This is a genomic window from Limnohabitans sp. (assembly GCF_040401495.1).
In the GTDB taxonomy this organism is placed as follows: Bacteria; Pseudomonadota; Gammaproteobacteria; order Burkholderiales; family Burkholderiaceae_C; genus Limnohabitans.
In genome coordinates this window covers 1-44,386 of sequence record NZ_JBBAOI010000020.1, presented here as the reverse complement: position 1 = coordinate 44,386, position 44,386 = coordinate 1, and the positions used below count along the sequence as shown (strand labels likewise).

Genomic DNA, 44,386 nt, shown 5'->3' with positions numbered 1-44,386 from the left:
CCTTTTTCCATGACGCGGCGCATGAACAGGTCGGGGATCCAGTTGGCGGTGTTCATGTCATGGGTGCGGCGGCGATCGTCGCCAGTGTTTTTACGCAACTCCAAAAACTCTTCTATATCCAAGTGCCAAGTTTCCAAATAGGTACATACCGCACCCTTGCGTTTGCCGCCTTGGTTAACGGCCACCGCGGTGTCGTTGACCACTTTCAGGAAAGGTACAACACCTTGAGACTCGCCATTGGTACCTTTGATGTGAGAACCCAAGGCGCGCACACGAGACCAGTCGTTGCCCAAGCCGCCAGCAAATTTGGAGAGCAATGCATTTTCTTTGATGGACTCGTAAATGCCGTCTAAATCGTCTGGCACCGTGGTCAGGTAGCAACTGGACAACTGGGGGCGCAAGGTGCCACTGTTGAAAAGGGTGGGGGTACTGGACATGAAGTCAAAGGACGACAACACTTCATAAAACTCAATAGCGCGTTCTTCGCGGTTGACTTCGCCCAGCGACAAACCCATGGCCACACGCATGAAAAACGACTGGGGCAACTCAATGCGTTGCTTGCGGACGTGCAGAAAATAGCGGTCATACAGAGTTTGCAAACCCAGGTAGTCAAACTGAAGGTCGCGCTCAGCTTTGAGTGCCTTGGCTAAGCGAGGTAAGTCAAATTGCAGCAAACGAGTGTCTAGGAGTTCGTTATCAACGCCCTTTTGGATACAACTGGCGAAGTTGTCGCTGTAGTTTTGCGCCATTTCAGCTTGTGTAACTTCTTTGCCCCAAACTTCTTTGGCGATGGAGTACATCAGCAACCGAGCTGTTGCATAGGTGTAGTCGGGTTCTTTCTCGATAAGTGTTCGCGCTGCCAGCACAGAGGCTTTGTGCACCTCTTCCATGGGAATGCCGTCGTAGAGGTTTCGCATGGTTTCGTTGAGGATGGGCTCTGCTTGGATGTCTGCATTCAAACCCGCACAAGCAGCTTCTACCAATCCACGAAGGCGAGCCATGTCAAGCACCATGCGTTTACCACCGTCAATGACATGCAAGACGGGTTCAGCAGGAAGGGCTTGTTCCTTTTGGGCTGCACGTTCTTGGGTTCTTCTTTCGCGGTACAGCACATAGGCACGCGCAACTTCGTGGTGACTGCCGCGCATGAGACCGAGCTCAACTTGGTCTTGTACATCTTCAATATGAAAGGTGCCGCCACCTGGGCGTGAGCGCATGAGCGCACGCACCACGGCTTGGGTAAGTTGGTCAACCGTTTCACGAACGCTGGCGGATGCAGCGCCTTGGGTGCCGTGAACAGCCAAAAAAGCCTTCATCATGGCCACAGCAATCTTGGCTGGCTCGAAGGGAACCACAGCACCGTTGCGGCGAATGATTTGGTAGTTGCTAAGGTTGGTCTGAAGCGCAGAGGACTTGTTGGCGTCAGTCAAGTCAGCGGGGTTGACATAGTTGGTGCTGACTGCAGAGGAGGAAGCAATTTGCATCTTGATTTATTTCCTGTTGTTCTGAATGCTTTGGTTAACGTATGAAGTGCTGCTTGTTTCTGAGAACAAGCAAAAAACAAAATGTGACTACCCCACACTATATATGGGGTCGAAACTCTTTTCAACACACTACGTGTAGTGTTTGTGAAAAAAATGCGAATTAATTAAATTAAGCCAAGCTCTGCGGGAAAGTACGTAGCTTCTAGACCGACACCTTGTTGCAAATACCGCCATTCAAAACCTGCACCTGGGTCTTTTTTCCGCTCAGGCGCAATATGTTCATGCCCCGCAATGCAAGAAATGGGGTATTGCGACAAGAGCATGGGTAAAAGAGAAATTAAACTTTCGTATTGGTATGCGCTGAAAGTTTCGCCCTCTAAGCCTTCAAGCTCAATACCAATAGAGAAGTCGTTGCAGTTGGTACGTCCTGCGTGGGTTGACACACCGGCATGCCAAGCGCGCTGATCACAACTGACAAACTGTATTAATTCGCCGCCACGGCGAATTAAAAAATGGGCAGAAACTTTGACACCACGCAGTTGTTCGTAATAGGGGTGGCTGTCATGGTCAAGCGTATTGGTGAAAAACTGTTCAATGGCGTCGCCACTGAATTGCCCTGGGGGCAAGCTGATGGAGTGCAATACCAACAAATCTGTTTGTACCCCCATTGGGCGGGGTTCAAAGTTGGGCGAGGGGACATGCTTGGCAAACCTGTACCAACCCTTGGACCAACAAGCAGACATGTTTCCTAGCCTTCCTTGGCGTCTCGGTGCTCTTTGCTGCAATAAAAACCAAGCGAGCCTTCTAGGGCATCTGATTGCGGCAGATGCAGATCGCAATACTTGCATCGCACCATATTTTGAGCCTTGTGCGCTTGGCCCTCATCTTCTTGTGAATTGCTACTGTCGCGGCGCTGAGTTTTCAGCCACCACAGGACCAAACCAATGAGGGCGAACAGTAAGAGATATTTCATATGACTTTATGCAACAGCACTTCCAGCACAAAGCGAGACCCAACATAGGCCAGCAGCAGCATGGCTGAACCCAGGTAAAGCAAACGAATGGCAATGGGGCCGCGCCACCCTCTGGCTTGGCGTCCCCAAATCAACAGTGCATAGGTCAGCCAAGCCATGATCGATAAAACGGTTTTATGATCCCAGCGCAAGGCGTTGTCGGGACCATACAAGTGCTCACCAAAGACGAGTCCTGCGAAAAGAGTGGCTGTGAGCAGAAAAAAACCAATGTGAACAAAGCGAAATGTCAGCCGCTCTAGGGTCATCAAGGGCAGACCTGAGGGGTCCGCTTCTGCCAAGCGTATTTGACGCTCAGCGCGGTTCATCAAGCCCGCATGAACCACGGCAGCCGCAAATAAAGCATAGGAGGCCATGCCCAGCGCCCAATGAAGAGGCAGCCAAAGTGAGGCAGCGGCATGCAAATCATGCCCAGGAAAAAACAAGGGCAACAGCACCGCCACCAAGCCAGCACCTGAGAGTACCCAGCGGGTTTTCATTTGGGGGAACCAATGGTGTTCAAGGGTGTAGACCATCAGCACCAGCCAAGCGGTGGCGGACAAAGCGGGGGCGAAACCAAAGCGAGGGGTGGCGTCGGGTTCGGGGATAAGGCTGGCCAAGACGCTCAAGCCATGGAAAAGTGAAATGACCCAAAGATAGTTACGGCTTTGCTGGGGTGAGAGCCTGCCGCCTAAGAGTGCGCCTAGCGCATAAGCCAAAGCGGCGACCAAACCCCATACCGTACTGAAGGTCGATGCGCTGAATACAATCATTCGTACAGTTTAGCGTCTTGTAGCCCTTTGAGGCGCAAGCCCCCGATTTCTTTCAGGCACAACCCATGGCAACCGCACTCAGCGACAAACTCTCCAAACTGGTCAAGCAAATCAGTGGCCAAGCCCGCATTACTGAAACCAATGTCAGCGACATGCTGCGCGAGGTGCGCATGGCTTTGCTCGAGGCCGACGTGGCGCTGCCGGTGGTGCGTGACTTTATTGCCCGCGTGAAAGAAAAGGCCTTGGGGCAAGAGGTGCTGAGCTCGCTCACCCCTGGGCAGGTGTTGGTGAGCATTGTTCAAAAAGAATTGGCTGCCACCATGGGCGAAGGTGTGGCCGATATCGATTTGGCGGCTCAACCTCCTGCAGTGATATTGATGGCGGGTCTGCAGGGTGCGGGTAAAACCACTACCACCGCCAAATTAGCCAAGCACCTCATCACCAAGCGCAAGAAAAAAGTGTTGACGGTTTCAGCCGACGTGTACCGCCCTGCGGCCATTGAGCAACTTAAAACAGTGACCGCGCAAGCTGGCGCTGAGTGGTTTGCATCCGACGCCAGCCAAAAGCCTGTTGATATTGTTTTGGCTGCCTTGGATTACGCGAAAAAACATTATTTCGATGTCCTGCTGGTGGACACGGCAGGCCGCTTGGCCATCGATGAAGCTTTGATGCAAGAAATCAAAGCCTTGCACGCGGCGGTCAAACCGGTGGAGACGCTGTTTGTGGTGGACGCCATGATGGGTCAAGACGCGGTGAACACCGCTCGGGCTTTCAAAGAAGCTTTGCCTTTGACGGGTATTGTTCTCACCAAAACCGATGGCGATTCCCGCGGTGGTGCTGCGCTGTCGGTGCGCCAAATCACAGGTGTGCCCATCAAGTTTGCGGGTACCAGCGAAAAAATTGATGGCCTAGAACCCTTTGACGCCGAGCGTCATGCCGGTCGTATTTTAGGTATGGGCGATATCGTGGCCTTGGTCGAGCAAGTCACGGCCAACATCGATATTGAAGCTGCGCAAAAGATGGCAGCCAAGATGAAAAGCGGTGACGGTTTTGATCTCAATGATTTTTTAGCGCAAATTCAGCAAATGAAGCAAATGGGTGGCTTATCGAGTTTGATGGAAAAACTCCCCAGCCAACTCACTGCCAAAGCAGGTGCCGTGGACTTTGATAAAGCAGAAAAAGACATTTTGCGCAAACAAGGCATCATCCATAGCATGACCCCTAAAGAGCGCACCAAGCCAGACTTGATCAAAGCCACCCGCAAGCGTCGCATTGCTGCTGGGGCTGGTGTTCAGGTGCAAGACGTGAATCGTTTGCTCAACGAATTTGGCCAAATGCAAGACATGATGAAAAAAATGCGCGGTGGCGGTCTTATGAAAATGATGAAAAAGCTCGGCGGCATGAAAGGCATGGGCGGCGGTTTTCCGGGGATGCCGCGTTAGTCAGACACCAGCACTTGACCGCGCAGCGAGTGCGGCAGTGCCTCGGTGATTCGCACCTTAATCATCTGACCCACCAAGCGTTGACCTAGCGGCCCCGCGTCAAAGTTGACGATGCGGTTGCATTCGGTGCGGCCCATCAACTCGGCGGCACTTTTACGCGACGAACCTTCAACCAAAATGCGCTGCACCGTGCCCACGCGGCTCTCACCGATACGTCGAACGTTTTCTTCTACAGTCGCTTGCAAATGCTGCAAGCGACGCAACTTCACTTCATGCGGCGTGTCGTCAGGCAAATTCGCCGCTGGTGTTCCAGGGCGAGGGCTGAAGATGAAACTGAAAGACGCATCAAAACCAATGTCGGTGATGAGTTTCATCAGCTTGTCAAAGTCCTCTTCGGTTTCGCCCGGGAAACCCACTATGAAGTCCGAACTCATGGAGATGTCGGGGCGCACCGCACGGAGTTTGCGGATGGTGCTTTTGTATTCCATGGCGGTGTAGCCGCGCTTCATCGCCATCAAAATACGGTCAGAGCCGTGCTGTACCGGCAAATGCAAGTGGCTGACCAACTGCGGCACATTGGCATACACATCTATCAGCCTTTGGGTAAATTCGTTGGGGTGGCTGGTGGTGTAGCGGATGCGCTCAACCCCCGGAATTTCCGCGATGTATTCAATCAATAAGGCAAAGTCGGCAATCTCGGCTGAGTTACCCATGCTGCCGCGGTAGGCGTTGACATTTTGGCCCAAGAGGGTGATTTCTTTCACGCCTTGAGCGCTGAGACCGGCCACTTCAGTGAGCACATCGTCCATGGGGCGGTTGATTTCTTCGCCTCGCGTGTAAGGCACCACGCAATAGCTGCAGTATTTGGAACAGCCTTCCATGATGGAGACAAACGCCGTGGAGCCTTCCACCCGCGCGGGAGGGAGGTGATCGAATTTCTCAATCTCGGGAAAGCTGATGTCGACCTGTGGTTTTTTCAAAGCTAACCGTTGCTCGAGTAACTGCGGCAAACGGTGCAAGGTTTGCGGACCGAACACCACATCAACATACGGGGCTCGGGCGATGATGGCTTCGCCCTCTTGGCTGGCCACACAGCCGCCGACCGCAATTTGCACGCCTTTTTTCTTCAGGTGTTTCACCCGACCCAAATCGGAGAAGACTTTTTCTTGGGCTTTTTCACGCACCGAGCAGGTGTTGAAGACCACCAAGTCGGCCTCGTCAATGTCTTGGGTTTGTTCATAGCCTTGGGCAGCACCCAAGACGTCGGCCATTTTGTCCGAGTCGTACTCGTTCATTTGGCAACCAAAGGTTTTGATGAAAACTTTGCGGCTCATGGCTGAGCCTTGAGGGAAGTGCAGCGGGTCATGGTGTAGATCCAGAGGCTGTGAAAGGAGGGCAGATTGTAGCCAGCCAGTTCTTTATGATGCGCTCATGCCTACCTTCATCCGTACTGTGCTGTTCACCGATACCGATGGCCGCGCCCGCTTCAAACAGGAAGACATTGCCCTTGACCAAGGCAGCGAAAAAGCCCGTTTGAGCGAATGGATGCCAGCGCAGGGTGTTCAACTTCGCCAAAGCCCAGTGGGTTTTAAGAGCGAGTTCCATGTCAGCAGCCATGCGCAGTGGGTTTTTATATTGCAAGGCCAAATGGAAATTGGGCTGCAAGATGGCAGTTGCAAAGTGTTTGCTGCGGGCGAGCATTTTTTCTCAGCTGATTTGCTCCCCGATGGTGCTGTGTTTGACCCTCAAGTGCATGGCCACTGCAGCCGCCAAGTGGGTGAACAAGCCTTGGTGACAGTGTTTGTAAAGGCTTGAGCCGCGTGCCTGAAAACGTGTCAAAGCTACATGCAACTTAAATATGAGTAATTTGGCAGTATTTTTTTCTCTGAAAATTAAAGTCATGCCCTGTTCAAACCGATAAGACTTGTAGCAACTTGGGCGAGAATCGCCCCTGAACTGGATTTTCTTTTCAAAAACCTTTTTGAGTAGCCATGAAAAAATATTTGCGTCTGATCCTGGAAATTTTGCTGGGAATTTGTTTGGTTGCTACTGCAACGCTGGCGTACTGGAATTTTTCCGCCAAAAAACATTTGAATGAACAAGTCGCTGAGTTGAGCGAACAGCTTGATGAAGCCAAAGAATCTTTAGAGAAAGTTCAAGAAGAAGCGACCGCTTCGCAACAACCCAAAGAAGAGCCTGAGAACACATCCGCTCAGGAAATGGAGGCTTTGAAGTCGGCCTTCGCCAATGGTGTGGTGTTGCAAGACGTTGAGCTTTTGTACAAAGCCCAAAAAAGTTTGAGCGCTGAGCGTCAAGTTGGCATGGCGTCTTTACGCTTGCTGACCAAGGGCGCCCAAGACCCTGACACCATCGCCGCTTACCAAAAAGCTTTGGAAATGGCCGAATGGAGCAACCGTTTACAAACCGTTTGCGCAGCTCAAAATGCCTTAGCGTCTGCAGGTCAAAAAGTCAAAGTGTTGTCTGAATGTAAAAAGTCCACCAACAAAGAGGCCGACAGCAAAGATGCCCATGCCAAGAAAGACGATAAAGCGCACGAAGTTCATTGGGGCTATGAAGGCGATAACGGCCCAGAGCACTGGGGTGACGCTTTCCCTGTGTGCGGTAAAGGTAAAAAACAGTCGCCTTTGAATATCGTCGGACCGTTTGAAAAATCCAAAGATACTTTAAGCGTGGACTACAAGGAAGGCCCGCTCAAAATGTTCAACAACGGCCACACGATTCAGGTCAATATCGAGCCTGGCAGCACCTTGACGATTGGCAAAGAGAGCTTCGATTTGCTGCAATTTCACTTCCATCGCCCCTCAGAAGAGCAGGTTGAAGGCAAAAATGCCAGCATGGTTGCCCACTTTGTTCATAAGAGCAAGGAAGGCAAATTGGCTGTGATTGGCGTTTTGCTCAACGAGGGCAAGGACAGCGCGGCGATTAAAACTTTGTGGGCGAATTTGCCACCCAAAGAGGGCGAGGAGTTTTTGCCACCCAAGGTGACCTTTAATCCTGCCAGCATGCTGCCCAAGGAAATGGCTTTTTATAACTACGAGGGTTCACTCACTACACCCCCTTGTACTGAAGGTGTGCAGTTCTACATCCTGAAAACGCCTGTGGATATTTCCAAGCAACAGCTGGCTAAATTCCCTTACAAGTTGAATGCGCGTCCGGTTCAGTCTTTGAACGGTCGCAAAATTGCCGCAGGCGGTTAATTTAGATAGATTGCAAGCGATCGGTGGAGGGTACGACTCGGGTGAGTCGTATGCCGTAACGGTCATTGACCAGTACCACCTCGCCTTGCGCGACCACTGTTTCGTTGACCAACAGGTCCAGAGGTTCGCCAGCAATGCGGTCGAGTTCAACCACGCTGCCTTGGGTTAAGCGCATCAAATCTTTGATTTTGATATTGGTGCGTCCCACCTCGATGGAGAGGGTGACCGAGATATTTTGCAGCACTTCCGGGTTGATATTGCCTGGTTGGCTGACTTGAAACTCCTCTGAAGTAGGAGGCGTTTCGTCTTGGGTTTCGGTGGTGTCGTTCATGGTGCTTTCCTGTCTCAAAGCTGTCCGGGGACAATTTGCTTTTCAACCCGCACAGCCACATTGGAGCCGCGCGTGCCGATATTGACCCCAAAGGTGGGGACGCCGTTGGCCAGGAATTGCGCCTGGTCGGGTTTCTTGAAGAAAAGCAAATCGCCCTCCTTCATGTTTCGCAAATGGTAGAGCGAGGTTTTGATCTCGCCCATCATCACGCGCACATCGAGTTCGGAGTCGCCAACGGCGACCGCCAAGTCTTCGCGCCAAATTTTGTCGGACTCCTCGTTGCCGTCGCTGGTGGAGACTCGGTTGCGCAGCAAGTCGCGCAACGGCTTCAAAGTGGCGTAGGGGTAGACCAAATCCATATAACCTTTGCCACCAGAAGCAGTGGCCTCGGCGTCAAAGCGGGTCAGTACCACCAAGTCGTTTTCATCGGCAATTTGTGCAAACTGGGGGTTGATCTCGGCGCTGATTTGTTCACAGTCGATTTCCAAAATTGGCGCCCAAGCTTCTTTGAGCGAGCGGAAAAACACGCTGAGAATGATATGAATGATGCGGGTTTCGGTGGCCGTGAACAGCCGACCAGGTGGCAGGTCGGACACACCCTTGCCAAAACCGCCAAAAAAACTGTCCAATGAACTGAACACCACATTCGGGTCGATGATGATGACCGAATTGCCTCGCATGGGGCTGATGCGAACCGTGTTCACCGACAAGGGTGCTTTGAGGGTTTTGATGTAATCGCCAAACTTCAAAATTTGTACCCGCGTCGGGTTCACGCGTGGCGTGGTGCGTAAGACTTCTAGCAAACCCAAACGAAACATTCGGATGAACCGCTCGTTGATCATGTCGATGGCCGACACATTCACGCCCAGGCTGCTGTTCTCGCTGGCCAGGTCGTGTTTGCGCACCCGGACTTTGGTGTTGAAACCGGTGTCCGATTCGAGCGATCCGTCCTTCAAACCCTCGGCCAAGGCCGTGAGTTCTTCGGGACTGAGTAAGTTGGGTCGGGTTGCCATGAGAGGTTTATTGCATCACAAAGGATGTGAACATGACTTCTTCGATGCCGCCAAAGTCTTCGTATTGCTCAAGCATCTCATTCATGATGTCTTTGAGTTTGACGGCGAGTTCTTTGCGAAAGTCGGGTTTGCTGACCTCGGCTTCAGTGGACTGGCGCATGATGTCGAGCATGGCTGAGCGCAGAGCGAACTCATGCTTTTTGATGTTGTCAAACACGCGGGTGTCGTAGTGGGTCATGACGGCGAGTTGCACGACCATGACTTTCTTGGAGCCCGTGATATTGGTCATCAGCTCTTTTTCAATTTGAAAATAGTTCTTTTCAAAGCGAGTGGCTTCGGGCGCTTCTTTCTTTAGTTTTGAAGGCGCTTCATCTTTGGCTTTGGTTGCCGCTGCTTCAAGTTCTTCGAGCTTGTCCATAGCGGCGAGTTCGGCTTTTTTCTCGTAAAAACCAGAGAAATACAAAGTGCCAAAGGCCACGGCAACCACCACAACGATGGCGACCACTGCGATACCTGCGATCAGCAATATCGGTTTTTTCTTTTTCGGTTCTTCTGAGCCCTCTGCGGGCGTTGCTTCAGGTGCTGCTGTTGCCATGTTTTACTCCTCTTTCATTCAATATGTCGTCATGCAAAAGTGTCTAACAAAGCACTGTTGCTGTGACGCACTGGTGTTGCTGCATTTGCTTCTTCGCCCACGCCGTTTGCGCCGAGTGTGACACAATTGTCTCCTGCGGCTTGGCGCTGGCCAGATTGTCCCGAGCCACCTTGCGACGACTGACGGTTATCCTGTCCTACAGAAACATATGCATTGTTCATGCCAAGTTCAGCCAAAGCTTCTTTCAAACGGGTGCTGCCATTTTGAATCAAGTCTTTGGTCAAGCCGTTTTCAGCATGGAACTGAGCGCTTAATTGTCCATCACGCATTTCAAGTTGTACATCGACCAATCCCAAACTGGCTGGCTTGAGGGCGAATTTCATCTTCCATTCACCCGCGTTCAGTTGGTCGTTCATGCGACTGGCCAACTCGGTGGCTAATTTTTGACTGAGTTTTTCAAACGTCTGCGCCATGTCTGGGTGGTTTTTCAGGGTCTGGGTGGGCGAGGCGCTGCTTGGGGAAGGGCTGCGGTTGTTGGTCACGCCGCCACCTGAGGCGCCTTCTTGCGACGTGCTGCTGTCATCCAAGGCGCTGAGTTTGTCGAATTCTTCCTTCAAGCGGTCGATGTCTTCGGGGCGCAAATCCGCGTCCATCATGGACAGTACCGCCAAGGTGCTGATGTTGTCAGGCGCATCCGTTGCCTGCGCAATGACTGCTTGGCTCAGGTTGGGGGCTGGGTTGAGTTGTTTGTTTGCTGCCAAGTCTGCGGAGGCGGAACTCCACTGGACTTCTAAGCCAATGGGTTTCATATCTTCAGACAACGGCTCGGCGCTGGCCACTGAGCTGGCTTGGGGCACGAGTGGCAAGGCTTGGCTAAGTTCCGCCTGGGTTCCCAGCACGGCTTGGGCAGGGATGTTCAAGGGGTTTGAAGCCGTGGTGAGGCCAACACTGCTAAGGGATGTTGCAGCGACTGTGAGAGGGTTGCTCAGGCCATTGCTAGGCAAGTTGTTCATGGCCAAGATTTGTTGGGTGGTGGCTGCGGGCGCGGTGGCCTGCACCTCAGCGGCCGTGTCATCTCCTAACAAGGCTTTGATTTGTGCTGGGTCTAAGCCCATGGCCAAAGCGAAATCGGTCAAGCTTTTTTCGCTGGTCTCAGGTTGGGTAACTGTGATGATCTCAACCTCGGGACTCAGGGTAATCGACTGCAAGGCCTGACCCTCTTGACGGGCAAATGCTTTGGCTTTGGCCGTTTTTGCGTCTGCTTCCTCTAGGTTTTGGTTTTTTTGCAGTGCAAGTTCATCAGGCTGACTGGCCCTTTGCGTGGCGGTGTCTGCTGGGTGGTTTGACTCAATGGCATCCTTGGCTGTCTCCTGAGCCACGCTGGATTTCGCCTCATGGGGCTGGGCAGGTGGCAGATGTTTGGCGAAATGTCCGCCTGGGCCAAGCACACCCATGCCTTTAGAGCCCGGGGTTTTGGCATGCAAATACTGATTAGGGTGGAAAGCTTGGCGCAAAGCTTGCTGCTCTAGCACGCCCTTGGTGGCAGTTGAGCTTGGGCTTGGTTTGGCGAGTTTGTCTGCGCTTCCAGCGGCAAGCTCTTGCCGTTGGGGGGTCTGCAGCGAGGCAATTTGTTGGCGCAAGAACGCGGCAAAGTCCTCGCCCGACTGGGTACCAGAGGAGGGGCGTGACAGTGCCCCACCTAGGTTATTTGCCTCGGTGGAGACGGGGGTGGCGTTTGGCGATAGGCCTGAATTCAATGCAGATAAGTTCATATCCGTTCAATGCTTCCCTTAAAAGACAGAGCATTTAAGCAAGAACCGTGACAGGCTAAGGTTTGCCGTTCGCTGCAAAGCCCTGCGTCAAGCCAAAGGAGGAACAAGAAGCTGGCACATGGCTTGCTTCATCTCCTTGAGGGCGTTGAAAAACGCTTGGAAAAATAACCCTTAATGCTTCAAAAACAGTGACAAAACGACCATGAGCACCTTAACCCTGTCAACGATTCGACAGAACTTGACCAAGTTTGACTACACCGGATTGGGCATTCCCGTCCTGGTGCTGTTGATCATGGCCATGTTGGTATTGCCATTGCCGCCGCTTTTATTGGATTTTTTGTTTACTTTCAATATTGTCATCAGCTTGGTGATCATCATGATCGCCATCAGCACCCGCAAACCATTGGAGTTCTCATCCTTTCCCACTATCTTGTTGTTTGCCACCATGTTGCGACTGGCCTTGAACGTAGCCTCTACCCGCGTGATCTTGGTGGATGGCCACACCGGCCACGACGCAGCGGGCAAAGTCGTGGCGGCTTTTGGCGAGTTTGTGATTGCAGGTAACTATGTAGTGGGTTTCATCATTTTTGCGATTTTGATGATCATTAACTTTATTGTGGTGACCAAAGGTGCCGGTCGCGTGTCTGAAGTGAATGCCCGTTTTACCTTGGACGCTATGCCTGGCAAACAAATGTCTATCGACGCCGACTTGAACGCAGGTGTGATCGACCAGCCCACAGCCCAAAAGCGCCGTGCTGAGCTGTCCCAAGAGTCAGACTTCTTTGGCGCGATGGACGGTGCCTCTAAATTTGTCAGCGGTGACGCCATCGCTGGCTTGCTGATTTTGTTGATCAACTTGATCGGCGGCTTGACCATTGGCGTGATTCAACACAATTTGTCGGTGTCTGACGCTGGCAAGATTTACACCTTGCTCACCATCGGTGACGGCTTGGTGGCACAAATTCCTTCGCTGCTGTTGTCGCTGGCCACCGCCATCATCGTGACACGTGTGACCACTTCAGAATCGATTTCCGAGCAAGCGCATACCCAACTCGCCAATCCCTCGGCCCTGTTTATCTCTTCCATCATCTTGGCCGCTTTGGGCATGGTGCCCGGTATGCCCCACCTGATGTTCATCACCTTGGCGGCGGCGACGGCAGGCTTGGGATTGTTGGTTATTCGCAAAGAGGTGGACGAAGAGGCTGTACAAGTGGCCGAGGCGCAAGCCGCTGCCACCACCACCGAGTCCACCAAAGATTTGGATTGGGACGATGTTGATCAGGTGGACTTGATTGGCTTGGAAATCGGCTATGGTTTGATTCCTTTGGTGAACGTCGAAACTGGCGGTGAATTGATGAGCCGTGTCAAAGGCGTGCGTAAAAAATTGTCTGCAGAGCTTGGCTTTTTGGTGCAACCCGTTCGCATTCGCGACGACTTGAACATAGACCCCGACTCGTACAACATCGTGCTCAAAGGCGTGGTACGTGGCAAAGGCGAAATCAAAGTAGGCCGTGAATTGGCCATCAACCCCGGTCAGGTATATGGCGAACTGCAAGGCACGCCTACCCGCGAACCCGCATTCGGTTTGGAAGCCGTATGGATCGAATCCTCGCAACGCGATTTGGCCCGCACCTTGGGCTACACAGTTGTCGACGCCAGCACCGCCATCGCCACCCATTTGAATAAAGTATTGCGCGAAAACTCCGCCGACTTGCTCAGCCACGACGAAGTTCAGCAGTTGCTCGACAAGTTGTCTGCCAAGTCCCCCAAGCTGGTGGAAGAGTTGGTGCCTGGCAAGCTGTCGCTGGGCGTGGTCACCCGCGTACTGCAACATTTGTTGAACGAAGGCGTGTCCATACGCGACATGCGCTCAATCGCCGAATCTCTTACCGAAGCGAGTGCTCGCAGCACCGACCCCGAGCAGCTCGCGGCTTATGTGCGTCCCAAGCTAGGTCGCATGATCATGCAAAGCTTGGTCGACGAGTCCAGCAATTTGTCTGTGATGACTTTGGAGCCTGGATTGGAGCAGTTGCTGCACAACGTGTTGCAGCAAAGCCAGCCAGGTCAACCCGTGGTTTTGGAGCCCAGTTTGGCTGAAAACTTGTTCAACGCGCTGCGCATGGGTGCGCGGGCCATGGAAGACGAAGGCCATGCCGCCGTCTTGGTGGTCTCGCCGCTGATTCGCAGCTGGCTGTCCAAAGCTGTTCGCTTCCGCGTCAGTGATTTGACCGTCTTGTCCTACAGCGAAATTCCAGATGACCAAGCGGTCAAAGTGATTCACACTGTGAACGCAACCAACCGCGGCTAATCCACCCTTTTATTTGACCAACGAGAAACACCATGGAACTCAAGCGAATCATTGCCCGTGACACCCGGGCGGCCAACGAAAAAGCAGTTGCTTTGTACGGCCCCGACGTGCTTGTCATCTCTACCAGCAAGGTGAGAGGCAAAACCGAGTTGATCGTTGCGGTTGATGTTGAGCCCATGAATGCCGAGGTCGCTTTGGCAGAGACCTTTGTGCCTACCGAGAAAACCTATAGTTTGTCTGCCACGCCTAGCAACGAAGAAGCGCCCTTGGTGCAAGAAGAGCCAGCCAGTTTTGGCAAAGTACTTGACGACACCATGGCCCTGCACAAGCGCCAAGCCAAGCCCGCCAAAGCTGAAGCCACTGGGTTTGTACCTGCTGCCTCATTGAAAAAAGCCGCACAAGAGAATGCAGCGCCTGTGGTCCAAGAAGAGACTGCAGCGATCGATATCACCACGCCCGTGGCGCCTGCCGCTGTGCATGCACAAACCCAACAAATGGTCGAGGAACGCGATGCAATGCGCGGTCGTGAAATCGTGCAAATGGTGCGCGAAGAACTCGCAACCTTGCGCAAAGAATTCAAGCTCAGCCAGCAAATGGCTTGGCAAGGCACGGGTTTGGCTCGTAACCTCATGCCTTTGCGCAACGCCTTGCAAGAAGCTCCCATTCCTGTGGCTTTGCGAGCCTTGCTGATTGACAGTATCCAAAGTTTTGAAGACGTAGAGCCGGCCATGGATGAAATTCGCCGCCAGCTTTGCCACTCCATGCTCCACAGCAGTGTGACAGCGCCTGACCAAGGCGTTCACGTGCTCGCAGGCCCTTCGGGTGCTGGCAAATCCTTGATGGTGGCTCGCTTGGCGCAACACGCCAGTGTCAACTGGGGCAGCGAACAAGTGGCGGTCATCAGTTACAGCGACCAACGGGCAGGTGCTTGGAACCAAACCCAGTTGCTCAGTGCCCAGTCCGGTGTGGATAGCTTTCGTGCCACCAACGTCACCACCTTGAAACTCTTGCTTGAAGAGCATGGCCAGCGCAAGTTCATCATCATTGACACCCCAGGTGTTCAAATGGCCGAGCGCGTGAGTGAAATTGCCGCCATCAGCAAAGAGGCACAATTCCACGTGGTTCTTCCTGCCGATGCCTCTCAATCTTCGTTGCGCAGAATGCTTTCAACCCCCCATATTCAATGGCAAAGCCTGATGATTTCCAAATTGGATGAAGCCAGCCAACCTTGGGCACTGATTCAAGTGCTCACCGAAGGCCATGTAGGCGTGAGTGGCGCCAGCCGCGGCGAGCGCATCGGAGAATGGTCGGTGCAAATGCAAGCTGAAGAGTTGGTCACTGTGGCACTGGCGAATTTGTCGCTGGGCTACACCGATGCTCCCCAAGAAGACATGAGCAGCACGCTGGCCATGGCTTCTGCCAGAATCTCGCGTCTGGCCGCGCAACACACAAGGTCTACCCATGAGTAACAACAAAACCACGGAGGTCATCGGCATTGCCAGCGGCAAAGGCGGTGTGGGCAAGACCACGGTGTCGATCAACTTGGCTGTTGCTTTGGCCCAGCGTGGCCACGATGTCATGTTGTTTGATGCTGACTTAGGGTTGGCCAACGCCCAAATCGCTTTGGGTGCGCGTGCCGAATACAACCTTAGCCATTTTTTAGCAGGCCAAAAAACCCTCGAAGAAATCACCATCACCACCCGCCAAGGCATACAGCTCATTCCAGGAGCGTCAGGTGTGCAAGAGTTGGCGGCATTAAGCCAGTTGCAAGCGGCCAGTATCGTGCAGGCATTTAGCAACTTGGGTAAAAAAATTGACTACCTCATTGTTGACGTGGCCGCAGGTATTTCACCGTCGGTGTTGGCGTTTTTGGCGGCCTGTCAGCGCCGCTTTATCGTGGTGCAAGACGACCCCTCTTCCATCGCGGACGCCTACGGTACCATCAAAGTTCTCACGCAAGAAATGAAGCTGGACGAAATTTACCTGGTGCCCAATTTGGTGGATACCCAAACCCAAGGGTGGAAGCTCTACCAGCGTTTGAATGATGTGTGCGTGCGCTTCTTGGGTGAGTCAGTTCACTATTTGACTTCCATCGAAAACGATGAAATGGTCTTGGCTGCGCTGAAAAAATACCAGTCGGTCATGGAGTTGGCGCCAGGCACTGCCGCCGCTCGCGATTTCCGCCGTTTGGCCGAGTTATCTACCCAGTTACGACCCATCGACCATCCGTCCGGTGGCCTGCAGTTTTTCATGGAGCGTTTGCTGCAAAGCAATACGAAGAGTACATGAGAGCCATTTCTCCAATGAAGATGTACCAGCAGTCTCGCCCGCAAGGCGAGGAGCTGGTGTTGGCCCACCTTGGCTTGGTCAAGCGCGTGGCTTTGCACTTGAAGGCTCGCGTACCCGCTTATATGGAGCTCGACGAGCTGATCCAGGTTGGCATGATGGGTTTGCTCGAAGCCTCGCGGGTGTTTGACCCGACCAAGGGTGTGGATTTTGAAAACTTCGCTCACAGCCGTGTGCGTGGCGCCATGCTCGATGAGGTGCGTCGTTTATCGTTTTTGCCGCGTTCTGCGGTAGCCTTTAACAAAGAACACAACGAAAGCCTGCATGTGTTGTCGGCTGAGTTGGGCCGTGCGCCCTCCCAAGCAGAAATGGCCGAGTTCATGGGCAAAGACTTGGACGATTTCCAAAAAGAGCGCGGTAAAGCACGTCGCTTTGAAACGTATTCTTTAGAAGTCGTCACAGAAGAGGTCATGAGCATTGCCGACGACGCCTCCCGCCAGCCCGATGTGATGGTGGAAGAGGCCGAGTTCATGGGCGCGGTCACCGACGCCATTGGTCAGTTGCCTGAGCGTGAGCAACTGGTGATGCAGCTTTACTATGTGGAGGAGCTCAACCTCAAAGAAATCGGTGAAGTTTTAGAGGTCAGCGAGTCTCGTATCAGCCAGATTTTGTCTTCGGTGGTGAAAAAGCTGCGTGTGCAGCTGCAAATCGCGCCAGAAGATATTTTCAAAACTTCTAGGAGCGTCTCATGAACAGCTTCTTTCAACTTTTTTTGGTATGGGGCGTGTTGTTGGTGTTTTTGTTGGTTTTGTATGTGATCGACAAAGTCAATGTCATTTACCAAGGTTATTCGCGCACCGAAGTGCCTGCCACCTACGACGATGGTTTGTTTGGCGAATTGGCAGGTAAAACCCTGTGGGACGCCATGAGTGGCATTCCCTTGCCTGGGGTGGACGCTAAGCATGTGTCAGACCTCAAACCGCATTACGAACCCATCTTGCGCCAACACATAGAACAAGTGTTCATGGAAGGCTATAGCCATGGCAAAGCCGGTACAGTCGGCGTGCCCACCAATAACCGTCAAGTGCCTACACCGCGCGGTTCGGTGGTGTCTTGGTTGCCTATGCACCATTTGGCCAGTCTGTACCAAGCCGGTGTCGATTTCGCCACAAGCAAGCCTGATGATGTTTTGCGCATTCAGCAGTCCTTGGACCAAGTCACCGGCATGATTTACGCCCGCATTGGCTTGGGACTGGGTGAGCCCTATTCCGCAACCTTGCTGATTCATCCTGTGTCGTCCGATGAGGAGGCTATGTTGCCGCCTGCTGAGGATGCGCCTGCCGCTGAGGTACCGCCAAATGCTGCACCCGCCTTACCCTCGGTGGCAATGGCTGCCAGCATGGAGCCCAGCGGCGAAGTGTTAGAGCCCGATTTGTCGCAGTTGAACATAGGCCGAGGCGCCCCAGCCGAGGCCGCTCAGCCGGCTGCCGCAGCCCAAGAAAGAGCGGTTCCCGTTGCTGCCTGATCTCAAGTTAAGCCATATTGCGCCGATGTATCCTTGGTCAACGATTGAACACAGGAGAACCTGATCATGCGAGCCAATTCCAGAGCCATTGCCAGTTACGGAGACGTCAAGGTCACCACCGGCGTTTCCAAAGCCAACAATGTCGAACTCATTCAAATGCTGTTTGATGGCTTGATTGAGAGCTTGGCCACCACCAAAGGTCATATCCAGCACAACAATATTGCCGAAAAAGGCAAAGCGATTGCTCGCGCCAGCCGCATTGTTTTGGGCTTGCAAGGCGCCCTAGATTTTGAAAAAGGTGGCGAATTAGCCACCAACTTGAATGAACTTTATAACTACATCACGCGGCGTTTGCTGTATGTGAACGCCCGCAATGATTTGGCGGCTTTGGATGAAATCCATGGCTTGATGACAGAAATTCGCAGCGCCTGGGAAACCGTGCCTGCTTTGATCCCGCGAACCACCCCTGGTCGTGAATTTGTGAATTGAAATATTTGTCGATATAAATCGACAAAATTATCAGTTAATCTAGGGGAAGTTTTGCGAGGCATGTTGGCGCGTTTGCGTCAGCATGCTTTAACACTTGGAGCTTGCAATGGCAGCAGTTGGTTTAGTCGTTTTGATGATCGCCGTGTTCGGTGTGTTCGTTGCCCACGGTGGCGATTTGACACCTGTGATCAAGGCCGCGCCTTGGGAATTTGCCCAGATTTTTGGCGCGGCGGTTGCTGCCAGCTTGATCAGTAACAGTGGAGCCGCGGTAGGCACGGGTTTTGGTGCTGTGGGTAAAGTGTTCAAAGGTCCCAGGTACCACAAGGATGATTATTTGGCGATTATTTTGGTGGTCTCCAAGATCTTGAAGACCCTCAAAGCCGAGGGTGCGGTGGCTTTGGAGCCGCACATTGAAAACCCCGAGTCCAGCGCTATCTTTGCCGAATACCCGCCTTTGTTGCAAGACCACGCTTTGCTGGACATGATTTGCGACACCATCCGTCTGATGGTGGTGTCTTCAGGCAACTTAAGCCCTTACGCGGTGGAAGACGTGATGACGGCTTCCATCAAAAACCACCACCACCACGAGATGGCCAACGCCGCTTTTTGGTCGAGCATGGAAGGCGCCTTGCCTGCTTTGGGCATTGTGGCTTGTGTGTTGGGTGTGGTGAAAACCATGGGCGCAATTGACCAACCCCCGCCTGTACTTGGCGCTTTGATTGGTTCTGCGCTGGTGGGTACCTTCATGGGTGTGTTGTTGGCTTACGGTGTGGCGGGTCCATTCGCGGTGCGTATCGCGCAGGTGGTCGAAGAGGACAATGAAGTCTTTAAATGCGTGCAACAACTCATCGTCGCCAATTTGCATGGTCACCCCATGCCCCTGGTCATCGAGGCTGCGAGGTCCGTCATCAACCATCACAACAAGCCGTCATTTGGAGAAATCTTTGACGGTATGCGAGGCAAATAAGCATGGCCGAAGAAGCTGTTGCTGACGCCGAGGTAGACGCAGACTCGCCAGCCGAAGCCGCACCCGAAGCGCCTGCGGCCGCACCGGGTGGTGAGGCGCTGGCGCCCGTCATCATCATCAAGAAGATTGAAGATGGCCATGGCGGCGCCCACGGTGGCGCTTGGAAGATTGCGCTGGCCGACATGATGACCGCCATGATGGCGTTCTTTTTGTTGATGTGGTTGCTCGGTGCATCTAACGCCGACCAACGCAAAAGCATTGCCGACTATTTCAAACCCACCTCGCACAGCTTGACGCCTGTGGGTCAATTGGCCGGCTCCAACGGTGTCTTGGGTGGCCGATCCATCATCGACCCCGATGCATTTCCCTATGGCTCTCGCCAAACTGGCTTGCTCGAGCGCTTGACGCCCAAGTCCGAGGGCGGCCCCAACCCAGACACCGAACCTGGCCCCGAAAACGAAAACGAGGCCAAAGACCCCACATCGGGCGGCAAAGGGGAAGGTCTAGGTTCTGGTCAGGGTGGTCAAGGTGAGGGCGGTACTGACCCTGAAAAAATGAGCAAAGCCGAACGCAAAGCCGCGGCCGAGCAAGAAGACAAAGAAAACTTTGAAAAACTCGAACAAGAGCTGAAAGAAAAATTGTCGGAAAACAAAAAATTCGAAAGCTTGAAAGACAAAGTGGCAATCAGTCGCGACAAAGACGGTTTGCGCATTGAAATCATCGACAACGCTGACTTCGCCATGTTCCCCAGTGGCGGCGTGGGCATGCAAGGTAAGGCCGCGGCATTGATTGCTGAAGTGGCGTCCTCTTTGGGCGATATGCCCAACAAGGTAGCCATCCGCGGTCATACCGATGCGGTGCCCTTCCAAAACCCTGAAGGTAAAAACAACTGGTCGCTGTCGGCAGATCGCGCCGAGGCCACGCGTCAAATTTTGCAGAAAAAAGGCATCAAGGAAGAGCGCTTCAAACGCATCGAGGGTGTGGCCGATACCGATCCGTTCAATCCCAAGGACAAGTTCGATCCACGCAACCGCCGCATGAGTATCACTGTGCTTAACCAAGACCCTAAATAAACCTTAAGCGGTTCGCAGGTCGTATTTGTTGATCTTCTCGATCAAGGTGGTGCGCTGAAGGTTTAAGAGTTTGGCAGTGCGCGAGACATTGCCTTGAGAGCGCTCTAAGGCTTGCTCAATGATGTTGCGCTCAATTTCGGCCAAGCGGTCTTTGAGCGACATGCCTTCAGGTGGTAAATGCGGCATGCCTTGCGCCAACATGATGATGCTCTCGATCTCGTTATCTTGGGGCTCGGGTTGGTTCACCATGGACAAGACACCCATCTCCGCCAATACTTCAGGCGGCGGCGTCATGTCTTGCGACACACACGGCCCCATTTGCACCAGCATTTGTTCTTGGACGGGTACCAAGCCCTTGGGCAGCAAGCTCGGTGGAATCGAACGAATATCGAGTTCTTGACCGGCATACAAGGTGCTGAAGCGGTCCATCAAATTGGTCAGTTCGCGCACATTGCCAGGCCATGCGTAGTTGACCAAGGCGTCTAAAAATGCGGGGTTGAAGCGAATCGGCTGCGAATGCGCAGATTTGTAATGTGTCGCATAAAAATTCAGCAACTCGGGGATGTCTTGGGGTCGCTCGCGCAGGGGTGGGGTGACCACCGGCAGCACATTAAGCCGATAGTACAAATCTTCGCGAAAGCGTCCAGCCTGAATTTCTGTTTCTAAATCGCGGTGTGTGGCGGCAATGACACGAACATCAATGGGAATTTGCCGTGTCGAGCCCACGGGGTCAATCACCCGCTCTTGCAAGACACGCAACAACTTCACCTGCATGTCCAAGGACATATCGCCAATTTCATCCAAAAAGATGGTGCCGCCGTGCGCCAATTCGAAGCGGCCAATGCGGTCTGCCACTGCACCAGTGAAAGAGCCTTTTCGATGGCCGAAAAGTTCACTTTCTAATAATTCTTTGGGAATAGCTGAGCAGTTTATAGGTACAAAACTACCCCCTAAACGATCGGATTGTTCGTGCAAAGAACGCGCAAGCAACTCCTTGCCTGTACCGCTTTCGCCCGTGATGAGCACCGTGGCGGCGGAGTTGGCAATGGTGGAGATCAGGCGGCGCAGGGCTTGCGCGATCGGGCTGTTACCGATGAAATGGGAGGAAGACTTCATGCTTGTACCAATTGTGACGCAAGGGGCAAATTGAACAAGTCGCCAAAAGTATTCCAACGAAAAGAATGAAAGGCCTTAAAGAAGCGCAACTGTGCGCCGATTCATAGCTTGTACCCATTCAGAGGAACTTACCATGATGTACCGAATTGCTCTCGCCGCCGCTGCTTTGTCTGGTCTGACCGCTTGCGAAACCATTCATACTTTGTCAGCCCCCATGCAAGCACCTGTGGTGGCCGTTGCTGGCCCAGCAGGTGTGGCTTCGCCCAAATCTGCGCCAACGGTGGCCCCAGAACCCGCACCCGTTTCCATGATCACTCCAATGATGGAAAAGCGCGAAACCTTTGTCGCCACCGGTTATGCGGTCATCAGCATTCAAAACCATAAAAACCCTGCGCAGCAACGCTTGCTGGCGATTCGTGCCTCCAAGCTCGATGCCTACCGTGCTTTGACTGAACAGGTCTATGGTCAACAAATGGATGCAAGCACCACGGTGGCTGACATGACAGTGATGAACGACACCTTCCGCGCCCGTGTGGAAGGCGTGATTTACGGCGCCAACTTGGTGAGCATTACCCCCATTGGTGACGACACATACGAAACCACTTTGTCGCTAGACCGTAATGCGGTGCAAGATTTGCGCACCCTGTATCTGACACAAATCGCTTCACGTCGCTAAGCAATACCTATTAAAGGTTGATAGATATGCGTACCCGCTTTGTTTGCTCTGCTGTGACAGCGCTGGTCTTGGCCTGTAGCCTGATCGCCCCTGTGTCTGCGCAGTCGCTGACCGCTGAAGAGCGCTTGGAGGCGATTCGCCAGTCATTGGTACAGCGCTCACTTGAGGGCCCCACCCAAGTGCGTTCCACCCAATGGGTCGATGGCAATGGCGCTTTGCGCGAAAGCAATAGCTTTGTCACTGGTATGGAAGTGCGCGGCGTGCGCATCTTGGCTTATGGCCGCGACATGGACAAACAGCCCAGCGCCAGCGGTATGCAGTTGGATGGCAAAACCGCTTTGGCGCCCAGTTGTGTGTCCCCCGCCGCGGATGGTGCTGTCTGGCATCAGCTGAACTGGGAGGTGCGCTATGGCTCATCCATGGCAGCGGGGCGCCGCTACGAGGCCCAGTTGATTGGCCAGCAATTTCGTCAACAGGTGTTTGCAAGCTCCCACCATGCCAAGTCTTGGCGTGTCAGCGAGCGCAAATTGCCAGCCGACGGCTACGAGCAATTATTGGTGGGTCAAGGCGAGCAGTTGGTGCCGTGGGTGTTGCGTTTGAACATATCGCTAAGCGCAGACTCTTTCCCTGCTGCCAATGTCTATGACGTGAGCTGGGAGCTCATCGGTCGAGGCGAAGGCCAAGACCCAGCGTTTCGAGGTTCTCAACAAATCAGCATCGATGTGCCGCGCATTGTGGGCATCGAATCCAAGCCTTTGTCGCCAATGGTGGTGTCACAAATTCAAGCAAGTATCCAAAATTTTCAAAATGGCATGGAAAAAGTGCTGTCTTGCAAGGTGCCACAGTTTCAGGTGGTGAAGGTCAATGCGGGCAGCGTGCGCATAGCCGGTGGTGCTGCCAGCGGTATTCGCGTGGGTAGCCAAATGGTACTGGCCGACCGCCTGAAATTACCCCTGCGTGCTTTGGAGCCCCGTGCCTTGGAGCGTATCGCCATGGCTGAGGTGGTGGCCGTTAGCGATTATTATGCGGAGCTTAAGTTCACCGCAGGAACCAAATTTCCCGCCAATGTGCAATGGGTAGCCATTCCGCATACGCCTTGAATTTCAGGAGTGATTGACCATGTTGTACGCCAGCCCCCGTAACTTTGCTATGCCCTTGATGTTCTTCTTGGTAATGATGTCTTCGGTCTGGGCCGCAGAGTCGATGCCCCAAGCGCCTTTGGAGTTGCCCAAAGAGTTCATTCCCGCAGAAGTCAGCCCTGCGAAAAAGCCCATGTCCAAGTCCATCAAATTGGTCAAGGCCGATGTTGCCCAAGACCCCGTGCCAGCCGCAACTTCTGCGGTGGCCAAACCTGTAGCGCCCCAGGGCAAGCCGCTGCCTGAAGAGATGGCGGCTCCTGTTTGGAAAACCCATACCGTGGTGGCTGGCGATACCTTGGACAAAGTGGTTCAAAAATACTATGCCAACAGCCCCCTTAAAGCCGATGTGCTGCGTGACTGGGTAGTAGTGAACAACCCCAAGGCCTTTACCAAAGTCAATACCAAAAAGCTGCAACCTGGCACCGTACTGAATTTGGCCGACCAAGCCGAATTGATACAAAAACTCATGCCCGGTGCAGTCTCGAAAACCAGTGCGCAGCCCAACAGCCCGCCTGCCAACCCCTTGCCCGCGCCCTCGGGTGGCGCAGCAGCACACCAAGCGGGTAACTTTCAAGCGCTTGCAGAACCCAATAAACGCAACTGGGTGCGTTACCCCTGATAAGTCCTCGATGCTTGGCCCCGAACTTGTCAGTGCTGCCAGCCGGATAGGGCCTGTCCAAGCAGAGAACCGCTCGGTCTGGGTGCAAACACCTGTGGCGCAGCAACTGGGTTTGCGGGACGGGCAAATTGTGCAAGCCACTGTCGAGGTGCGCGATCAGCGGGTCCGCCTTTGGTTAAAAGATTTCTTTTTCGAGCTACCTAACGGCTGGGTTCTCAAAGACGGCGACAAACCTTTTTTGCGTGTCAGCCATAACGCAGGCAGTTGGGGCTTTTTGATCCAAGCCTATCCCAACGGCCAAGCACCAGCGGCCACAGCCACACCGGTGAACCAGTTGTTTGGGTTGAACCCTGGCTCGGCGCTGGCCTCAGAGGCAGCGCAGCCCGAACCACAGTCCAACCGCTTGGGTATGTTGCTGATGCACCCGCCGGGCTTTGCCACTTTTTCAAAGTTGCTAAGCGATGTGGCGCAAGGCAATTGGAGCGCCCAGACCGAGATTGGACCTTGGTTGCAACGCCTGTTGCAGCAACGCAATTCCTTGGCACAAATGAACCCCAGCATGCTGCGCAAAACCGTGATGGGTCAGTCGCGAAGCATTGAAAGTATCTTGTTGCAAGGCCAAGAAGCCGCGGATGACCCTAAAACCTTGCTCAAAAAAATCTTGGGGCTGCTCAGTGAAGAAGGCGGCAACAAGGAAGCGCTGCGTCAAGTGGAAGATGCATCGACAGAATTGGAAGCTGCCCAAGCCCAGAGCGCACAAAAAATGCTGCAAGGTGAGTTGTCTTTGCATGTCATCTTGCCCTTTATCGATGCCGATCCCGTGGACTTGCATTTCCAGCGTCCTCCGCGTAAAAAAGGCCAAGAAGAGCCGCCTTTGAGTGTGGATATCCATTCACGCAGTCGGGTGTTGGGTGAGGTTTGGTTAAACACCCAAATATCCAAAGGCAATGATGTGGATTTGGTGATGTGGGCGCTACGTGGCGAGGTTGCGCATTTAGCGAAAGAGCGCTCCGGCGAATTGGGCCTTGAGCTGGGCTCGGCAGGGCTGCAGTTGCAGTCGTTTCAAATTTTCAACGCACCGCGTCCACTGGCGCGGGTGAGCGAGTCCTCGGGCACCCGTGGCTCGGTCATCGATTTAAGGGCCTAAGACCATGAAAGCGCCCTTGGAAGCGGTAGCCCTTGAATACGGCAAACAAAAAACTCCCCGCGTGGTGGCCAAGGGCCAAGAGGATTTGGCGCTGCGCATCATCACCGAGGCCAAGCGCCAAGGTATTTATGTGGCGGAGGACCCGCAGTTGCTGGCACTGCTCAGCCGTCTTGATGTGGGGGAAGAAATCACGCAAGACATGTACACCGCAGTAGCGGTAATTTTGTCGTGGGTGTATTGGTTAAAAGGTATGCAGCCTGGCGACGAGGCCAAGGGCGAACCTGACGATCAGGCTTCGCTGTAGCCGCGCATACGGCGCAGGCGTTTGATTTGACCTAAGCGGTCGTAGACCTCCACGGGGCTGGTGGGGTCGTTCACATTCAAGCTTTCCAAAGCACCACGGATGGCGTCAAGTTTTCGCAAAATCAAAATTTCATTGCGTCGGTGCATATCACGACAGGTCACCATGCGGTTGCGAAATGGCGTCCATTCGGGACCTAAGCGATCTGCATCCTCGGGCTGTCGCACGCCAGTAACTTGCGTGAGATCGGCCAAGATTTGATTTTTTTCATTCAGCAGTTCTTCAAATGCGTCCAAGTCCTGCTCTTTGAGGGCATTGAATTCCTCGTCGAGCAAATCCACCAAGCGGTCTAACTGCACATCGGCGTAAGACACGGCTTGGGGCACTTCAATAGAAGCTTGGGCATTCATGGAGCAGTCCTTGGGGAGGTCAGATCATTTTTTCCAACGCAACAAAGTTTTCGGCAATGCGACGTGGGTTGATCGGATAGCTGCCTTCACGCAAAGCGGTTTTGATGGCTTCAACTTTGACGCGGTCAAAGTCGGGCGCATCTTTGGCGCGTTGGGTGACATTGCTCAGGTTGACCGTGTCAGCATTTTGAGGCGCAGGTGCGGGCGCAGCCTTGGCTTCAGGAGAAGGCGCAGTCTTGACAGCTTTGGACTTGTTATCAAGTTTTTCCAAAGTTGTGCGCGATGCAGAATTGTTGGCAATTCGAGAGTTGGAAACAGGGTCAGACATGATGATTCCTTATGAATATAGGCGGAGTTTATACAAAACTTCACATTGGTAGTATCGACCCCAAATCTTGAGACTTGAGGCCAACAAAGTAAAAAAACCGCAGAAAGTTAAAAAGAGGCTTTTTGTACTCATTACAAACCCCGCGCCGTGTTCATGCCAGTGACGACCGCTGACAATAATCGACCCGACTCAGGGTTTTTCAAGCGGATTTGGTCACCCAAAGTACCGTCTTGCTGGGCTTCAGCCCGAACTGTGATCAAAAATCCTTTGCCTTCACCGACGGCTACCAACACTTGCTGGCCGCGTTTGACCATGGTGGAGGATTTCAGGTCTTGTTGGCGTAACGGGGTATTGGCTGGCAAGTCGCGCAGCAACTCCATGTTGAGCATTTCGCGCTCATCGCCCACGAAACGGGTTTCATAAGAGGGAACTGGCAAATCGGCCTGTTTGAACATACCGGTTTGCAAGACCGTGCCACGCTTGAGGGCTTGGGTTGACACCCAGACCATGCGGTTGACTTGGCCGTTGTTATTGGCTTGGTTGATTTGGTTGCCCAAGGTGTTTTTCACCTGAACCATCACAAAGTGTTGCCACAAAGGCTGGGCGCAACGGGCGCGAACGCTTTGTTTGTTGCCAAAAGGCTGGTCAAACACGATGTCTTGGGTGCAGGCCTTGATATTGATGCGGCTGTCCATGGGCAGGATGGTGACCAAGGCGGGATCAATTTTTTGGCTGTCGACCACGAACTGTTTGGCACCCGACTCCAGGGTAGGCCATGCTGTGGCCACTGCGGGGGTGTTTTGGGCTTGGGTCAAAGAGACCACGCCGCCCAAGAGCACAGCCAGCAACGCCAAGGCGCTTCGGGCCGGTCTGGGTACTGTCTGAAAGGTTCGGCACAGCAATTGCAAGATGGTCTCCAAGGGTGTGAAAGTTTTGACGTTTTAGCGTCATGTTTACACCCGATGCAAATTTGATGCCAACCGAGTTTCAACCCAGAGTCGAACGCAAAATGAACTTCAATGTTGATCCCAAAGCACTCGTTAGAACAACGTTTGTCAATCCAAATGACGCGAACACTTCTGCACGTGGCACCAGCTTGGCGTTGCCGGGGCGGGTGGGTTTTGCGCAAACTTTGTCACAACTACAACAAAGGTCGGGTGTCAATTCCTCGACCATTTTGAACCCGCAGGTCAAAAGTGTGGCGGTGCAAGAGGGTGACACCTTGAGCAGCATCGTCAAAGACCATTTGGCTGAATTGGGCCGACCTGTATCTAACAGTGAAGCTTTGCGACTGTCCCAAGACATCGCGCGAGTCAACGGCATCAGCAACCCTGACCGCATCTTCCCAGGACAGCGCCTGAACTTGAGCGTATTGACCCAAGCCCAGCAGGCTGGGCCCAATCTGTCTACCCAACAGGCCTTGCAAAGCAAGCGTTTGCAGGCAAGCACTAACTTTCCCGTTTTACCCGGCCAAAACAACATTTTGCAAAAAACCTTGGACCGTGCTGTGGAGAAGGGCTATATACCGGCTGAAGAAAAGCAGCAGGTTTACCAAAAAATCTTAGGTATGGCGCGTCAGTACCAGTTCGCGCCAGATGACTTTGCCCGCTTGACCCTGATGGAGAGCGACGGCATGAACCCCAAGGCCACCAATAACCGTTGCCACGGCATCATCCAGTTTTGCGACGGTCCCGACCGAGGTGCTGCCACCGCCGGTTTTGCCAGCAACCCCAAGGCTATTTTGGGCCACAGTGTTTTGCAGCAGCTAGATATGGTGGAGAAGTACTTTGACCAAAACGGCCTGAAGTCTATGGGCCCGACCAATTTGGACGATTTGTACCTGACAGTGCTCACGCCTGCTGCGCGGCGTGAAAAGTCGCCTAACGCAGATTTGAATATTGCGGGTACGCAGGCGCAAAAGTTGTATGTCAACCGCGACCCCAATACCTTTATTACCCGCAACTCCATTGTTCAGGGCCTGCACCAGCATGCCAATGAGCGACTAGGTTTGTACGAGGCGGCCAAGGCGCAGGCGCAAAAATTAGCGCAAACCCTCACCCGCAGCAGTCCACCGGTGCAGGTGGTCAACAACCAGCAGCGTGCCCAGGTGCTGCGGGTTGGCGCTTACTTGAACCAAGATTATTTGCGATGAAGCGGCAAACCCTTGCCGCAGTGTCGGTACTTTGGACAGGCATTGCCGCTTGGCAAGCCCGAATCGCAACGATAAGTACTCAGCTTGGCGTGGCACATAACTTGCAAGGTCAGTCTGAGTTTTTGTGTTTTTCAACCTAAGCGTCGTGAAAACGGCGAATTTAACAAGGCATGGAGGGGATGATGGATTTATTGACCAACGCATTTGGCATCCACGAGCGCGCCTTGGGTGTTCGCAGCCAACGCATGGAGGTCTTGGCGCGAAATATCGCCAACGCGGACACGCCCAATTACAAAGCGGAAGAGCTGGACTTCAAAGCCATGCTCAAAGAAACCCAGCGTGAGTACATCTCTGCGACACATGAAAAGCATTTCGCCGCACTTGAAGAGCAGCCCGACAACGGCATGCGTTACCGCGTTCCTTTCAATAGTTCGTTTGACGGCAATACCGTTGAGATCAATGTCGAACAAGCCAATTTTGGTAAGGCTGCGGCCGATTACCAAACCACTTTGAGCTTTTTGGAAAACCGCATCAGCGGTCTTCGCAAAGCCATACGAGGGGAGTGATAAGACATGAGAACCCTAGATTCTGTTTTCGGCATTGCCGCCACCGCTTTGAACGCACAAACAGTGCGCATGAACACCACGGCCTCGAACTTGGCTAACGCCACCACGGTTGCCAAATCCGAGGATGAAGCATTCCGTGGCAAGCGTACCGTTTTCAAAGCTTTGCTTAAAGACGAAATGACCAACGGCGGATTTCCCTACAAAGGCGGCGTGAAAGTCGACCAAATTGTGGATGACCCAACACCTATTCGCAGCATGTATGACCCTGGCAACCCCTCAGCTGACAGCAACGGCTTTGTCTATTTGTCCAACGTCAACGAGATGCAGGAAATGATCGAAATGATGGCGGCTTCGCGCTCCTACCAAAACAACGTCGAGGTGGTCAACACCGCCAAACAACTCATGATGCGCACTTTGGACATCACCAAATCCTGATATCTGAAAGACTGACATGGCCACGACTGCATCTACACCCAAAGCACCTTTGCCCAGCGGCATCGTCAGCTACGAGGATTACATCGCCAAAAACAAAGTCAAGGCGACCAGCACCACCATGGACCAAGGCGCTTTCCTGACTTTGTTCACCACCCAATTGAAAAACCAAAACCCCTTGGACCCCGTGAAAAACGAGGCCTTTGTGGCGCAATTGGCGCAGTTCTCGCAGTTGGAAGCCACCACCTCAATGAAAGCCAGCATGGAGACCATGGTGCAAAGCATGCAAGGCGACAAGATGCTCGCCGGTGCCGCCATGATCGGGCGCAAAGTAGCTGTCCCCAATGCCCCTGCCATGCTGCTAGATGGACAACCGGTGCAAGCCAGTGTGGACTTGCCCAATGGCGCCGACGGCGTGCAAATGCAAATTTTGGACAGCCGCGGCCAAGTTGTTCGCAAACTGGTTTACCCCGCTCAGTCGCCTGGTTCTATGAAGTTGGCTTGGGACGGCATGAGCGACAGCGGTGCCTCTATGCCCGACGGTGCTTACACCATGCAAGTACTCGCCAGTTCGCTGGGCAAAGCGGTGCAGCCTGTGGTCAATATGTTCTCAACCGTGCGCAGCGTCAGCAGCGCGGGGACAGGCGACAACACTTGGCTGCTCGAGGTCGATGGCGGCAAGAGCGTGAGCTTGGCTAACGTCAAACAAATCGCTTACTAAATCACACGCAAAAAATACAACGGAGTATCTGAACCATGTCCTTTTTTACCTCACTCACCGGTTTGAATGCAGCCACTGCTCAGTTAGGCGTGACCTCGAACAACATTGCCAACGCGAGTACCGTGGGTTTCAAGCGCAGTCGTGCCGACTTTGGCGACATTTTTGCCACCTCGCCTTTGCAAAAGGCCACCTCTGCGGTCGGTCAAGGTGTGTCATTGAAACGTGTGACCCAAGAGTTTGGTCAGGGCAATATGAACTTCTCGTCCAACACCTTGGACTTGGCCATTTCGGGTGACGGTTTCTTCCCGCTCAAATCGGGCGACGGTTTCCAAGATATTTTCACGCGTAACGGCTCGTTCATGATGAACGACCAGTACAACGTGGTGAACTCTGCAGGTCAGCGTTTGATGGCGGCGTCAGTGGATTCGACCGGTAAAGCCAATTTGAGCGATATGAACGTGTTGACCATTCCGCAAAAAACCACTGGCATGGCCAAAGAAACCTCGCTGGTGCAACTGGGTTTGAACTTTCCTGCGGATGCGCAGGTGGTGACCAAGGCTTTCAACCGCAACGACCCTTCTACCTACAACAAAAGTACCGCGTTGACGGTGTACGACAAGGGCGGTAACGGTTACTTGGCCACGGTCTATTACGCCAAAACACAAAACGCGAGCCAAGCCGACCCTAATAACAAATGGCAAACCTATGTGTATGTGGGTGAAACACTGGTCGCGGCCGCGTTGCAGCAAGCCACCGACTCTGCCACTGGTGAAAAAATGTACGTGAACAAATACGGACAGTTAAAGCCCGAGAGCCAGGTGAGTGACTTGTTGGTGAACTTCAAGACACAAAAGTTCTCGCTCAACCAATTAACTGACCAACGATCTTCCGAACCCGCGACTGTCACGGGTGGTTTGGCGCCAAATTTGAGCACCTTGGAAGGTATTAACTTCAAGAACTTGCCCAAAAGCCAACTAACCAATTTGTTCAGCTTGGATGTGGACGGCACTGGTTTGCCTGTTGCAGTCGGCTTAGAGCATTTGGCTGGCAGCAACATGACCTTGTCAGGCACCGAACTCGCCAAAGAGTTGACCAACGTTATCAACCGCAAATTCGGTGATGAACGCTATTTCAACTTTGCAGGTCAGCAAAACTTTGCCATTTCTGCCACTAACGCAGAAGGGACGTTGACTGAAAACCGCACGGTTCAACTCGATGCCACCGATATGGCGTATGAAGAGGTGGTCAACAAAATCAACGACCAGCTCAATGGCAGCAGCAATATCTTGTCGAATGTGGCGTTCAGCGCCACCCCATTGGCCAGCGAATTCAAAGGCTACAGCTTTACCTTGGGGTCTGGCACCAGTGCGTTCACCGTCTCGGGTGAACTTACCTTACAAGATCCACTGAGCACCAAGCCCATGGAGGACTTGGTCGCGAATATGCAAGAGCATATTCAACAGGATTTGGTTACCCGCTTTGGCTACAGCAGCGATGCCGCCTCCAAAGTGACCGTGAATGTGCAAAACGGCAATGAAATCCGTTTGACCAGCGGTGACGGTGTCACCGTCTCCAGCCTGCGCCTGAGTACAGTCAGCACTGGCTCGCCCGTGACCATCAGCAACAGCTTTAATTCAGGCCCCATCATCACAGGCGCTGTGGGCACCTACGCCTTGCTGGATATGCAAATAGGCTCTATCATCATCAACGATTTGGATCTTTCCACCATGGATTCAACCACGCTGGAAGCCTTTGCTAAAGAGCTGAAAACCAGTCTTCAAACTGAGTTGAGCTCTCAGGGTTGGTCGTCTTTTGAAGCCGGTTTGGTCGATGTCAAAGTCAATGATGCTGAAACTGGTTTGACCATTACCGACGGCTCTGGCAATCAAATCACTAAATTCACCATTGCACGAAGCCCCACCGACTCCGCAGCGATCACGGGTACGGCTGCAGGGTCAAGCTTGGCGCTGGACAACGTGGCATTTTCTGAAACACGTTTTGGCAACGAAAACAGGCTCAACCACTTCAAAGACTTTACCGTTAACCTGACTACGCCCACCACACCGCCATTGAAGTTGACCAAGACTTTCCTTATGTCCGAGATCTTGGCCGCCGACACTGCAGGAGATCTGGCCAATTTTGACCCCACGGATACTGAAAACGGTCCAGGCCAACTCGCTGCTTTGGTGGATTTAATGAACGCGAAGATCAATGTTCTGAGCGGCTGGACCAATTTATCTGGCACACCTACATCAGGTGTTTACCCCACAGTCAGCAGAGCCGCTGGCGACACCCTGACGCTGGCGTGGGAGGCCGACACCAGCAGTTTCACCATTGCCACAGCCGCTAGCAGCGGCACGTTTGTGTCGGGCATGTCTTTGAGCCTGAACACCGACGACGGCACTTTTGGCAGCTTGCTTACCAAGGGCGGCTCCATCAGCATTGTGGCTCCTACTCTGGACGCCGGTGGCACAGTTACAGCAGGCGGCTCATTGACTTTGTCCAATGTGAGTTTTCCGCAGTCCGTCGAAGCAGTGGGGGACGAGTTTGAGTCTTTCAAATTCACGCTGGGCGGCAAGCTCTATCCCACCTCAGGCGTCATCTCTTTGGATCAGCTCAACCTCAGCAGCTCACCCATGACCGATTTGGCCGCGGCTTTGCAAGCCAAGATTCGCTCAACGTTGAAAACCAGTGACGGCACCACCTGGGATGACACCCGCACCAGCAAGATCAACGTCTCAGTGGTCAATGGCAAAGACTTGAAAATCTCAGACGCCGGCGGCGCAGAGATCACTGGTTTGGAGCTGAACGCCAAGGCCAGCGCTGCGGCCACAGTTTCCACAGGGGCACAAAGTTACAGCATCGCCAAGCTGGGCAATAAAGTCACAGCCAGCTACGACCCTGTTTCACAAAAATTCAACTTCACCCCTCCTTTGGGTAGCGGCACTATCGTGGCTCTGTCGGGTATTAACAACCAGCTGGGCATTACCTCGCCCATCACCCAAGACACGGGCAGCGATGCGCTGAGCACCGAGGGCGCACCGGCCATCACCAACAACTACATCCGACCCTTGAAGATGCAGCGCTATGGCATGAAGGTGGAGTACGACACAGTGAATGAAAAATTCATTTTCAAGTCCGGCACCACTGGTGACACCTCCAGCATCCACCTGACAGACCCCAGCACCTATGCCTCCGAGCATTTGGGGTTGCTGGCAGACGGTAAATACCAGGTCAAGACCTCGGCCACAGCGGTACGCGGCATCACCTCACAGCCTGCAGTGATGCAAGGCTCACCCTTGGGCATCAATGCCAACAACAACTTCAGCGTCAACCTGACCAACAACAAGTTTGTGGTGTCGGTGGACGACGTCAAGGGCACGGTTTATCTGGAACCCAAAGACACTTACACCATCGACAGTTTTGTGCTGGCGCTGCAAAACGGCATCAACCGTCTTGCGGGTCCCTCAGACCAAAGCGGTTTGACAGGCCCCATGGTCTCAGGTGTCAAAGTGGCTTATGACCCCATCAGCAACCGCTTGAAGTTCACTTCTGGTACAGCCTCGACCAACTCCTTTATCAAGGTGTCGGGCGACAGCCAGTGGGGCTTGGCCAACGTTGAAGGTGGCCGTGGTGCCACCTCCACCTGGATCAAACCCACGCAATACACCCAAGTGGTCAATGGCGTTGCAGTTGCACAGTACATCGACGAGTTTGGCAACGAAACCTTCAGTCCTGATGGTTTCAAATCCTTGCCAGAATGGTCACCCATCTTCTTGGAAAAAGGCGAACTCACCTTTGACACCGGCGGTAACTTGGTGTCACCCAAGCAGGGTTCGCAGTTGGACACGGTTTACCTGCCAGACGGTAAGGGTGCTTTGACCATCAACATCAATTACTCCAAGTCAACCCAGTTCTCTTCTCCTTATGCGGTTTTGTCACAGTCGCAAGATGGTGCACCTGAGGGTGACTTGGTGGGCTTGTCGCTGGGCGACGATGGTTTGGTCAACGCCTCTTACTCCAACGGTTCACAAAAATCGCTGGGCAAGGTGGTGTTGGTGAACTTCACCAACCCCACTGGCTTGCGTCAGATTGGTGACACCAGTTATTACAAATCGGCATCGTCTGGCACACCGAAATACGGTGAGGCCGGTTCTGCAGGTTTCGGCACGGTGCGTTCTGGTGCGACCGAGCGTGCCAACGTGGACTTGACGCAGGAATTGGTGGACTTGATCACCGAGCAGCGTAACTTCCAAGCCAATGCCAAGGCGATTGAGACCAGCACCACGCTGACCCAATCTATTATTCAAATCAGAGCGTAAAGCCCCTCCTTAGAGAATCGACATGGATCGCCTAGCCTTTAACGCTTCTGCTGCAATTACTGAAATGCGTTTGGCTCGTCAGGCCTTGGCCAATGAAATGGCCAATATGACGACCACGGGCTTTAAGCGCTCCTATGAGGTCTCACTTAAGGCGTTCAAAGCCGAAGGCGAGGGCTTTGACTCTAATTACCAACCCCAAGCCATACACATGGACTTCATCAAGATGGCACCCGGCCCCTTGATGGCGACTGGCCGTGACTTGGACATTTTGATGAATGACCAAACCGTGTTGGGGGTGCAAGCCCCCAACGGCGAGCTGGCATTTACCCGCAGAGGCGACTTGCAACTCAACGTCAACGGCGTGCTGCAAACCGGCAATGGTCACCCGGTCATGGGCGATAACCAATCCCCCATCTCGGTGCCACCTGGCTTTAAGGCATCGATTACCCGTGAAGGCGGCGTCTTTATCCACGATCCCAACCAGCCTGGTATTCAGCAAGAGACCCAAATTGGCCAGCTTTTGCTGCGTGACGCCAGTAAAACCCCCTTGACGCGCCGAGAAGATGGCCTGTTTCGGGCGCACGATAAACCGTCAGGCGCGGATTTTGCTTCAGGTCCTGTACAGGCGTCAGTGACGACACAGGCACTCGAGGGCAGCAATGTCAGCCCCACCGAGGCCATGGTCAAACTGATCGAGCAGTCACGCATGTTTGAGCAGCAGGTCCGGATGGTGAAAGCCAGCCATGAAAACGACCAGTCTGGTTCTTCCATGCTCAAACTGTCCACTTGATGGTAAGCGCCCTAGGCGCTGATTTTTTGAAGAACAGGGGTTAAGCGATGGATGCAGCTTTATGGGTTTCCAAGACCGGCTTGGATGCGCAGCAAACGCGCATGAATGTCATTTCTAACAACTTATCCAACGTTTCCACAACGGGTTTTAAGCGCGACCGCGCAGTGTTTGAAGACTTGCTTTACCAAAATATCCGCCAAGCGGGTGGGCAAAGCACTGCCAACACTCAGTCACCTACCGGCTTGATGTTGGGTACAGGTACCAAAGTGGTCGCTACAGAAAAGTTGCACCTTCAAGGTAATTTGATCAACAGCCAAAACCCATTGGATGTTGCCATCATGGGTGACGGTTTTTTCCAAATTCAGCAACAAGACGGCACCATTGCCTATACCCGCGACGGCGCGTTCAAACTGTCGGCAACCGGACAGTTGGTCACGTCCACTGGTTTTTTGCTCGAACCTAATATCACCATTCCTAACAACGCTTCGGCTTTGACGGTTGGCCGTGACGGCACCGTCTCAGTCGAACTCGTGGCAGGCGGAGGCCAACAGGTCTTGGGCCAGCTTCAAATCGCCAAGTTCATCAATCCAAGTGGCTTAAAGCCTTTGGGTAACAACTTGTTAGCCGCAACAGCTTCCAGCGGTCAGGTGCAGCTGCTGCAGCCTGGCACTGTGGGAGCGGGGGTGTTGAACCAAGGCGCTTTGGAAGCGTCCAACGTGAACGTGGTGGAAGAGATGGTCAACATGATCGAAACCCAACGCGCTTACGAGATCAACTCCAAGTCCATCGAAGCGGTCGACGGCATGCTCAAGTATTTGAACCAGAACCTTTAATTGAATTAGGTCAAACCATCATGAAAACACTTTTTTCAATTATTTCGCTGTTGGCTGCGTTGCAAGGCTGCGCCTCGCACGAACCGGTGTTGTCAAGCTTGTCACCCTCGCCCGATTTCGCGCCCGTCTACCCCTTAACCAAAGACCAAACCGCGCCTTCTACAGGTGGTATTTACGGTAACCGCCAAAGCGATGCTTGGTTTGGTCGTGGCCGCAATTACCAAATTGGTGACCTAATTACTGTGTTGTTGAATGAATCGACGCAAGCTGACCGTAGTCAAAAAACCGATATCAGCCGCGACGCCAGCAATACCGCTTTGCCCTCGGGTGCGAACACCTTGATGGGCAATATCCATCCCTTTTTTGATGGCCTCAGCATGAATGCTGCAAAGACGACCAGCACGGGCAAAGGTACCGCAGCTCAGGGAGCAAGCTTGACAGGCTCCGTCACCGTCACCGTCACCGAGATTTTGGCCAACGGCAATTTGGTAGTGCGTGGTGAGAAAAAATTGGGTCTGTCTGAAGGCACGGAAGTCATTCAAGTCGCTGGCGTGATTCGCCCTCAAGACATAGGCCCCAACGGCACGGTTCAGTCCTTGCGTTTGGCCAACGCCCAAATTTCTTACCGCGGCACCGGCGACTTGGCCGCTGCCAGCAAACCTGGTTGGGGCACCAGCGCCTTGTTGAAACTTTGGCCCTTCTAACCCACGATTAAATCGCCATGAAAACCTCATTTATCAAAACCTGTTTGCTGAGCTTGGCTTGTACTTTGGCCATGCCCGTGTGGGCTGACCGTGTCAAAGACTTGGTCACCGTGGCAGCACAACGCCCTAACCAGTTGATCGGTTTTGGCTTGGTCGTGGGTTTGCAAGGCAGTGGTGACGATGCCTCGGTGCCCTTCACCACGCAAAGCATGAAAGCCATGTTGGCACAAATGGGTGTGCGAATTGACGGTCCCATGTCTGACTTTGAGCAAGCGGCGTCCGCCAGTCGAATCGATATCAAAAATGCAGCAGCCGTGATGGTGACAGCCGACTTACCCGGTTTTGCCAAGCCTGGCCAGCGCATTGACGTGAATGTGTCTGCAATAGGCAAGGCCACCAATTTGCGTGGTGGCAACCTGATCATGACCGCCATGCGTGGCGTGGACGGCGAAATTTACGCCTTGGCCCAAGGCGCATTAACAGCCACGGGCATTGATGCTTCGGCAGCAGGATCTAAGGTTGCAATTGGCGTGCCCACAGCGGCACGTATTCCTGCGGGCGCGATTGTCGAGCGTGCAGTTGAAAATCCGTTCGAGAAGGCCGAGTTCTTGGTGATGAACCTGCGCGATAACGACTTTTCCACCAGCAGCAGTATTGTTGCGGCCATCAATAAAAAATTTGGTGATGGCGTGGCACAAGCAGTGGACGGCACATCGATATCGGTACGACCCCCACAAGACTTGAATCAAAGAGTGTCATTCATGGGACTCTTGGAGAACATCGAGGTCACACCTTCAGAGCCCAATGCCCGAGTGGTTATCAACTCACGCACAGGCACTGTGGTCATCAACCGTGCGGTGCGTGTCACTGCGGCAGCTGTTTCCCATGGCACGATTTCGGTGGCCATCACGGCGACTAACGAGGTGTCGCAGCCTAATCCTTTGTCGCAAGGCCAAACACGGGAAGTGCAAAACGCCGACATCGCTGTCAATGAGCCCAAAAACCCCATGTTCCTCTTCAAACCTGGTGTGGACTTGCGTGAAATTGTGGACGCAGTCAACCAAGTCGGGGCCAGCCCTTCGTCATTGATCGCCATTCTTGAGGCTTTGCGCAGCTCTGGCAGCTTGCGTGCCGAGTTGATCATTATCTAAGCCCCCTAAAAGCCAGCCATGAGCGAATCCACCAACATCAGCAGCGCCAAGTCGTACAACGACTTCACGGCACTGGGCGAACTGCGCGGCAAAGCGCAGCGCAATGAAGCGGGTGCGATGCGTGAGTCGGCTGAGCAGTTTGAGGCCTTGTTCATCCAAATGATGCTCAAGTCCATGCGTGAAGCCTCCAGCGCCATGAAAAGCGACTTGTTGCACAACAACGCGCAAGAAACCTTTGAAGGCATGTACGACAAAGAAATTTCCATGCAAATGGCCAAGCGCAATGCCTTGGGTTTCTCCGATGTGGTGGTGAAAAACCTGAGCCAGCAAAAGTCTGTGCCCAGTACTTCCGAATTGCTGCAGTTGCGCCAAACCTCAACCATCCAAAATGGCATGCCCTTGAATGCGCCTGTGTTGCCCATGTCTTTGGCTAACAAAGCGCAAGCCGCTATGGCTTTGCAGAAAAACACCTTGAAGGCATTGCCGCTGGCGCCCGCCATACCCATGAAATTGGGGAATGAGCCATGAGTGACTTACTTGGCATCAGCAGTACGGCGGTTGCCGCCTATCAACGTGCATTGGGCACCGTCAGCAATAACATTGCCAACGTCAGCACCGAGGGCTATTCGCGTCAAACCTCCACGCTGCAGCAAAGTGCGCCATCCAAGCAAGCTAATATGTTCTTGGGCACTGGCGTGTTGTTCACCTCGGTCAAACGCGCCTTCGATACCTTTGCCGAGTCCAATTTGCGCAACAGCAACACCGACCTTGCGACCCAAAGCCCGATGGTGGAATACACCCAAAGGGTGATGGACATCATGGGTGACAAAAGTGTGGGACTGAGTTCTGCGCTGGACACTTTTTTTGAATCTGCCCGCAGTTTGTCGGTGGACCCCGCCTCTGGCGTCATGCGTACCAGTTTTTTACGTTCTACCGAGGGCGTAGGTTCGCGTTTTGCTGAGTTATCCGGACAGTTGAATTTGGTTTCCAGTGAAACCCGTCAAGCCTTAGACAGTGCTGCGGGGGAGCTCAATACCTTGACCGAGCAACTCTCTTTGGTCAACCAACAATTGACCAAGGGCACGACCTTAGACAGCCAACCACCCGAGCTTTTAGACCGACGAGACTTGTTGCTGCGCCAAATCTCCGCATATTCCCGCATCAAAACCAGCTTCACTTCCAACGGCATGGTGTCGGTCAGTTTAGGCACCACCATGAAGCAAAGCTTGGTGGTTGATGGCATCAAGTTTCGTCCTATCGGAATGGACCCTAACTCCAACAGCAAGTTGGATATGGTGATTGACCCCTATGGCAACACCGAACCCTTGGCCGGTTCCAGCGGCGGTACCTTGGGAGGACTCAACACCTTTATTTCGCAGGTATTGGAGCCAGCCCAAAAAAACCTGGACTTTTTGGCCCAGACCTTTGTCGACGAGGTCAACAAGGTGCAGAAAAATGGCATCGATGGCTATGGCGAAATGGGCTCACCTTTGTTGAAAATCGACGTGACAGCGGTCAACAAAGCCCAAGGCATTGGCATGGCTTTGAATGACCCCATGCGAGTGGCAACCGGCGCCTTGTTTCGTGTCACTGAAAACAACGACAACGCCAGCGAGGTCAAAGCCAGAGTTGCTTACACGCCACCTCCTGCCCCTTTGGGTGTGAGCAATACCAGACTGATTAACAACCCATTTACTTCTACACCTGTGTCTATCGAGGTCGGTGGTGGTCGATTGTTTGCACCAGTGACCACACTCTCTGCCGGCATGGAAAATCCTGTCATTTATTTGGACAACGTCAAGCCTGGGCAGCAACTGCAAGTGCTGACCACTGATGGTCGACACCTGATTGGCAGCGAGATGTCGATTGACGAGAAGTACCAAGTGCTGACCAAGGAAAACGGCTTCACCGACCCTGTGACTTTCAGCGACGCGTATTTGAATAAATCAGGCGTCAACGGCTACTTGCAAACCAATGTGTTTTATGGTGCCAAGGGCAGTGTTGTGTATGCCCAGCAGTTTGACCGACTTGGCCAACCCACTGCCCCCACGCCTACCCCTGCCAAGTTGGAAACAACGCATATTCAGCAAATCCAAGCGGGTTCAGATGGCTTGACCCTGATAGCCGCTGGTGCGATCAAGCTCAACAACAGCGAGCTTGGCCCCTTGACATTGGCCGCCAACGAAACCCTGACACCCCAAAAAGTGGCCGCTTGGCTTCAAAAGGGCTTGGACGACGGCAAGATGTCCGATATGAAGGTCGAGGTCTATAACCAGATCCGCTTCAATGCCGCCGCGCTGGACTTTCGCAAAGCCTTGTCTATCAATGGCGTCAAGATTGGTACTGTCAATCAAGATGCAAAAGTGGCCAACGAGTACAAAGACTTGCCCAGCATGGTCAAGGCGATTCAAGCCTCCAGAGACAAAACAGGCGTGACCGCCCGAATTGCCGACAACGGCGATTTGATTTTGGAAAATTCGCTCGGACATGAAGGTGAGACCATCACCTTGGGACCCAAAGACAGCAATGGCCAGTCCTCCAATGCCTTCAATTTAAATTTGAGTGGTGCCAACGGCGTGATCCAAGGCCAAGTGCGTCTTACGCGTACCTTGGGCGACCCAGCCAAGTCTGATATTCGTTTGTCTTTTGGTACCTCTCCCAATGCAGGCTCGCCATTTGACCTCAGCATGGTGGGTTTGCGCACTGCCGCTTACATCGAGGGTAAAGTGCCTGATGACTTGCAAGTGTTTGTGACTGGCGAAGGCAAAGCCACGGTAGCAGCCAGTTTTTCAGGACAACCTACAGACCCACAGCAAAAACTTCGTTCACAAAATCTGATCGTGTCGTTTGATACGCCCAGTCACTACACCATCAAAGATGGCGCAACTGGCACGATCTTGGCTGAAAGAAATTACGACACCAGTGTTCTGACACCCGTGGTGAATTACCAAGGTTTGGCCATTCAATTTACCCGAGCCCCTGATGTGGGCGATGTGTTTGAGGTGGATGGCAATCACGACGGCTTGGGCAACAACGAAAACATGTTGGTCATGGCCGATTTGGCTAAAAAAGGCGTGATCGGCAGCAAAAGTTTTTCTGATTCCTATATTGATCAGGTCAATACCGTGGGCAATGCGGCTCAGCAGGCCAAGATCACCCAACAGGCCTTGACCGTGGTGAATGACCAGGCGAAACAGTCACGCGACAAGGTCTCAGGCGTCAACCTTGATGACGAAGCAGCCGACTTGATTCGTTTTCAGCAGGCCTACCAAGCCGCTGCCAAGTCATTGCAAATCTCGGGTCAGTTGTTTGACTCGATTGTTCAAATTCGCTGAAGGAGATTACAGCCATGGTGATGAAAGTCTCGACCAGCATGTTTTTTGATAAAGCCAGCAAGCAGCTAGGCAATATCCAAGGCAGCTTGGCTAAAACCCAAGAGCAGTTGTCTACGGGCAAGCAAATCAACAAGCCCAGCGATGAGCCCGACAAGGCATCCTTGATCACCCGATTGGATTCTGAATTGGCGCGTCAAAAAAGCTACCAAGGCAATTTAAAGTCGGTCAATATCCGTTTGCAAGCCGAAGAAACGGCCTTGAAAAGTACCAGCGATGTGATGTACCGCTTCAAAGAGTTGGCTGTGCAAGCTGGTAACGATACCTTGAGTACCGCTGACCGAAAAACAATTTCCTTGGAGATGACCCAACTCAAAGACCAAATCTTGAGTTTGGCCAACTCGCAAGACTCCAACGGTAATTTTTTGTTCGCCGGTTCGCGTGTAGGTCAAGCGCCATTTGGCCAAGACGCCAAGGGGCGGGTGGTCTACCAAGGCGACCAAAGCCGTATGTTGGTGCCCGTGGGCGACAACCGCCGTATGAACTTGAACATTCCAGGCTCAGACGCCTTTGTGCATTTGGTGCGCGTCGACGGTAAGGGCAACCGTATCGGTGTAGGTTTTTTTCAAGCATTGTCTGACATGGTCAGCGCCGTAGCCACTTCAGACAGGCCCAATATCCAGCGCGGTATCAAGGAACTTGACCACATGCAGCAAGGCATCATTGATGCCAACGCGCAGGTCGGTACCGACATGAATGTGGTCGACTCGCAAAACAGTGTGCTCGACGAAATCAGCTTGCGCTTGAAGACCACTTTATCGGACGTACAAGACTTAGACTACACAGAAGCCATCACCAAGATGAACAAAGACCAGTTGGCCTTGGAGTCAGCGCAAAGCAGTTTTGCCAAGATTTCAAAACTAACACTTTTCAGCTATATAAATTAAAGGCTAAAGTTTTCCGTAGACTTGTCGATCAACAAATACACACTTAAATAAACTCCTATGGCCACCTCCGCAGTTTCCACGACGACGATCAGTACGGCTGCGGATATTGCAAAGTCCAACAAGGCCAATGCCCAAAAGATCATGAATACGCTGGGCGCAGGATCAGGCGTTGACGTGACCTCGTTGGCGCAAAACTTGGTTGACGCAGAACGTGTCCCCAAAGAGAACATGATCAATGCCAAGATTGCAAAATCTGAGGCCAAAGTCACCGGTTACGGCGCTGTGACTTTCATGCTTGGTGAAGTGAAAAAAGCATTTTCTGCTTTGAATGATAAAACCGACTTCACGGGAGTGACTGCCACTTCGGACAACACTTCTGCTTTTACTGTCTCTGCAGGCGCGACAGCTACTGAAGGCATACACGAGATGACTGTTACCGCCTTGGCCAAAGCCCAGCGCAGTGTGAGCAGTACCTACACTTCGGCCACCTCTTCTATTAACGCTGGTCAGGCCATGTCGTTGAGTCTGACCTACAAAGGTACGGCATCCACGATCAATGTCACCGCTGGCAGTGATACCCCTCAAGGTGTGGTGGACGCAATCAATATTGCCAACAAAGGTGTCAAGGCCCAATTGGTCTATACCAGCAGCGCAGATGCCAGCCCCTACAAAATTTTGCTCACCAGTTCGACGGGCGAAGACAACTCCTTTACTTTGACCGACAGCGATAGCAATCTCAGTTTCAGCGATATTCAAACCGCACAAGATGCGGCATTTACGATTGATGGCATCAGTTACAAACGTTCAAGCAATACAGTGACTGACGCTTTGCAAGGCGTCAGCATCAGCATGCGTTCGTTAGCCACCACCAGCATTCAGCTTTCACGTGAAACCACATCTACGGCTGAAAAAATTCAAAACCTTGTGCTGGCCTACAACGACACCCAAAGCCTATTGAAGGAAATGGGGGACTCCAAATCGACGCTTGAAACCTATGGCGCAACCTTGCCCAATGATTCTTTGCTCAGAGCGATTAAAACAACACTGCGCAGCATGTTCATGGACAACTCCAACAGCACAAGCGGTGGTATTTCTTCTTTACGTGATGTTGGTGTGAGCATCGATCAATCTGGGGTCATGGCGCTTGATACATCGATTCTGGACACCAAACTCAAAACCAATTTTGATGATGTTGTCACCATGTTTTCTGGCAACAGAAACAACACCAGTGAATACAGTGTGGAGAAAATATCCATTGCCAATGACGCTTTTGGGAAATTGTCCAAAATGCTCAGATCAACCGGCGATTTGGCTTATCAGACCCGCAATACCAACACTGAAATTACCCGTTACAAGGCTGATTTGGTCAAACTCAACACCCGAATGGACACCTTGCTGCAACGCTACACCAAACAATTTGCCATCATGGACAGCATGGTTGGTCAAAACAACAGTACAAAATCCAGCTTGAAGAGTACTTTTGATGGAATGATGGCTCAATATAAATAACCAATTGGCTAAATAAATTATTTTTTTATTTTTAGCTAAAGTTCCCCCTAATCAGGTCGATATTTATGACGAATCGGTGCAATGTGCATCTTTTCGTCGTTCATGGTCTTAAAACTTAGGGTATTTATATGATTCCAGAAATCAAAGGCTCGTCCCCTGCTAAAACAGAGGTACCTAGCCCTAAAGTTCAAGCTTCGGTTGCGTCACATGGCGCAAAGCCACTTGATTCATCGGTGCGAAAAGCGGACCTTGTGCCTATCAAAAAGACCGATCTAGCGATTGATCCAATTGAGATGCAGCAAAAATTGAAAAAAATCTTAGATGAAGCCAACCAACATATGGCCAATTCCAAGGTTCAGCTGGGTTTTTCCATGAACCAGGCTATTGATGGACCAGTGATCACGGTGAAGAATTTGCAATCCGGCGAAGTGGTGAGGACCATCCCTTCTGAAGTGGTGATAAAAGTCGCTCAAAACATTGATTCTTTAAAAGGCATTTTGTTCAATCAAAAACTCTAAGTATGTTTTAGCTTGCTCTTCGATAGCAATATTGACGCTATGGAAGTGAGTAAGTCTTAAGGCGGGCATTGCTCAAGATTTAAGTTGAGCATCCGATTCAAGGTTGGCCACCTCACGGCAAAAATATATTATTTTTAAATTCTTTTTCGAGTGTGCGTATTTTTTAAAACGTAACTTGAATAAATACCAAGCACAGAAAAAAATAATTGCTTCAATGCAATTAAAGCTTGACAAACACCATCCGATTCTTTAGCTGTGACGAGTTGAAAAGACCGTCAGGAAATGTGAAGTCAACTTGCCAAATCAATGTATAGGTTTTTTACGACCAATATTTTAGGAGTGCTGTAAATGTCAACTGTTATCAACACCAACGTTAAAGCTCTGGTTG

General features: G+C 52.6%; 43 protein-coding genes. 30 read left to right on the top strand and 13 right to left on the bottom strand.

The features are described from left to right. The 4 genes from AC9UEO_RS11155 to AC9UEO_RS11140 all read right to left on the bottom strand — a co-directional run. The coding region (locus tag AC9UEO_RS11155; RefSeq protein ID WP_509533304.1) for a ribonucleotide reductase barrel domain-containing protein at positions 1 to 1,484 on the bottom strand (1,484 nt) is incomplete at its 3' end. 164 nt (positions 1,485 to 1,648) lie between these two features. Beyond that, positions 1,649 to 2,227 carry a 1,6-anhydro-N-acetylmuramyl-L-alanine amidase AmpD gene (gene ampD / locus AC9UEO_RS11150; protein ID WP_509533302.1) on the bottom strand — a complete coding sequence of 193 codons (579 nt, stop codon included), beginning with the start codon at positions 2,225 to 2,227 and terminating at the stop codon, positions 1,649 to 1,651. Positions 2,228 to 2,232: 5 nt separating this feature from the next. Continuing rightward, positions 2,233 to 2,457, bottom strand: a complete 225-nt coding sequence (locus tag AC9UEO_RS11145) for a PP0621 family protein (protein WP_509533299.1) — start codon at positions 2,455 to 2,457, stop codon at positions 2,233 to 2,235. Further along, positions 2,454 to 3,266 carry a cytochrome C assembly family protein gene (locus AC9UEO_RS11140; protein ID WP_509533297.1) on the bottom strand — a complete coding sequence of 271 codons (813 nt, stop codon included), beginning with the start codon at positions 3,264 to 3,266 and terminating at the stop codon, positions 2,454 to 2,456. Before AC9UEO_RS11140 ends, AC9UEO_RS11145 begins: the two co-directional genes overlap by 4 nt. A gap of 65 nt (positions 3,267 to 3,331) precedes the next feature. Here AC9UEO_RS11140 and ffh point away from each other — a divergent pair, with 65 nt between their 5' ends. Beyond that, entirely contained in the window at positions 3,332 to 4,708 is a 1,377-nt protein-coding gene (gene ffh, locus AC9UEO_RS11135; RefSeq protein WP_509533294.1) for a signal recognition particle protein, read from the top strand. Here ffh and miaB read toward each other — a convergent pair. Then, positions 4,705 to 6,042 carry a tRNA (N6-isopentenyl adenosine(37)-C2)-methylthiotransferase MiaB gene (gene miaB, locus AC9UEO_RS11130; protein WP_509533292.1) on the bottom strand — a complete coding sequence of 446 codons (1,338 nt, stop codon included), beginning with the start codon at positions 6,040 to 6,042 and terminating at the stop codon, positions 4,705 to 4,707. The genes ffh and miaB overlap by 4 nt on opposite strands. Positions 6,043 to 6,139: 97 nt before the next feature. Between miaB and AC9UEO_RS11125 the strand changes: the two genes are divergently transcribed. Both AC9UEO_RS11125 and AC9UEO_RS11120 read left to right on the top strand, forming a co-directional pair. Further along, entirely contained in the window at positions 6,140 to 6,523 is a 384-nt protein-coding gene (locus AC9UEO_RS11125) for a cupin domain-containing protein (RefSeq protein ID WP_509533290.1), read from the top strand. 176 nt (positions 6,524 to 6,699) lie between these two features. Next, entirely contained in the window at positions 6,700 to 7,926 is a 1,227-nt protein-coding gene (locus AC9UEO_RS11120; protein WP_509533287.1) for a carbonic anhydrase, read from the top strand. A gap of 1 nt (position 7,927) precedes the next feature. Here AC9UEO_RS11120 and fliN read toward each other — a convergent pair whose 3' ends face one another. Genes fliN through AC9UEO_RS11100 form a run of 4 tightly spaced genes read right to left on the bottom strand, consistent with a single transcriptional unit; the run spans position 7,928 to position 11,637 of the window. Continuing rightward, the gene (gene fliN / locus AC9UEO_RS11115) at positions 7,928 to 8,257 is read right to left on the bottom strand and encodes a flagellar motor switch protein FliN (protein WP_509533285.1); all 330 of its coding nucleotides are present in this window, start codon (positions 8,255 to 8,257) and stop codon (positions 7,928 to 7,930) included. A 14-nt stretch (positions 8,258 to 8,271) separates the two neighbouring features. Continuing rightward, entirely contained in the window at positions 8,272 to 9,270 is a 999-nt protein-coding gene (gene fliM / locus AC9UEO_RS11110; protein WP_509533283.1) for a flagellar motor switch protein FliM, read from the bottom strand. Between the two features lie 7 nt (positions 9,271 to 9,277). Next, the gene (locus tag AC9UEO_RS11105; protein ID WP_509533281.1) at positions 9,278 to 9,865 is read right to left on the bottom strand and encodes a flagellar basal body-associated FliL family protein; all 588 of its coding nucleotides are present in this window, start codon (positions 9,863 to 9,865) and stop codon (positions 9,278 to 9,280) included. Between the two features lie 29 nt (positions 9,866 to 9,894). Next, complete coding sequence (locus AC9UEO_RS11100) at positions 9,895 to 11,637, bottom strand: flagellar hook-length control protein FliK (protein WP_509533278.1); 1,743 nt, start codon at positions 11,635 to 11,637, stop codon at positions 9,895 to 9,897. Positions 11,638 to 11,839: 202 nt separating this feature from the next. Here AC9UEO_RS11100 and flhA point away from each other — a divergent pair, with 202 nt between their 5' ends. The 8 genes from flhA (at position 11,840) to AC9UEO_RS11060 (ending at position 20,285) form a co-directional block, all read left to right on the top strand. Beyond that, on the top strand, positions 11,840 to 13,945 hold the full coding sequence (gene flhA / locus AC9UEO_RS11095; protein ID WP_509533275.1) for a flagellar biosynthesis protein FlhA: 2,106 nt from the start codon (positions 11,840 to 11,842) through the stop codon (positions 13,943 to 13,945). Between the two features lie 32 nt (positions 13,946 to 13,977). Then, positions 13,978 to 15,414 carry a hypothetical protein gene (locus AC9UEO_RS11090; RefSeq protein WP_509533272.1) on the top strand — a complete coding sequence of 479 codons (1,437 nt, stop codon included), beginning with the start codon at positions 13,978 to 13,980 and terminating at the stop codon, positions 15,412 to 15,414. Beyond that, positions 15,407 to 16,234 carry a MinD/ParA family protein gene (locus AC9UEO_RS11085; RefSeq protein WP_509533270.1) on the top strand — a complete coding sequence of 276 codons (828 nt, stop codon included), beginning with the start codon at positions 15,407 to 15,409 and terminating at the stop codon, positions 16,232 to 16,234. Before AC9UEO_RS11090 ends, AC9UEO_RS11085 begins: the two co-directional genes overlap by 8 nt. Beyond that, positions 16,231 to 16,983 (top strand): RNA polymerase sigma factor FliA, encoded by a 753-nt coding sequence (fliA, locus tag AC9UEO_RS11080; protein WP_509533267.1) that lies wholly within the window; start codon positions 16,231 to 16,233, stop codon positions 16,981 to 16,983. The genes AC9UEO_RS11085 and fliA overlap by 4 nt, the downstream gene beginning before the upstream one ends. Next, the gene (locus tag AC9UEO_RS11075; protein ID WP_509533264.1) at positions 16,980 to 17,756 is read left to right on the top strand and encodes a hypothetical protein; all 777 of its coding nucleotides are present in this window, start codon (positions 16,980 to 16,982) and stop codon (positions 17,754 to 17,756) included. The genes fliA and AC9UEO_RS11075 overlap by 4 nt, the downstream gene beginning before the upstream one ends. Before the next feature lie 66 nt (positions 17,757 to 17,822). Then, on the top strand, positions 17,823 to 18,245 hold the full coding sequence (gene fliS / locus AC9UEO_RS11070) for a flagellar export chaperone FliS (RefSeq protein WP_509533261.1): 423 nt from the start codon (positions 17,823 to 17,825) through the stop codon (positions 18,243 to 18,245). Positions 18,246 to 18,351: 106 nt separating this feature from the next. Then, positions 18,352 to 19,212, top strand: coding sequence for a motility-associated protein (locus tag AC9UEO_RS11065; protein WP_509533258.1), 861 nt, complete (start codon positions 18,352 to 18,354; stop codon positions 19,210 to 19,212). A 2-nt stretch (positions 19,213 to 19,214) separates the two neighbouring features. Continuing rightward, the gene (locus AC9UEO_RS11060) at positions 19,215 to 20,285 is read left to right on the top strand and encodes a flagellar motor protein MotB (RefSeq protein WP_509533255.1); all 1,071 of its coding nucleotides are present in this window, start codon (positions 19,215 to 19,217) and stop codon (positions 20,283 to 20,285) included. Between the two features lie 3 nt (positions 20,286 to 20,288). Here AC9UEO_RS11060 and AC9UEO_RS11055 read toward each other — a convergent pair whose 3' ends face one another. Then, entirely contained in the window at positions 20,289 to 21,401 is a 1,113-nt protein-coding gene (locus tag AC9UEO_RS11055) for a sigma-54 interaction domain-containing protein (protein WP_509533253.1), read from the bottom strand. Positions 21,402 to 21,534: 133 nt separating this feature from the next. Between AC9UEO_RS11055 and AC9UEO_RS11050 the strand changes: the two genes are divergently transcribed. The 5 genes from AC9UEO_RS11050 to AC9UEO_RS11030 are packed head-to-tail and all read left to right on the top strand — an operon-like array spanning position 21,535 to position 25,286. Continuing rightward, positions 21,535 to 22,077 (top strand): LPP20 family lipoprotein, encoded by a 543-nt coding sequence (locus AC9UEO_RS11050; protein WP_509533250.1) that lies wholly within the window; start codon positions 21,535 to 21,537, stop codon positions 22,075 to 22,077. A 26-nt stretch (positions 22,078 to 22,103) separates the two neighbouring features. Then, a complete protein-coding gene (locus AC9UEO_RS11045; RefSeq protein ID WP_509533247.1) occupies positions 22,104 to 23,177 on the top strand; it encodes a hypothetical protein in 1,074 nt (357 codons plus the stop codon). A gap of 19 nt (positions 23,178 to 23,196) precedes the next feature. Further along, positions 23,197 to 23,835 carry a LysM peptidoglycan-binding domain-containing protein gene (locus AC9UEO_RS11040; protein ID WP_509533244.1) on the top strand — a complete coding sequence of 213 codons (639 nt, stop codon included), beginning with the start codon at positions 23,197 to 23,199 and terminating at the stop codon, positions 23,833 to 23,835. Between the two features lie 10 nt (positions 23,836 to 23,845). Beyond that, entirely contained in the window at positions 23,846 to 24,982 is a 1,137-nt protein-coding gene (locus AC9UEO_RS11035; protein ID WP_509533241.1) for a hypothetical protein, read from the top strand. 4 nt (positions 24,983 to 24,986) lie between these two features. After that, the gene (locus tag AC9UEO_RS11030) at positions 24,987 to 25,286 is read left to right on the top strand and encodes an EscU/YscU/HrcU family type III secretion system export apparatus switch protein (protein ID WP_509533239.1); all 300 of its coding nucleotides are present in this window, start codon (positions 24,987 to 24,989) and stop codon (positions 25,284 to 25,286) included. Here AC9UEO_RS11030 and flgN read toward each other — a convergent pair. From flgN to flgA, 3 genes are all read right to left on the bottom strand, one after another. Continuing rightward, positions 25,271 to 25,693 (bottom strand): flagellar export chaperone FlgN, encoded by a 423-nt coding sequence (gene flgN / locus AC9UEO_RS11025; RefSeq protein ID WP_509533236.1) that lies wholly within the window; start codon positions 25,691 to 25,693, stop codon positions 25,271 to 25,273. The genes AC9UEO_RS11030 and flgN overlap by 16 nt on opposite strands. 19 nt (positions 25,694 to 25,712) lie before the next feature. Continuing rightward, complete coding sequence (gene flgM, locus AC9UEO_RS11020; RefSeq protein WP_509533234.1) at positions 25,713 to 26,021, bottom strand: flagellar biosynthesis anti-sigma factor FlgM; 309 nt, start codon at positions 26,019 to 26,021, stop codon at positions 25,713 to 25,715. A gap of 131 nt (positions 26,022 to 26,152) precedes the next feature. Continuing rightward, complete coding sequence (flgA, locus tag AC9UEO_RS11015) at positions 26,153 to 26,929, bottom strand: flagellar basal body P-ring formation chaperone FlgA (RefSeq protein WP_509533231.1); 777 nt, start codon at positions 26,927 to 26,929, stop codon at positions 26,153 to 26,155. Between the two features lie 65 nt (positions 26,930 to 26,994). On the opposite strand from flgA, the gene AC9UEO_RS11010 reads away from it, so the two are divergent. The 14 genes from AC9UEO_RS11010 to AC9UEO_RS10945 all read left to right on the top strand — a co-directional run bounded on the left by AC9UEO_RS11010 (position 26,995) and on the right by AC9UEO_RS10945 (position 43,998). Beyond that, entirely contained in the window at positions 26,995 to 28,173 is a 1,179-nt protein-coding gene (locus AC9UEO_RS11010; RefSeq protein WP_509533228.1) for a LysM peptidoglycan-binding domain-containing protein, read from the top strand. A gap of 182 nt (positions 28,174 to 28,355) precedes the next feature. Continuing rightward, positions 28,356 to 28,739, top strand: a complete 384-nt coding sequence (gene flgB / locus AC9UEO_RS11005) for a flagellar basal body rod protein FlgB (RefSeq protein ID WP_509533225.1) — start codon at positions 28,356 to 28,358, stop codon at positions 28,737 to 28,739. 6 nt (positions 28,740 to 28,745) lie between these two features. Then, positions 28,746 to 29,174: a flagellar basal body rod protein FlgC gene (gene flgC / locus AC9UEO_RS11000; RefSeq protein ID WP_509533222.1), complete on the top strand. Its 429-nt coding sequence runs from the start codon at positions 28,746 to 28,748 to the stop codon at positions 29,172 to 29,174. 16 nt (positions 29,175 to 29,190) lie between these two features. After that, the gene (locus tag AC9UEO_RS10995; protein WP_509533219.1) at positions 29,191 to 29,892 is read left to right on the top strand and encodes a flagellar hook assembly protein FlgD; all 702 of its coding nucleotides are present in this window, start codon (positions 29,191 to 29,193) and stop codon (positions 29,890 to 29,892) included. 35 nt (positions 29,893 to 29,927) lie between these two features. After that, positions 29,928 to 34,214 carry a flagellar hook-basal body complex protein gene (locus AC9UEO_RS10990; RefSeq protein ID WP_509533216.1) on the top strand — a complete coding sequence of 1,429 codons (4,287 nt, stop codon included), beginning with the start codon at positions 29,928 to 29,930 and terminating at the stop codon, positions 34,212 to 34,214. Between the two features lie 22 nt (positions 34,215 to 34,236). Next, positions 34,237 to 35,004 carry a flagellar basal body rod C-terminal domain-containing protein gene (locus AC9UEO_RS10985; protein WP_509533213.1) on the top strand — a complete coding sequence of 256 codons (768 nt, stop codon included), beginning with the start codon at positions 34,237 to 34,239 and terminating at the stop codon, positions 35,002 to 35,004. A gap of 47 nt (positions 35,005 to 35,051) precedes the next feature. Beyond that, complete coding sequence (gene flgG, locus AC9UEO_RS10980) at positions 35,052 to 35,837, top strand: flagellar basal-body rod protein FlgG (RefSeq protein ID WP_509533211.1); 786 nt, start codon at positions 35,052 to 35,054, stop codon at positions 35,835 to 35,837. A 20-nt stretch (positions 35,838 to 35,857) separates the two neighbouring features. Beyond that, the gene (locus AC9UEO_RS10975) at positions 35,858 to 36,541 is read left to right on the top strand and encodes a flagellar basal body L-ring protein FlgH (RefSeq protein ID WP_509533208.1); all 684 of its coding nucleotides are present in this window, start codon (positions 35,858 to 35,860) and stop codon (positions 36,539 to 36,541) included. A 17-nt stretch (positions 36,542 to 36,558) separates the two neighbouring features. Further along, the gene (locus tag AC9UEO_RS10970) at positions 36,559 to 37,692 is read left to right on the top strand and encodes a flagellar basal body P-ring protein FlgI (protein WP_509533206.1); all 1,134 of its coding nucleotides are present in this window, start codon (positions 36,559 to 36,561) and stop codon (positions 37,690 to 37,692) included. 18 nt (positions 37,693 to 37,710) lie between these two features. After that, a complete protein-coding gene (locus tag AC9UEO_RS10965) occupies positions 37,711 to 38,220 on the top strand; it encodes a rod-binding protein (protein WP_509533203.1) in 510 nt (169 codons plus the stop codon). Beyond that, on the top strand, positions 38,217 to 41,027 hold the full coding sequence (gene flgK, locus AC9UEO_RS10960; protein ID WP_509533200.1) for a flagellar hook-associated protein FlgK: 2,811 nt from the start codon (positions 38,217 to 38,219) through the stop codon (positions 41,025 to 41,027). The genes AC9UEO_RS10965 and flgK overlap by 4 nt, the downstream gene beginning before the upstream one ends. A 14-nt stretch (positions 41,028 to 41,041) precedes the next feature. Then, positions 41,042 to 41,971, top strand: coding sequence for a flagellar hook-associated protein FlgL (flgL, locus tag AC9UEO_RS10955; protein WP_509533198.1), 930 nt, complete (start codon positions 41,042 to 41,044; stop codon positions 41,969 to 41,971). 57 nt (positions 41,972 to 42,028) lie between these two features. Further along, positions 42,029 to 43,480: a flagellar filament capping protein FliD gene (gene fliD, locus AC9UEO_RS10950; RefSeq protein WP_509533195.1), complete on the top strand. Its 1,452-nt coding sequence runs from the start codon at positions 42,029 to 42,031 to the stop codon at positions 43,478 to 43,480. Positions 43,481 to 43,608: 128 nt separating this feature from the next. Continuing rightward, positions 43,609 to 43,998 (top strand): flagellar protein FlaG, encoded by a 390-nt coding sequence (locus AC9UEO_RS10945; RefSeq protein WP_509533193.1) that lies wholly within the window; start codon positions 43,609 to 43,611, stop codon positions 43,996 to 43,998. Positions 43,999 to 44,386: the final 388 nt, after the last annotated feature.

Excerpts from the sequence above, each read along its gene's own strand:
- AC9UEO_RS10975 (WP_509533208.1), top strand. The coding sequence starts at position 35,858 with ATGAAAACACTTTTTTCAATTATTTCGCTGTTGGCTGCGTTGCAAGGC.
- AC9UEO_RS10965 (WP_509533203.1), top strand. The coding sequence starts at position 37,711 with ATGAGCGAATCCACCAACATCAGCAGCGCCAAGTCGTACAACGACTTC.
- AC9UEO_RS11145 (WP_509533299.1), bottom strand. The coding sequence starts at position 2,457 with ATGAAATATCTCTTACTGTTCGCCCTCATTGGTTTGGTCCTGTGGTGG.
- AC9UEO_RS11100 (WP_509533278.1), bottom strand. The coding sequence starts at position 11,637 with ATGAACTTATCTGCATTGAATTCAGGCCTATCGCCAAACGCCACCCCC.
- AC9UEO_RS11125 (WP_509533290.1), top strand. The coding sequence starts at position 6,140 with ATGCCTACCTTCATCCGTACTGTGCTGTTCACCGATACCGATGGCCGC.
- AC9UEO_RS11035 (WP_509533241.1), top strand. The coding sequence starts at position 23,846 with ATGCTTGGCCCCGAACTTGTCAGTGCTGCCAGCCGGATAGGGCCTGTC.
- AC9UEO_RS10995 (WP_509533219.1), top strand. The coding sequence starts at position 29,191 with ATGGCCACGACTGCATCTACACCCAAAGCACCTTTGCCCAGCGGCATC.
- AC9UEO_RS11045 (WP_509533247.1), top strand. The coding sequence starts at position 22,104 with ATGCGTACCCGCTTTGTTTGCTCTGCTGTGACAGCGCTGGTCTTGGCC.
- AC9UEO_RS10990 (WP_509533216.1), top strand. The coding sequence starts at position 29,928 with ATGTCCTTTTTTACCTCACTCACCGGTTTGAATGCAGCCACTGCTCAG.
- AC9UEO_RS11075 (WP_509533264.1), top strand. The coding sequence starts at position 16,980 with ATGAACAGCTTCTTTCAACTTTTTTTGGTATGGGGCGTGTTGTTGGTG.
- AC9UEO_RS10945 (WP_509533193.1), top strand. The coding sequence starts at position 43,609 with ATGATTCCAGAAATCAAAGGCTCGTCCCCTGCTAAAACAGAGGTACCT.
- AC9UEO_RS11140 (WP_509533297.1), bottom strand. The coding sequence starts at position 3,266 with ATGATTGTATTCAGCGCATCGACCTTCAGTACGGTATGGGGTTTGGTC.
- flgK (WP_509533200.1), top strand. The coding sequence starts at position 38,217 with ATGAGTGACTTACTTGGCATCAGCAGTACGGCGGTTGCCGCCTATCAA.
- miaB (WP_509533292.1), bottom strand. The coding sequence starts at position 6,042 with ATGAGCCGCAAAGTTTTCATCAAAACCTTTGGTTGCCAAATGAACGAG.
- ampD (WP_509533302.1), bottom strand. The coding sequence starts at position 2,227 with ATGTCTGCTTGTTGGTCCAAGGGTTGGTACAGGTTTGCCAAGCATGTC.
- AC9UEO_RS11050 (WP_509533250.1), top strand. The coding sequence starts at position 21,535 with ATGATGTACCGAATTGCTCTCGCCGCCGCTGCTTTGTCTGGTCTGACC.
- AC9UEO_RS11055 (WP_509533253.1), bottom strand. The coding sequence starts at position 21,401 with ATGAAGTCTTCCTCCCATTTCATCGGTAACAGCCCGATCGCGCAAGCC.
- fliA (WP_509533267.1), top strand. The coding sequence starts at position 16,231 with ATGAGAGCCATTTCTCCAATGAAGATGTACCAGCAGTCTCGCCCGCAA.
- fliN (WP_509533285.1), bottom strand. The coding sequence starts at position 8,257 with ATGAACGACACCACCGAAACCCAAGACGAAACGCCTCCTACTTCAGAG.
- flgC (WP_509533222.1), top strand. The coding sequence starts at position 28,746 with ATGAGAACCCTAGATTCTGTTTTCGGCATTGCCGCCACCGCTTTGAAC.
- fliS (WP_509533261.1), top strand. The coding sequence starts at position 17,823 with ATGCGAGCCAATTCCAGAGCCATTGCCAGTTACGGAGACGTCAAGGTC.
- ffh (WP_509533294.1), top strand. The coding sequence starts at position 3,332 with ATGGCAACCGCACTCAGCGACAAACTCTCCAAACTGGTCAAGCAAATC.
- AC9UEO_RS11065 (WP_509533258.1), top strand. The coding sequence starts at position 18,352 with ATGGCAGCAGTTGGTTTAGTCGTTTTGATGATCGCCGTGTTCGGTGTG.
- fliM (WP_509533283.1), bottom strand. The coding sequence starts at position 9,270 with ATGGCAACCCGACCCAACTTACTCAGTCCCGAAGAACTCACGGCCTTG.
- flgB (WP_509533225.1), top strand. The coding sequence starts at position 28,356 with ATGGATTTATTGACCAACGCATTTGGCATCCACGAGCGCGCCTTGGGT.
- AC9UEO_RS11040 (WP_509533244.1), top strand. The coding sequence starts at position 23,197 with ATGTTGTACGCCAGCCCCCGTAACTTTGCTATGCCCTTGATGTTCTTC.
- AC9UEO_RS11060 (WP_509533255.1), top strand. The coding sequence starts at position 19,215 with ATGGCCGAAGAAGCTGTTGCTGACGCCGAGGTAGACGCAGACTCGCCA.
- AC9UEO_RS11010 (WP_509533228.1), top strand. The coding sequence starts at position 26,995 with ATGCCAACCGAGTTTCAACCCAGAGTCGAACGCAAAATGAACTTCAAT.
- AC9UEO_RS11120 (WP_509533287.1), top strand. The coding sequence starts at position 6,700 with ATGAAAAAATATTTGCGTCTGATCCTGGAAATTTTGCTGGGAATTTGT.
- flgG (WP_509533211.1), top strand. The coding sequence starts at position 35,052 with ATGGATGCAGCTTTATGGGTTTCCAAGACCGGCTTGGATGCGCAGCAA.
- AC9UEO_RS11105 (WP_509533281.1), bottom strand. The coding sequence starts at position 9,865 with ATGGCAACAGCAGCACCTGAAGCAACGCCCGCAGAGGGCTCAGAAGAA.
- AC9UEO_RS11085 (WP_509533270.1), top strand. The coding sequence starts at position 15,407 with ATGAGTAACAACAAAACCACGGAGGTCATCGGCATTGCCAGCGGCAAA.
- flgL (WP_509533198.1), top strand. The coding sequence starts at position 41,042 with ATGGTGATGAAAGTCTCGACCAGCATGTTTTTTGATAAAGCCAGCAAG.
- AC9UEO_RS11030 (WP_509533239.1), top strand. The coding sequence starts at position 24,987 with ATGAAAGCGCCCTTGGAAGCGGTAGCCCTTGAATACGGCAAACAAAAA.
- flgM (WP_509533234.1), bottom strand. The coding sequence starts at position 26,021 with ATGTCTGACCCTGTTTCCAACTCTCGAATTGCCAACAATTCTGCATCG.
- fliD (WP_509533195.1), top strand. The coding sequence starts at position 42,029 with ATGGCCACCTCCGCAGTTTCCACGACGACGATCAGTACGGCTGCGGAT.
- flhA (WP_509533275.1), top strand. The coding sequence starts at position 11,840 with ATGAGCACCTTAACCCTGTCAACGATTCGACAGAACTTGACCAAGTTT.
- AC9UEO_RS11090 (WP_509533272.1), top strand. The coding sequence starts at position 13,978 with ATGGAACTCAAGCGAATCATTGCCCGTGACACCCGGGCGGCCAACGAA.
- flgN (WP_509533236.1), bottom strand. The coding sequence starts at position 25,693 with ATGAATGCCCAAGCTTCTATTGAAGTGCCCCAAGCCGTGTCTTACGCC.
- AC9UEO_RS10970 (WP_509533206.1), top strand. The coding sequence starts at position 36,559 with ATGAAAACCTCATTTATCAAAACCTGTTTGCTGAGCTTGGCTTGTACT.
- AC9UEO_RS10985 (WP_509533213.1), top strand. The coding sequence starts at position 34,237 with ATGGATCGCCTAGCCTTTAACGCTTCTGCTGCAATTACTGAAATGCGT.